Raw genomic sequence first — 57,309 nt, forward strand, 5'->3', positions numbered from 1 at the left:
GAGCGCGCCGGCCCACGCAACCGTGAGCGCGTCACTGACGACGGTGAGACCGACGAGAATTGCGAGCACGAGCGTCCCAGAGCCGACGTGATACGCGCGTCGAGGTGTCGATTCACGCTTGCCGAGCGCGTCTGGACGACCGATCGACCAGCCCACGAGCGCACCGCCCGCGAGCGCCGCGTACGTCACCGACCGGCCCGCACCACCGCTGACGGCGATTGCGACGAGTGCGAGTCCGAGCGCGGTGGCGAACGCCGTCGTCGGCCGATCGACCGGCGAGCGCTCGAGGAGCCACCAGACGGCCGCGAGATAGCTCACGCCGACGACCATCCCGGCGACGATGTCGCCCGGGTAGTGAACGACGAGTACGACTCGCGAGAGGCTGATCGCGACGATGGCGACACCGGCGACGGCGAATCTGGTTCGGCGAGCCCCCCACGGAATCGCCATCGCGAGTGCCCCGTAAGCCACGGTGGCCCCGAAGGCGTGCCCGCTCGGAAAGGCGTAGCCGCCGACGGTCACCGTCGAGATGTACGTCGACTCGAGCGCAGCGGGTAAGAGAGCGGGAGTCGGCGCGAGCAGATCGGGGCGTGGCAACAGGAAGGTGTACTTGAGCGCAGTCATCGCGGCCAATCCGCCGACGACGACGCCAACGAGCCAGACGGCAGACGGGACAACTCCGCCCTCCGCCGACGTCGTGTCGTTGCCTGTCGACGCCGTATCGCTATTCGTCGACGCCGTGTCGCTATTCGTCGACGACGTGCCGGCAGTTCTGTCTCTCGCTCGAGCAGGGCCGACCGAGACGTTCTTCCACGTCAGGAGCCACGACGCGAGAATCGTCATCGAGACGAGAACCCAGACATCGCCGAATCGAGTCACGAACGCGGCGAGAATCAATAGCCACTCCGGGAGCGAGCCGTGGAACGCCTCGAGGAGATCGCCACCGCGATACATAGCAACCGATACGACCGACGGATAAAGGACAGTGACCACACGCACCTGCAAGTGATTTACCAACGAGCGCGCGAAAGCGCCGGTGAGTCGACGGCGCAGGCAGACGAGTGCGTCAATCAGGTCGCTTCGAGAAAGTCGATTCCGGTGATTTCGACGCGAGTTCCACCCTCTCGGCCCTCCTCGAGCGAGAACGACCAGTCGTGTGCGGTGACGATTGCACGGACGATTGCAAGGCCAATCCCGTCTATGCTCGCCTCTGCTCCCGCCTCGTTCGCCTGTAATTTCTCGCGCTGGGACGCAGGAATTCCGGGTCCGTCGTCTTCGACGTATACACCATCGTCCGTCGTCCCAACCCAAATTGTAACTCCTTGACCGCCGTGTTCGACGGCGTTTCGAAACAGGTTTTCGAACACTTGGTGGAGGAGAGATTCGTCGGCGAGGAACGGACGCGACGAGTGGCACTGTCTAGTTTAGCACCTCCGCTGGCGTCTGTCCGTTGAGTGATTGATGTGGTCGTTGTGTGTTGTAGTAGTGTACAAACTGTTCAAGCCATTCTCTGACGCTCGCCCGACTGCCCACCCACGAGTTATGGAAGCGGTCAACTCTCATCTTCAAGGTGTGAAACCACTTTTCGATCAGGTTTCGATCAACGTAGTCGAGCTGACCGCTCAATCCTAATCGAGAGAGGGCAGTCAGATATCCATAGCCATCAGCGAGAAACACGGTATTGGATAGATCGTGTTTCTCGGTCAACCGATGCAGAAACGCAGCAGCTGGATCGGTGCCTCGACGTCCGAACACTGCGACATCGAGAATTAGTTTTGAGTCCAAGTCTATTGCAGCGTATACCCAAGACCAGTCTCCGTTAATCCTGACAGCGGTTTCATCAATGGCGACCCGCGACGGCTTCGCCGTCGGCGGGTCTGGAACGCTGTCAGCCAGCCGATGTACCCAGTTCCAGATCGCTTGATGAGAGCGTTCCACACCGATCAAGCGAAGAATTGCTTGTGTCTCTCGAAGAGAACAACCGGTCGCGTGGAGACGGACTGCGAACACCCTGACGGGCGTCGCCGTCCGCTCACGCTCCCAACATTCATCAAATTCCGCCGCGTAGCTCTCGCTGAGCAGGTCTACGAGCATTGTTCCAAACTAACTCTACGACCTGCTCACTTCTCAAACTGGCCTAACTAGACACTGCCCAAACTCGGAAACGGTCGCTGAATCGGTGACTTCGATCCGTTTCGCCGCGGCGGTTGGACGTGGACGTTTTACCGACGGCGTTCGTACGGAGCGCTATGGGATATGCGTGTCCGGTTTGTGAAGCGGAACAAGCAGACGCCGTCCACCTCGCGAATCATCTCGCGATTACGGCTTCACTCGGTCGGGAGGGTCATGGCGAGTGGCTCGAGGAGTACGCACCGGAGTGGAGCGAGTGTTCTCCCGAGGAGTTAGGCGAACGCGTCGCGCCTCACGCCGAGGAGATCGAGACGCCGGAGTTCGAGGGGACGAGCCACGGCCACGACCACGGTCGTCCGGGTGGTCTCGAGCAAGGTCTCGCTCAGCAGAGTCGCCAGCCCGGGCGCGGATCGCTGTCGACTGCGGCCGAAAGTGCATTGCAGGAAGCACAGGAGATGACGCGACGGATGCACGACGACTCTGCGGAGAGCGACTCTGAGGAGGTCGCCGACGAGGAGACGGCCGAGACGGACGACGGGTCGACCGAGCGCGAAAACGAAAACGCGTAACTGTCTCTCTCTCGTTCGCTCCGGTATGCACACGGTGGGAACGTTCACCTTCGAGACGGCTGTAGACGCCCGCGAACGCTACGACGAGGTCGGTCCGGCAGCCCAGACCGTCGTTCGGGAGGTCGCAAAGTCGATGTCGTTCGACCGCGAGGAGTACGACGAGCGGGTCACGGGCGACGTCGTCGAGACGACTCGAGATGCGCTGTTCGCGAGTTTGCTCACGGTTCGCGTCGGAACGAAAGCTGAGTTCGAAGAGTGGCGTGCATCCTACGAGGGTGAGGTGACCGTCGCCGGCCACGAGGCGGTCGACAACGTCGTCTGGCACGTTGGGCCCGAGGACGAGGCCGTCGCCGCGACCTTCCAGAACGAGGAAGATGCGGCGATCGCGACGCTTCGCCGACAGGCGTTCGGTCGATTGTATCGGGAACTCGTCTGAATAGCGAGTCATTTTATTTTCCACACCGAAGCGCGTCGGGACGGAACGCCGGATTCTGCCCGTGACCTGGAAACGGCACCTATTACCAACTCGAGGTCGAGACGTTCGCCCGATGACGACACCCGACGAGTGGGAGCGCCTCGAGACGGTGACGGAGTACGAAACCGGCTGGTACGACGGCGGCTACGATCGCCTCGAGCAACCGGACGGCACCGAGAAACGATACTACTGGGCGGATCTGCCGGCGGCGGTCGTCGTCGTGGCTCGCGTCGACGGCGACCTCGTCGCGTCCGTCGAGGGGAGCGACGCGCCAGACGGCGATCACCTGCTGTTCGTCGAGCAGTATCGGCCGGCGATTCGCGAAACGCACCTCGAGTTACCCGCCGGAATCGTCGAAGATGGCGAGTCCTACACGCGTGCCGCCGAGCGAGAACTCGAGGAGGAGACGGGATTCGTCCCCTCGAGTACGGCCCTCGTTCAGGAGTTCGCCGTCGCGACGGGCGTGCTTCGCCACGATCGGGGGATCGTCTTCGCGGAGGGGCTCGAGCCGGGCGAGCGAGCGCTCGATACGAACGAGTTCCTCGAGGTGCGGACGGTTCCGGTCGAGGATGCGCTCGAGCGTGCACGCGAGCACCCGGCGAACGATTCGACGATCACGGCGTTGTTGTTGGCGTTCGAAGACGGATTGCTCTCGAGCTCCAATACAATTTGATTGACATGTAGCTGTGGAGAGTATACGTGTTGTGTGGTGAAGAATGAGACGCCTCTTCTCGAAGTGAGTTGGTAGTATCTGGTCAAAATTGGTGCAGGGGTTGGTGATCACTTCGTTCTCCCTTAGACGGCCTTTCGCTCAGCGAGTCCGGTCCGCATGCATAAATAAACATGACTAATCATTCGGCCGAAACAATAATCGTCTGCCAACGGCTAAGGTGTCGTAGGAATGGACGTCTTTCAGGCGATTCCGTGGATATTAGCTTTCGGAGGGGTTCTTGCAACACTTCTCGTTTATCCATACGTTGGAACTGCAATCTCGTATCGCCGGAGCGATAATGGACTCGCATTTATTCTCCTCGTCATCGGCATCGGTGTCTGGAATGGAATGTTCGCAGCGCAGTTGTTGGACCCGGACCCGGTCGTGAAGAACTTCTTCTTCTCGTTGAGTGCAGTCGGTGCGACGCTAGCCGCCCTGGGGTGGTTCCTGTTTGCGGCTACTGCGAGTAGTACCAGAAGGGTTCCCCGTGGAAAGTCGGTCTACGGCGGCGCTGCACTTCTCGTCGGAGTCGATATTGCGATGATCATCACGGCACCCGCCCATAACTTCTACTGGTCGGTCCTGGCCGGACCCGGGACGTTTTCGGAGTTCACGGCGGTCGCGCCGTCGTTCGGATACTGGTTGCACACGCAGTTACACGTCGTATTGTTCGGTGCCGGTACAGTCTTGTTCGCGTTGGCGTGGGAAGACGGGGTCACGGTCCGATTCACGCGGCGGTACACGGTCGCCGGCGTCGTCACGATCGCCGCCGTGATCGTGAGCAATGCGGTTTTCGTCGGTGGCGTATCCTTCGCTCCACTCGCCGCCGTCGGTCTCATGACCATCGGGTGGGTGCAAGCAGACGACGGACGCACGATCAATCGGGTGCAACCGTATCTCCCATCGACCTGAACGCTCGTTCTCACGCGGTGGTGGCTCGAACGTCTCTCCTCGAGTGACTCGATCGTCGACGCGAACCATGGGCTTATTCCGTCTGACTCCCAACTCGTGAGCAAATGGACGGTGAAATCACCACCGACGAGGTCAACGAACTCCTCGAGGACGACGAAGACATCTGTATCGTCGACATTCGAAGTCCACAGGAGTTCACGCACAGTCACATTCCGGACAGCGAGAACGTCCCGTTTCACGAACTCTCGAGTCGCGTCGAGGAATTAGAGGACGAAGACCACATCGTGACCGTCTGTCCACACGGCAAAGCCAGCGTGCAGGCGGCGAAACTCATCGGCACCTACGAGGGGACGGCCGACGCGCGTATCGAGAGTATGGAAGGCGGACTCGAGAAGTACGGGATGAAGTTCGGACTCGTTCGCGACCGGGACGACGAAGACGAGGCGGAACAGCCCGAATCGCCGTTCTAACGCCTCCGTATCGGCCAGACGACGCTCAGAACCTGTGTGGCGTGTCGAAGTGCTAGCGGCGTCGCTCGCGGGTGTGGAAAATCGAAAATTGTTTGGAAGCGATACGGAGACGGCCGTGGTTCGGAAGTCGTCTCAGATCATCGCGGGTATCAAGCGACGTTAAAGCCGCGGTCCCGAAGGAACTCCTCGATGCGGCCGGTGTGATTACCCTGGAGTTCGATCTGGCCGTCCTCGACAGTCCCACCACAAGCGAATTTGGACTTGAGGTCCGACGAGAGACTGTCTAAGTCGACGTCCTTCGGATCGAATCCTTCGACGATCGTTACCTCTTTACCGTATCTGCGCTCGTCAATGCGGATGTTGAGTTGCTGTTGTCCCTTGGCTACGTCCTCACAGACGCAGAGTTCCTCGGGCAGCCCGCACGTCGAGCAGACTTCCGACATTACGTTCCATGATACGAAACGGCCATATTAAACACTATCGGGACCCACATGCCCTCGCGTGGTTCTTTTTGAGCGTCCACCCCGTTTTCCCGGGCGTTATCTGCCCGGAAGGCGTTCGCGAGCCAGTTCGTCGACGGTTTCGATCGCCTCGTCGGCTTCGGTCCGACTGACTCCGCCGCCGTACACTGCCCGTTCGTATCGCTCGAGGACGATCTCACATCGCGAATCGAGCGTCTGATTGGAAGTCGTGCCGGGGGACTCGAGGGATCGGATGTACGTTCGGGCAGACTCCGACGGCTTCCGTGGGCGGTATTCGCGTGCGAGGAGTTCTTCGAGGCGGCGGAACGCTCGTTCGGCATCTCGGTCGGGGTCGCCTCGCCGTCGCTGCCAGTAGAGGCCGAGCGTCCGGCCGAGACGCGCCCTCGCGTCGACTCGGTACGCACTCGCGAGCACGCCGACGAGCGCGACGAGTGCAACTGCGGCCGTCTCTCGAGAGACGGCGAGCAGCGAGACGACGGTCTGAAGAATGCTCTCGTCATCGCCGTCGCTCGAGTCGCCCTCCTCGCTCGGTTCGGAGATGGTGTCGTCGTCGGTCTGATCCGAGTCGGACCCGTTCTCGTCGGGGTCGGTTTCGTTGGCCGCTGGATCGTCGTCGGATCCGGGATCGGTCTCGTTCCAATCGTCTCCGTCGTCGCTGCCGTCGTCGTCACCGTGATCTGGCTCGCTCGAGTCGTCGCCCGACTCCTCGTCATCGTCGGTGATCGGTTCGTCCTCGCTCGAGTCGGTGTCGACGCCGCTGGCGCCGTCGGAGCGGGCCTGTTCGACGCTGTCAGTGTGTTCGTCCGCACGGTCTGCCGGCGGCGTCGGCTCGAAGGCGACCCAGCCGTGATCCGGGAAGTAGACCTCGACCCAGGCGTGTGCGTCCGTGCCGCGGACGACGTGTTCGTCGTCGTCGACTTCCTGCCCGCTCGTGTAGCCGGTGACGTAGCGCGTCGGCACGTCTTCGGCGCGCAGCAGTTGGGTCATCGTCGTGGCGAAGTAGACGCAGTAGCCTTCGTTCATCTCGAAGAGGAACGCTTCGGCGACGTTACCGCTGGGCTGGTCGACGTCGAGGGAGTACTCCTTCGAGGTTCGCAGGTACTCCTCGATGGCGACCGCCTTCTCGTAGGGAGTATCGGCGTCTTCGGTGAGTTCGGCTGCCCGATCTTCAAATTCGCTCGAGGTGCCTTCGGGCGTCTGGACGTAGTCGCTTTCGGCGATTTCGTCGGGGTAGTCGGTTCCCGCGTTCTCGAGTTCACTCGAGTCCGGATCGACGATGGCGCTCTCGACGGCGTAGCTATCGCCCTCGAGGACGCCCGAGGTCGGTTGCACGTGCCCGTGTGAACTGACTTCCGCGTGATCTGTGAGGTCGCCGTCGAGGGAGAGCGGTTGGCCTGCGGCCGGCATGACGCCGAGGTCCGTCTCGGCGGTGACGACCTGCTCGACCTCGTCGTACTCGCCGGGTGGGTCCTCGAGCACGTCGTCGTTGTACTCGCTGCTCTCGCCGGTTCTGACCCACTCGTCGCCCGTGAAGCGATCGTAGACGCCGGTTCGCCAGTAGGCTGATTCCTCGGATTCGACGGTGAAGCGGACCTCCGGCGAGAGGTCGACTGCGCCGCTGATTCCGGAGCGATCGGAGGAGTAGTCGATCGTTCCCTCGAGCGAGCCGTCCTCGCCGCTTCCGGGGTGAGCCGGGCCGCTCGGGCCGCCGGGGACGAACGAAACCGACAGCGAGAGGACCATGATGAGCGCAAAACTGATCGCCAGCAGGTCGGCCTGGGCGATCGAACCATCGCGGCGCTCGAGTTCGCCGAAGGCGAGTGCGCCGAGTGCGCCGCTCGTGCCGAGAGCGGTGACGACCGTTCCCGCGTCGCCGGTGAGCACGAGGAAGAAGAGCGCGAAGCCCCCGGGGAGCACGGCGAGTCCATAGCGCCCGCGCACGGCGAGATACCACGAGAGGAAGATCGGAGCGGGGGCGAACGCGAGCGTCCAGACGCCCGCCTCGACCATTCGGAGCAACGGCAATCCGGTGGCGAGTGCGATCGTATCCGCGACGATCGCATCCTGTGCCGAGAACACGACGGCGACGCCGACACCGCTGACCTCGAGGTAGTACGCGAAGCCGAGCGCGCCGGCGACGAGCGCGCCGACGACGGCCGTTCGCGGGCGGATCGTCCACGCGAGTACCGTCGCGCCGACGAGGACGGCTCCGACGAGGAGGTCGAGCGATCGCGTGCCGCCGACGACCAGTGTCACGTCCCGGAGGACGCTCACGTACGACGCCGTCAACACCAGCACGCATCCCAGCGCGAGCAGCCGGAACGTCCCGGGCCCGAACGCGCCGGTCGCGTCGAATCCGAGCGTCCGGTTGCCCGCGTGCGAGCGCGAATCCGTGCTCATGACGTCCCCTCCGAACGACCGTCGTCGGTGCCGACGCCGATGTCGACTCGCTCGTTCACTGGGTGGTCTCCGGTGTCGCCTCCGCGGTTACCACCGATGAGGTCCACGAACTGGATCGTTCGGTCGTCGGTGGCGACGACCGTGCCGTCGCTGCCCGAGCGAATCCGGACGTCGGCTTCACGTCGATGGTCGTCGTCGATCGATCCCGGCTCGAGGAGGGCGAACGCCGTCAGCAACTCGCGTTGATGAGACGCGCTCGACCCCGGTTCGTACGAGCCGTCTGGAACCGTAACCCCGACGCGACTGTCCTCCTCGATGACGTGCATCGCGAGGCTCGCGAGCGCCGTCGCGAGCGTGTCGTCGGAACCGGGCTCACACTCCGCGGCGATGGTGATCGCCCCGTTCGCCTCACCCGTAGCGTACTCCGTGACGACGAGGTCGTCGCCGGGACGTTTCGCGGCGGATTTCCAGTGGACGTCCCGGAGCGAATCGCCGCGTTGGTACTCTCGGAGGTGGTCGAACTCCGTTCGGTCGGTGTACTCGCGCTCGACGACCCCCGCGAGCGCGTCGCCGGTTCCACGGCGAAGGTCGTGGACGCGGGGATAGACGAGCGTCTTCCCCGTCTCGCCGACCGTGAACCGCTGTCTGAACAGGCCGAAGACGTCGGTGACGACCACCTCGAGCGGGCCGAGCGTGGCTTCCCCTCGATCCGTGAATCGGACCTCGTAGCAAAATCGGTCGGTGCCTTCGAGCGTCGTCGTCGCCGCAACGGGGGTGTCGTCCTCGAGGTCGACCTCGAGCGAACCGGTCTCGACACCGTCGGTGGCGACGACTCGTTCGCCGAGTACGTCGCGGACGGTCGCCGAGACGGCCCGCTCGGTCTCGAGTTCGATCTCGACGGTCCGCTCGTCGTCAACGAATCCGTTGGAAATCGGTGCGCGGGTGACTTCGGGCGGCGAGGTCCGCACGACGGTCACTGCGGCGATCGCGAAAACGACGAGTAGCGGTGTGACGATCGCGTTCAGGGCTCGCGGGCCGTAGCGCCAGGACAGACCGAACGCGACGACGAGGACGGCGAGTGCGCTCCAGGCGCGGATCGTCGGTCGCATTGTCACTCGACCGGAACGTCCTCGAGTGCCGCGTCGACGACAGACTCGCCGTCGCGGTCACGCCCGTTCGTTTTGATTCGATGCGGGAGGACGACCGGCGCTTCGTACTGGAGGTCGTCCGGAACGACGTAATCCCGGCCGTTCACGGCGGCTCGAGCCTGTCCGGCGCGGAGGAGTGAGATCGTGGCGCGCGGACTGACGCCGATGTGTGCGTGTTCGCGGGTGTAGTTCGCCAGTCGCGTCGCGTACGCTCGAACGGGCTCCTCGACGCGCGTCCGCGCGACGGTCGCGCGAGCGGCGACGAGCGTCTCGAGGTCGGTCACCGCCTCGAGGTCGTCGATGGGGTGGTTGCCGACCGTGCGGCCGAGCAGTTCGGTTTCCGCCTCGGGGTCGGGGTAGCCCAATCGGAGTTTCTTCGTGAACCGATCGACTTCGGCGAACGGCAGGTCGTACGTGCGATTCGGCTCGACGGCGTTCTGGGTCGCGATGACGGTGAACGGATCGGGCAGGTCGCGCGTCTCGCCGTCGACGGTGACCTGAACCTCTTCCATGGCCTCGAGCAGCGCGGATTGGGTCTTCGGCGGGGCGCGGTTGATCTCGTCGCCGAGGACGATATTTCCGAAGACGGGACCGGGCTGGAACTCGAACTCTCGGGTCTTCTGATTGAAGACGTTGACGCCGGTCACGTCGGCGGGAAGGAGGTCGGGCGTGAACTGAACCCGGCGGAACGTACAGTCGACGGAGGTCGCGATCGAACGGGCGAGCATCGTTTTGCCGACGCCGGGCACGTCGTCCAGCAGGACGTGTCCGCGTGCGAGCATCGTCGTCACGACGTGTTCGATTGCCGCTTCGTGGCCGACGATCACGTCGCCGACGTTCGACTCGATGTCCGCACAGAGCTCGGCGACTGCCTCGACCTCGAGCGTCTCGGTACTCGTCGATTGTTCGATCTGTGGTGGCGGGCTGGCGTCAGTCATCGGTGGCGCAGACAGAAACGGGGGCCCTCTCTCCTCTCATCAATACGTCATTTGGGGTTCCGGGACATATGCTTTGCGTCGGGTTACTCGTCTCTCGGCGGAGACGGGTCTACCGTTCGTGAGCGCGTGAAAATGTGGTTGCGGTGCTAGGCACCTGACACTCAGAGAACGATACCACTACCGAGTCTCGTCTTACAGACGTTCGACGTTCGTCGCTCGCGGGCCTTTCTCGGCCTCGACGATTTCGAACTCGAGTTCCTGGCCCTCTTCGAGGTCAGGACCGCCGATGTCTTCCATGTGGAAGAACACGTCCTCGTCTGCGTCGTCAGTTTCGATGAATCCGTAGCCGCCGGTGTCGTTGAAGAAGTCGACCGTACCTTGCGCCATTGCACGTGGATGTACTCGCGAAGGAAATATAAGTTTTCGGGGGTAGCCACCGTCCACGTCCGAGATGAGCCGGGAGAACGTCTTTCCGTCCGACGATTACCAGGGCTTACAAGCCGGACAGACGAACTCGCCGTCGACGCGCCAGGCCCGTTCCGTCGCCGCCTCACAGTGGCCACAGGTGTACGACCCCCAGGCGAACGTCGTCCGTGGCGCTTCGACGGTATGCTGTGGTTCTTCGATGGTATCGCGCTCGAGTTCGTCGTCGGTTTGCTCATCTGCTCGAGTAGGTGCCTTGCTGGATTCGCTGGATTCGTCGGACTCGCCGCTCGTGTCAGACTCGTCGGCCTCGGTGCCGGCGTCGGAACCGGGCGAACTGAAATCCGAAAGCGTCGCGTCGTCGGTCACGGCCTGACGTACGGAGACGACAGGCTTAGGTTCTGTGCCCGATAGCTCGCCCGCCCCGCCGATTCGTCGAAACCCGACTACGGACCGGCACCGCCAAGTATGATCGGTGACAACCCCTCCGTATGGATACTGTGACACCGATGAACGTGATCGTCGACAACATCGTCGAGATGAACGAATACTTCGCCGACGTCGCGATGGGCGAGGGAATCGCTCCGCTGCTCGTCCTGGTTGGGACGCTCATGATCGTCTTCTCGCTCGGTGTCTTCGGCATCCTCACGCTCGGCGCGATCGGCAGCCTCTTCTCGTCGTCCTCGAGTTAATCGGGTTTCGGCTTCGACGCCCGTTCAGCGTTATCTGTCCGCCGTCGCGATGGACAGCGCCTCGCTCGCACGCTCGATTGCGTCCTCGAGGTCCGGCCCCAGCGGCGAGCCGACGACGATGCCGTCGACGTGCTCGAGGGCGGCCTCGAATCTGTCTGCGACGGTGTCGGTCGTCCCGGCGATGCAGAACGCGTCGATCATCGCGGGCGTGACGCGACCGAACGCTTCGGTCAGTTCGCCCCGCTCTAAGGCGTCGCTCACTGCTCCTGCCGCCTCGCGATCGATGCCGTGGCGCTCGAGAACTGGTTCGGCCGCCCCGCCGACGATGAACGCGACTGGCGGCCGTGCGGCCTCCCGCGCCGCGTCTTCGTCGCCGGCGACGCTGACGCTGGCGAACGCGAGCGACTCGAAGGGGCCGTACTCGTCCGGTCGCTCGTCCAGACCCTGCTCGAGTTGGCCCGCTGCCCACTCGAGATCTCGCGGATGGGCGGCGTTGATCAACACGCCGTCCGCGTGTTTCGCGCTCATCCGAAGCATGTGCGGGCCCTGCGCGCCGACGTAGGTCGGAATCTTCTCAGAGGGGGGATCGAGGTTTAACGAGGCGTCTCTGGCCGTTACGACGCCCTCGCGCGTCACCGTCTCGCCGTCCCAGAGGTCCGCTGCGAGTGTGAACGTCTCGAGGACCCGCCGAAGCGGCTTTTCCCGCTCGATGCCGAGATTCGCCAGCGTGGAGCGGTCGCCGGCCCCGACGCCGAAGACGGCCCGTCCGTCGCTGATCTCGTCGATCGTTGCCGTCTGGGCGGCGAGTTTCACCGGATGCGTTTCGTAGGGGTTGACGACGCCCGGCCCGAGTCGAATGTCGTCGGTCGCCGCGGCCATCTGCGAGAGCGTCACGAACGGGTCGCGATTGAAGTAGTGACTGCTCGCCAGGGCCACGTCGAAGCCCTCGTCCTCGGCGAGAGAAGCCAGCGAGGCGACCTTTTCTGGCGGATGCTCCGGCGTAAGTTCGATCCCCCACGTCACATCGTTTGCGTCGTTCGCGTCCGTTGCGTCCGTCGTGTCGTCGGTATCGTTCGTGTCGTTCACGTTGTTGGTGTCGTTCGCGTCGTCCGTCGCCCGCGTTTCAGTCGGTGTCTCAGCTGTCATTCGTCGAACCTCCAGTTTCGGAGCGCGTCCCGAACGAGGTCGTCTTCGACCGCTCTGAACAGTTCGTCGCTGCCCTCGAGGTCGCCGAACTCCCAGTCGCGGACGACGACGACGGGCGTGCCGTCGGCTCCCTCGCCGGTCACGAGATTCGCGGCCGAGGCGAGTTCGTCGACGACGGACTGGACCGTCACGCCGAGTTCGTGGCCGTCGCGGTCGAGTTCGCCGCGCCAGTCTCGACTCGCGGGCATGCCGGCCCACCCGATCGCGACGCCGCGCTGGCCGTGTCGGAACGGGCGACCGCACGTGTCGGTGACGATCACGGCGACGTCCTCGAGTCCGCGTTTCTCGAGGCCCGATCGAATTCGCTCGGCGCTCTCGCTCGGTTTCTTCGGTAACAAGAGGAGGTCGTGATCCGGCACGTTCGACTGGTCGATCCCTGCGTTCGGGCAGATGTGTCCGAATCGGGTCTCAGTCAACAAGAACGGTGCCTCGATCAGCACCTCCGAACTCTCGTCGAGGATCGCCTGTGCGAATCGTGGGTCTTTCTCTTCGCCCGTCACCGCCTCGAGTCGCTTGGCGATCTCGCGCGCCCGGCCGCTGACGGGGTAGTCCGCGAAGTCCGCCGTTCGCCCCTCGGCTTTCGAGACGATCGTGCTCGCGACGGTGAGCACGTCGCCGGGCTCGAGGCTCGCCCGATCCGCGACGAGTTCGGCGATATCGTCACCGGGACGGACCTCGGGCAGATCCATCACTGGGGTACATTCCATACCGGTGAGAGGGCTAGCGTCGCCAAAAACGCACCGTCACCGGATAATCGAGCCAGTGTCGGCAGTGTCTGGGACTATCGAACGAGCGGTGTGGCTGTCGACCGGCAGTCGAGACCCCGAAACAGCCGCCACTCAGGAAGCTGATTCGACCTCGAGTCCGGCCGCTCTCCCCTCGAGATAGGCCTCGATTCCACGAAACAGCACCTGATACGAGAACCACAGTCCGAGGATTCCGACGACACTGACAGCGACGGTACCGAGCGGCGCAAACAAGTCGACAGCGTATATCGCTCCGAAGAAGGTGAAAACGAGAATCAGCAGCGACCGAGTGAAGACCCAGTTTGCAATCTCCGCAGGTGAATGAGTTGGTTCCGGTTCGAACGCTTTCATACAATCAATTGATGGTTCTGGTATAACTGAGCTGGGAATTATGAATTCCACTCGAGAGACGATACTCCGCCCGAGCAGGATACTCCGCCCTAACGGACGGAACGCTGCTCGAGGATCCCGCCGTCTGGCGCGGGAAACGAGCGAGACGGCGAGACGTAAAATCGGTATTTACCACCGCGTTAGCCGAGGATGGGGAATTTCGGCACGTTTCGACCGGCCGTTCGCTGTCGACTCGCAGGTCCTCGAGTTCGACGTCGAACCCGGGTCAGTGAAGCAGGCTGTCGGTGGTGCAGGCGGAGGAGTCGGTGTTCATCGATCAGCCACTCCTCTCCGCGTTCTCGTTCGAGTCGGTTCGTTTGCCGGCCGAGCGGTCGGCCTCGAGCGCTGCTTCATCACGTTCGTCCGGCTCGCCGTGTCCGCCCCCGCCGGGCGTCCTGACGGACACCCTCGTCCCGGCGGCGACGTCGACGGTCGTCTTCGCGGGCACCGACTCGCCGTCGATCAGGTTCTCGCCGGTGTCGCCGTTCCGCCCGCCGGCGACGCCCTTCGGCGCGTGGCGACGGCGTTCGGTCAGCAGCGACACCGTCGCGTCCGCCTCGACGGTGACGGTGCGCTCGAGTCCCAGTCCGCCCCGGAATCGCCCCTCCCCGCCGCTATCCGGACGCAACGCGTAGCGTTCGACCCGGAGCGGGTACTCGGTCTCGAGGGATTCGATGGGCGTGTTCAACGTGTTCGTCATCCCCACTTGCACGCCGTCCATCCCGTCGCGGCCCGCTCGAGCGCCGAAGCCGCCGCCGATGGTCTCGTAGTAGGTGAACGAGCCGTCGCGCGCACCGATGGTCAGGTTGTTCATCGTCCCCTGTCCCTGGGCGGGCACGCGCTCGGGTGCGGCCCCAGCGAGCGCGGTGAAGACGACGTCCGTGACGCGCTGGCTGGTCTCGACGTTGCCGCCGACCACGGCAGCGGGAGAGTTCGGATTCAACAGCGAGCCCTCGGGTGCGTGGACGCTCACGGGCTCGTAGCAGCCGTGATTCGGCGGGATCTCGGGATCGGTGAGACAGCGCACGACGAAGTAAACCGCGCTCTTCGCGACCGCGATGGGGGCGTTGAGGTTGCCCTCGAGTTGCCCCGCGGTTCCCGAAAAGTCAACGTCGATCACGTCGCCGTCGACCGTCACGGAGACGCGGATTTCGATATCTTCGTCGGTGATGCCGTCACCCTCGAGGAGGTCGGTCGCCTCGTAGGTGCCGTCGGGGAGGGCCCTGATTTCCTCGGCGATCCGCTCGCGCGAGTAGTCGATGACGGCGTCGAACCCCGACACAACCGTATCCCGTCCGTGCTCGTCGAAGAGCGCCGCGAGCCGCGTTTCGGCGCGTTCGTTCGCCGCCAGTTGCGCCCGGAGGTCGGCCCGTCGCTCGGTCGGATTGCGGACGTTCGCGAGGATCAGCGACTGCACCTCCTCGCGGCGCTCGCCGCCCTCGACGAGCCGGGTCGGCGGGAGCCGCAGGCCTTCCTGGTAGATCTCCTGTGCCCCGGCGGGCATGCTGCCGGGGGTCATCCCGCCGACGTCGGCGTGGTGGGCGCGTGAGACGGCGAAGCCGACGATTTCGGGTTCCTCGATGGCCTCCTCTCGGTCCCCGTTCCCCTCGGGGGCGATCGGCGACACCATCGTCACGTCCGGCAGGTGCGTCCCGCCCGTGAACGGATCGTTGAGCACGAAGACGTCGCCCGGTTTCGGGTCGTACTCGAGCACCGCGTCGACGGCCGCGGGCATCGCGCCCAGGTGGACCGGAATGTGTTCGGCCTGGGCGATCATCCGCCCCTCGGCGTCGAACAGGGCCGTCGAGCAGTCCCGGCGCTCCTTGATGTTCGGCGAGTAGGCCCCGCGGATCAGCGTCTGGCCCATCTCCTCGGCGACGCTCTCGAGTTGGTTGCGCAGCACCTCGAGGGTCACCGGATCGATACCGTCGTCGGAATCGCTTTCGGCGTCGGTCGTGTCTCTCGTCATCGCTCGCTCACCTCCGTTTCGTCCGCCGCTCGAGTCATCACCAGCGTGCCGTCCGCGAGGATCTCGCCGCCCCAGTTCGGCGGGACGACGGTCGTGCTCTCGGCCTGCTCGAGGATCGCCGGGCCCGAAATCGATGCGCCGGACGCGAGCCGATCTCGGTCGTAGACAGTCGTCTCTCGGGGTTCGACGCCGGTTCCGGGGAAGTGTGCGTCCCGCGAGCCGAGACGGGCGTCTCCCGTCCCCTCGTGGCGGACGGTCGGTTCCGTTCCCGGAACCGTCGCGGTCGCGCGGAGGGTGACGACCTCGAGCGATTCGTCCATCGCGTAGCCGTAGGCTTGCTCGTGGGCTTCGTGGAAGCGCTCCGCGACCGTCGCCGCCTCGAACGACTCGTCGACGGGAACGGTCAACTCGAAGCTCTGTCCCGCGTAGCGACAGTCGGCGGCGCGTTCGACCTCCGCGGCGTCCCGATCGGACGCATCCGCAAGCACGTCCGCGACGAGGTCGTCGTAGACGGACTCGAGGTCGGCCGGCTCCGCCCGATTTAGGCCGACGCCCACCGTCCGAACGGCGTCGTAGCTCTCGTCGGCCGCGAGGAGGCCGAACGCGGAGAGGACGCCACTCGGTCGCGGGACGACGACCCGATCGACCTCGAGCGAGTCGGCCAGCGCGACGGCGTGCATCGGTCCCGCGCCGCCGAAGGCGACGACGGCGAACTCGCGGGGGTCGTGGCCTCGTTCGACCGTCACCGCGCGGATCGTCCGCGTCATCGTCGCGTTCGCGACGCGGTAGACGCCCCGTGCGGCCTCGAGCGCGCTCTCGAGACCCGCTTCGTCTGCGAGTCGCTCGAGAGCGTCGTGAGCGGCCTCGACGTCGAGGGTCATCTCGCCGCCGAGTGCAGTCTCGGGGCCGATGTAGCCGAGGACGACGGTGGCGTCAGTGACCGTCGGCTCGGTCCCGCCGCGGCCGTAGCAGGCGGGGCCGGGTTCTGCGCCCGCCGAGCGCGGGCCGACGCGCAGCGCGCCGCCGGAATCGACCCATGCGATCGAGCCACCACCTGCACCGACGGTGTTCACGTCGACCATCGGCGTTCGGATCGGGAGCCCGGCGATCTCGGCGTCGGTCGTCCGCTCGGCTTGTCCGTCCCGAACGAGGCTCACGTCGCTCGAGGTGCCGCCCATGTCGAAGGTGACCAGTCCCTCGACGTCGTTGTCGTCGACGGTCGCCGCGGCACCGACGACACCTGCGGCGGGACCCGAAAGCGTCGTCGTCACCGCGTGCTCTCGAACGGTTTCGGGATCGGCGATGCCGCCGTTGGCCTGCATGATCCGTGGTGCCGGGATTCCGGCGTTCTCGCTCTCCTCGACCAGCCGACCGACGTAGCGGTCGATCGCCGGCCGAACGTAGGCGTCGACGGTCGTCGTCGACGTCCGTTCGAACTCGCGGAACTCCGCGAGTACCTCGTGGGAGGCCGAGACCGGGATCGCGAGTTCCTCGCGCAGGACCTCGGTGACGAGTCGCTCGTTCTCCGAGTCGGCGTAGGCGTGGAGCAGACAGACGGCGACGGCTTCGACGTCCGACTCCCGCAGGATCGCCGCGAGATCTTGAATTTCGTCGGGATCGACCGGTTGCTCGACGCCCTCGGTCGTCGTCCGCTCCGCGACCTCGTACCGCCGCTGACGCGGAACGAGGGGGTCCGGCTTCTCAGCCTCGAGATCGTACAAATCCGGACGGTTCTGACGGCCGATCTCGAGGATGTCCCGAAACCCCTCGGTCGTGACGAGCGCGGTCGCCGCGCCGCCGCGCTCGAGGAGGGCGTTGACCGAGACGGTCATCGCGTGGGCGAACGCGTCGATCTCGCTGGGATCGACGCTCGCTCGCTCGCAGGCCTTTCGGATCCCCTCGAGCACGCCGAGTTGTTGGGGATCGGTCGTCGGCACCTTCGCGGTGACGAGGCGGTCGTCGACGGTGAGTGCGACATCGGTGAAGGTGCCGCCGACGTCGACGCCGATCCGAGCGTCCGTTCCGGACTCAGTAGCCGTTCGTTCGGGAGTTCCCATCGATATTCTCGGATTGTGTTGTCGACGATTTATAGTTCGTCCACTGCTCGCGACCGAGAGTTCCAGTCACGTTCGCTGAGACGGATTGCTGTACCGATGCACCGGCGCGACCGCAGGACGACTCGCGGTCGGGCCGGAAGTGGCTTACAGTAAACCGTCTGAGACGGCCCACCCTATCCAGTTCGATGCTCGACCGAGAGGGTTCCGTCGTCGACGGTGGCGACGAACATCGTCTCGAACGTCGTGGGTGCAGCGCCGGTAGCGCTCCCCGGGTTGAGCAGCCGGATGCGACTGACGGGTCGGTCCTCGCCGTCGGCTCGGTGGGGGTCGTCGAACGTGACGGTCGTATCGACCACCTGGTGGGTGTGGCCGGCGACGGCGACGAGCGTCGTCTCGGCGTCCGCGCCCGATTCCTCGCGGGCCGTCTCGAGGACGCGTTCGCGCCAGCTTCCCGACGAGCCGTCGCCGTGAGTGACGACGAACGTCACGCCGTCGATCTCGAGGGTGGCCGTCCGCGCCACGTCGAGCGTCGCCGGGTCCACGTTGCCGAGAACGGCGGTCAGTTCGCCGTCCGTCAGGTCGACGATCTGGTCGTACGCCCCGATCGACTCGAAATCGCCGGCGTGGATGGTGTGATCGGCCCGCTCGATCTCGGCGACGACCCACTCGGGAATGTCGGGTTCTCGAGTGGGCACGTGCGTGTCGGAAATGATCGCGATGCGGGTCATAGTGTTCGTTTGCCGGCCAGTCTCGAAAACTGTTCGTCTCTCCCCACACCGTTCGTCGTCGACGCCGAAACGCGTTCGTCAGCGGACGATCCCCGGTCGCCGGTCTCGTTCACTCGAGGTCGTGCCAAGGGCAGCTGCCGTCCTCGAGAGACGCGTTCGGCCGCGAGGACGACCGACCGGGACGGCGAGTCGCTGTCGAAAGCGACACCACTCCGGCCCCCGTCGGGACGAGTATGTGCGCCGACGCTTCCGATGGAACGCACGTCGTCACCGCCTTTCTCAGACACCGGGGCGACATCCTCGTCTTGCGCCGCAGTGACGCCGTCGGCACCTACGCGGGCCAGTGGGGCGGCGTCTCCGGCTTCGCGGAGGGCGACCCCGACGAGCAGGTTCGGACGGAGATTCGCGAGGAGACCGGACTCGATCCCGGTAATTCCGTCACGTTCGTTCGCGACGGGCGACCGGTCACGGTCGACGATCCGGATCTCGGACGCGAGTGGATCGTCCACCCATACTTGTTCGACGCCGACCACCGCGAGGTCGACCTGAGCGAGGAACACGACGCCCTCGAGTGGGTGTCGCCGACCGAACTGCTCGGTGGGTTCGGGGAAACCGAATCGGACGAAGACGCCTTCGAGACGGTCCCGGAACTCTGGAGCGCCTACGAGCGCGTCGCACCAACCGTTCGATCGATCGCGGCCGACGACGAACACGGCGCGGCGGCCCTCTCCGTTCGCGCGCTCGAGGTGGTGCGCGACCGAGCGGGCCTGCTCGTCGCGGAACGAGCCGATTACGGGGACGATCCCGAGGAAGAGCGGGACGAACTCGCCGAACTCGCCGGGCGGCTGCTCGAGGCCCGCCCCTCGATGGCCGTCCTCAGAAATCGGGTGAACCGGGCGATGACCGACGCTGACGAACACGCGGTCGACGGCGCGGTCGGCGCACCGCACGTGCTCGAGGCCGCACTCGCCGGAATCGATCGCGCGCTCGAGGCCGACGACGCCGCGGCGGCGACCGCGGCCGAGCGCATCGACGGGACCGTCATGACGCTCTCGCGCTCGGGAACCGTCCTCGAGGCGATCCGCGAGGGGGAGCCGTCGCGACTCTTCGTCGCCGAATCCAGGCCCGCGCGAGAGGGCGTCGCCGTCGCCGAGGAGTTGGCCGCCGACGAGGCTCTCGAGTGTCCGATCACGGTTCACACCGACGCGGCCGCGGCCCACCTGCTCTCGAGGGAGGCCGTCGATCGGGTGGTCGTGGGCGCGGACACGATTCTCCACGACGGCTCCGTGGTGAACAAGGCGGGAACGCGAGGGATCGCGCTCGCAGCCGAGCGCGAGGGCGTCCCCGTTTCGGTCGTCGCCGCGACGGACAAGGTGTCGACCCGCGAGGAGATCAACCTCGAGTCAGGCGATCGCTCGGCCGTCTACGACGGCGACGCGTCACTCGACGTGGCGAATCCGACGTTCGACGTGACGCCCGCCGACTGCATCGAGGAGTACGTAACCGAACGCGGTGCACTCGAGGACGAGGACGTCGGCGACATCGTGGCGGAACTGCGCGACCTCGAAGCGTGGCGCGAGTGAGTCGAGAAGCGATAGACGGAAACGACTCGAGTGCGGAGTGAGAGTGGCGGCAGTGACGAAGTGTTACCCCCACCGAGCCCCGTGTGACGAGGGTTTTTCCTGAGCCGCCACTTCCAGTTCTCGGAGTGACAACACCCGTCAGTAGTTCCCGTCCGTCAGTCGATCCAGTCCGTCAATCGGTGACGATTCGCCGAGTGCACTCACGATGACGGGTTTTGCTCGGCTTGATCTACAGGCGGAGCAGGCCGAGGCAGTTCACTGGTCTAAATCCGTTTCTCCGCCGTCGTTCGTTTCGGCGTCTTCGGTGTCCTCCGCGTCCTCCATTACGACCGCGTCGGTGCTCATAATCTGGAGCGTCTCGTTCCCGCACGTACACTTGGGACCGTGTCCAGTTCCTATCGGCTGTATCTCTCCGTCAGGACCGAGACGAACCGCGTGTGCCGTTCCACAACTCTCACACACCGCTGCTGCCCGTTGAGCCTCGTCGCGCTCGGTCATTTTGTCAACTATGGTTTGGTATAGGTTAACACTTCCCTCATGGGGCTGCGATGGTCGCGAAACGATTGGTTGGCGCGTCTGCCACGTTTCGACGACGGATACTGCCGGAGCAAGTCGTCGAATACCGGGGTCGGGAAAGGTTCATCTCTGATTCGTCCAAACACCGACCCATGCACTTCGATCTCGAGCGACTCGGCGTTCACGACTCGGTCGCGTCGGTGTTCCCGCCGGCGGAACTGACCGATTTTCTGGCTGACCTTTCCGTCCCGGTCGACGTGATCGGCGACGACGAGATACCCGACTGCGACGCCGTCATCACCATCGAGCACCGCGACGCCTTCCTCGAGTGCGACTGGATCCACTCCATTCAGGCCGGTGTGGACCGGTTCCCCTTCGACGAGTTCGAGGAACACGACGTGATCCTCACCAACAGCACCGGAATTCACGACCGCACGGTCGGCGAGACCGTCGCGGGCTACCTGCTCTCGTTCTCGAGGCGACTCCACGGCTACGCGGCTAATCAGCAAGATCGGCGCTGGGTTCGCCCCGAGTGGGACGAGGCGTTCACGCTCCCCGGAACGACGGCCTGCGTCGTCGGAACGGGCACGCTCGGACGCGGCGTCGCGGAGACGCTCGGCTCGCTGGGCGTTCAGGTTACTGGCGTGCGCCGTTCCGAGGAATCGGTTCCCGGCTTCGACGAAATCCACCCGAACGAGGACCTTCACACCGCTATCGCCGACGCCGAGTTCGTGATCGTGACGGTGCCCTTGACCGACGAGACCCACCACCTCTTCGACGCCGACGCGTTCGAAACCATGCGCGAGGACGCCTACTTCGTCAACGTCGCCCGCGGCTCTGTCGTCAACCAGCCCGCGCTGATCGACGCCCTCGAGTCGGGGGCCATCCGGGGAGCAGCGCTCGACGTCTTCGAAGAAGAACCGCTTCCCGAGGAGTCGCCGCTGTGGGAGATGGACGAGGTCATCGTCACGCCCCACAGTGCGGCCCTGACGCGAGACTACTTCCGCGACGTCGGCGAACTCGTCGAGACGAACGTCGGGAGGCTCGAGGCTGACGAGGCGTTCACGAACCGAGTCGTCTGAGCCGATATCGAGTCGTGGCTCGTGCTCGCGTTACAGTCGCCCGTCGTCGCCTGACTGCGTGAATCGTCGGTAGGCGGCGGTACCGGCGAGGCCGAGGGCCGCGAGCGCGCCCGTTCCGGCCAGCAGTGGCGTCCGATTCTCTCGGACCGTCGCCCCGAACGCGTCGTCCGTTTCTGCGGACGTTTCGTCGTCGCTTTCGTCCTCGGGACCGGTTCCGTTTTCGTCGTCACCAGCTTCGCCCTCGCTGTCAGCGCCGCCGGTTTCGCCCTCCCACACGTCGAGGTCGATCAGTGCCTCGCGAAGCGTCACGATCTCGAGATCGCGATCTTTCGCGGCCTGAATCGCGAAGCGGACGCGTTCGGGCGTCGTCTCGTCGAACTGGCTGTGGCCGACGACGATTCCGAGGTACTCACCGTCTGCGACATCGTCGTAGTAGGCTTCGATATCCAACTCACTCGCCGACTCCCCGTCGATACTCGAGCGCCCGAGTTCGTACGGATCGAGGTCCTCGAGGGCGTTCAGAGCGCTGTCGTCGCCGTTTGGAAACGCGCCGTAGTGGTCCCGAACGAGGTCGTCAGCGAGCCCCTCGCTGCGACCGAAGGGGGCGACGAACGCGTCGACCTCGACGCCGTACTCCTCGAGCGCTTCCTTCGAGCCGACGACCTCGTCGTGGATTCGGTCGTCGTCGAATCTGGCGAACGCCGTCTCGGCCTCGAACGACTCGCCGACGGGTTCTGCGAGCTCGAGGTAGATTCCGTCCTCGTCCTCTCCGCCGCCAGCGACGGCGTTCTCGACGGTTCGGTCGCCGTCGCTGACGACGATTTCATCCCCTTCGTAGTCGCCGAGAAAGCTGCCGTCGAGGGAGAGCCGTTCGTCCCCGGGTTCGGCGGGTTCGGTCAGAGAGAGGTTTCCGACGGCGACGTGGCTCGTAGAGTGGGACATGATTTCCCAGCCTTCGTCTTCCATCTCGCGCAGGTGCTCCGGAAGCAGTCCCCAGGAGGTGTCGATATAGTCTGGAACGGCTGCACAGCAGGCCGGGACGCCTTCGTCCTGATGAACTGGGTACGTGTCGGCCCAGTCTTCCCGCCAGCTATCGTCGTAGATGAACACGACTCGGCCGTTCGTTCCCGATTCCACAGACCCGACGACTGCACCGGCTCCGACACCACTCCCCACGCCAGCGAGCGCGAGCGCCCCGGCCGTCCCGATCCGACAAACATCTCGCCGCCCCATGCCATCGATCGATTTCGACGAACTGTCGTCCATACTCTCGCCACCGTGTTATCTCCCCCTTATTATCTCGCGAGTAAGCGAATTTGTGCTACAGCGTACTGTTCAGTGCGCGGACTCGAGGCTGAAATCGACAGCAGCGACGGGTAACCTGACGGCCGAAGCGGTGGCCGGGAACGCGGCTCGAGCAACGCGAGAGTCGCGTTCCCCGGGGAAGGGCAGGCTGAAACACAAACCCCGACCGCGAGCGAACGCAGTGAGCGAGCGGGCCGACGACTGATGCGGCGGGTCACGACGTGACCCGGAGCGGAAGGAGGAGTGCTTTTGATCGAAATTTTACCGAGAGCCGACGCGCTGTGCGGCAGCGTAGCTGCCGTCAGCGCGAAACAAACGCAGCGTAAAATTTCGTTAGAAGAATTTGAACAAATCGTCGCGCTGTTGTTCGTGGAGGTGCCCGCGGACGGCCTCGTTCAGGGCGTCGATCTGGCCCCGTTTGGCGGTGATGGGGGCGATAGTTTCTTGCCATTGTTTCCACGGCGGGAGGAGGCCGAGGCGATCACAGAGGTCGTTCAGGCGCTCGTCGCGGTCGTCGACCTTGTCCATCTTGTTGACGGCGACGACGGTGGGGACGTCCAGTTCGCGCAGGAAGTGGAACATCTCGACGTCGTAGGGAATCTCGTCCGGGCCCGAGTGACGGTCGATGATGTCGATAACGCTCTTGCCGTCGACCACTAACACGGCGACGAGGATGTTGTCGGCGTTCTCCTCGAGATAGTGGACGATGTCGGTCTTGATCTGCTCGCGGTGGTCCTCGTGGACGCCGCTCATGAAGCCGAAGCCGGGCAGGTCGGTGATGACGAAGTCCTCGGCGTTCCAGTCGTAGTGGTTGGGCTCGCGGGTGACGCCGGGTTTGCCGCCGGTGTCGAAGCTGTGACCGGTCAGTTCTCGCATCAGCGTCGACTTGCCCACGTTGGAGCGACCGACGAGGGCTACTTCGGCCTCGCGGTCGGGTCGCGTCTCGAACATACACCGCCGTAGGGTCGTGATGGGTTTATACGTGGTGCGTTCGCCTCGCTCGAGGCATGGCTCCGATGAGGGGCGCTATTGACCACCGACCCGACCAAGTAGCGCGCTCGAGGCGAGTATCCCATCTCAGCCTGCAGTAATACACTGGAGTTAACCCACACGAGGTGGTTACACGGACCTGTGCGGTTGGTACAGTTGACGGTTCCGACGGGGAAGCGCCAGACGGCCCTCGAGACGCTCGATGATCGGGAAATCGACTACGTCGTGACGGACGAAGATAGCGACCGAGAGTACACGGCGGTCGTCTACTTTCCGCTGCCGTCGCCGGCGGTCGAACCCGTCCTCGACGATCTCAACGAGGCGGGGATCGACGACGACGCCTACACGGTCGTCGTCGACGCCGAGACGGTCGTCTCCCGTCGGTTCGAGGAGTTACGCGAGGAGTACGAGAAGGGTGATGTCGGTTCGGATCGGATCTCGAGACAGGAGCTACAGGCCGAGGCTAACTCGCTGACGCCGACGTTCGGCATCTACGCGACGATGACGATCGTGAGCGCGGTCGTCGCGACGGCCGGACTGTTGCTCGACTCGCCCGCCGTGGTCGTCGGTTCGATGGTGATCGCGCCGCTGATCGGGCCGGCGCTGGGTGCGAGCGTCGGGTCGGTGATCGACGACGAAGATCTCTTTCTCGAGAGCATTCTCTACCAGATACTGGGTGTCATCCTCGCGATCGCGGCCGCGGCGATCTTCGCGTGGATGGTTCGCGTGACGAACATCGTTCCGCCGGGGCTCGAGATCGCGAACGTCGACGAGATTTCGGAGCGACTCGCGCCGGATCTGCTATCGCTCGCGGTTGCCCTCGGAGCCGGCGTGGCGGGGATCGTAAGCATCGCGACAGGGATCTCGGTCGCGTTGGTCGGCGTCATGATCGCGGCGGCGTTGATCCCGCCCGCGGCAGCCGCGGGAATCGCGATGGCGTGGGGAGATCCGGCGGCGGCCATCGGCTCGACGGTGCTCGTGTTGGTCAACGTCCTCTCGGTGAATCTCGCGGGGCTTCTCACGCTGTGGTACGTCGGCTACCGGCCGGAAAACCTGTTCTCGCTCGATAAGACCGAACAGCGCGTGCGCAGGCGAATCGTCGGGCTGGTCGTCATCGTGCTCGTCTTCGCGCTCTTTCTCGGGGCGATCACGTACTCCTCGTACACCGCCTCGACGTTCGAGGAGAACGCCCAGACGGAAGCCGAAGTAGTGCTCAGCGACGAGGCATTCGAGGAGTATCAACTGCTCGAGTCCGAGGTCGTGATGGACGACGACTATCCGTTCATCGGCCCCGAACGGGTGGTCGTCACCGTGGGCGGCCCGCCGGGTGAGTTGCCGCCGGAACTCGCCGACGAGTTACACGAACGGATCGAAGAACACACTGACGAAGACGTCGGCGTCGAGGTTCGGGCCGTCGGCATCGACGAGCGGTGAGTCTGTCCTCGTATCGACGAGCGCTAAGTCTGCCTCCGATCTCACTGTCGAAATCGGTCGAAGAACGTCCCGTTGCTATCGCTTTCATCCGCTGTCGGCTCGTCGCTCTCGCTCGAGTCGCCGCGTCCGAGTCGGCGACGGATCCACGTTCGCGGGCCGCCGATCCGGTTGAGGAAGTACGTCGGGAAGTACAGCGCGACCGCTCCGAGTGCGAAAAAGCCGACGCCGGATAGTGTCCGGCCGGTTCGGAAAAACTCGAAGCCGACGACGAACATGGGTGCTGCCATCGAGAGTCCGGCGGCAGTCTGGAGCATCCAGAAGAGACCCGGTCCTTTCATCAGTACGGACGTTCGCGGTGATCGCCGGTAGGGTTGTCGGTTCGCTGCTCGCGGTTCTCGAGTCGACGGTTCGTCGCTCGCCTTACTCCTCGAACGGCAGTTTCGGTTCGTGATCGATGGCCTCGACGGCCGCCTCGAGCACGGTTTCGACGTCCTCGCCGGTTTCGACGCTCATGGAGTAGTCGGCGTTCAGCTCGTCCGCGTGGCGGTCGTCCCAGACCTCCTTTCGGTCGACCTTGTTCGCGATCGTGAGGACGGGAACGTCCTCGAATTGGGCCGCGATTGCGTCGCGAAGCTCGAGTTGGGAGTTGAGCGGGTAGCCACACTCGGCGCTCGGATCGATCATCACGAGCATGCAGTCGGCGAGGTGCTCGATGGCGCTGACGGCCTGCGATTCGATCTCGTTTCGCTCCGCAGGCGGCCGGTCGAGCAGGCCGGGAGTGTCGACGATCTGGTAGCGAACGTGTTCGCGTTCGAAGTGACCGAGGCCGATCCCTCTCGTCGTGAAGGGATACGATGCCGTCTCGCCGCGAGCGTTCGTGATGTCGTTGACGAACGAGGATTTGCCGACGTTTGGGTAGCCGGCGACGACGATGGTGGGCTCGTCGGGGTTGATCTCGGGGAGGTCGCGTAGGTCGTTTCGAGACTTGTTGATGTACAGCAGTTCGTCGTCGACTTGCTCGACGATGTCGGCGAGGCGGGCGAAGGCCTGCTTACGATGTTTGCGGGCCGTGTCGACGTCCGTCTTGCGCAGGCGCGGTTGGTACTCCTCGTGGATCTCTCGAGCCTTTCGACTCGCCCACATCACCTCAGAGAGGCTCTGTCGGAGTTTGTCCACGTCGACGATGGCGTCGGCGAGTTCGTAGTAAAACGGGTGGACGTCGTCCTCGTAGGCGAAATCCGGCCACGCCGTGACGACGTTCTCTAAGTTGTCCGAGATGATGTTCGCCGCCACCTGGAGCATCGACTGCTGGGCCTCGAGGCCCTGTTTGGCGTTCCCCGACCGCGCCGCCCGCGAAAATGCTTTGTCGATCAGCTCTTCCGACGTGGGCGTCGTCGGAAGGTCTTCGAAAATCATAGCGGTACGTAGGATTCGCGGTCTTAAAAGGTCGTTCGTTACGAGCGGCGATCTTTTCCTCGCGGAGCGCCTCCCTTCTGGCATGACGAACTGGCGTGCAGTCATCATCGGCTTCCTCGTCGCGACCGTCCTCGGAATCCTCGGGCTGGCGATCCCCGGAGTGGGCCAGCTCGCGGCAGGACTGATCGGCGGCTTCGTCGCGGGCTACGTCGCCGGCGGCGGTCTCCTCAGGGGCTTCTGGCACGGCCTGCTCGCGGGTGCACTCGGCGGACTCGTCGGCGGCCTCCTGATCGCGGTGTTCGTCGGCCTCGCCGGCTGGACGCTCGGCCCGGCCGGCGCAATGATCTCCGGCGCGGCGGGACTCGGAATCCTGGCCCTCGCGATTTTCGTCTCGTTCGTGATGGCCCTCGAGAGCGCGATCGCCGGGGCGCTCGGCGGCCTCCTCAACCCGGATCGGCCCGACTACCGGGGGTACGACGCTCCGCGCTACTGACGTCCGGCGGAGAACGCGTGGAACCGGTAGAAATGCATCGTCCGTTACTGGCTCGTCCTTATTCGAGTCCGAGCACGTCCTCGAGGAACGGCGTGACGGCCGTCGCGTCGACGGTCTCGTCCTCGAGGCCGCTCGCGGCCGGGCCGCCGAGGCCGAAACAGCCGTAGGTGGAGTCGTCGACGCGGCCGTGGGAGCCGCCCACCTTCGTCGGATCCAGCGAGACCAGCCCGTCCTCGCCGAAGAACAGCTCGCAGGGATCGAAGCCGGGCTTCTTGTGGATGTCCATGTCGGTCGCGTACGGCGGGGCGTCGGCGCGGTCGTCCCACCAGTAGTACTGGAACCACGCGGTTTCCTCCGCGACGAGGACGAGGTCGCCTGCGTTCGGGTGGTCGATCCCGTAGTCGGACTTTTCCCCCTCGTCGAGGATTTCGTCGACACCCTCGAGTCCCGAAACGGCGTCTCGAGCCTCCGCCTGGACGTCCTCGTCGGCGTAGACGTGGGCGATCTGGTGGTCGACCATGGCGAAGGCGTCCGACGTCGGGATGTCGACGTCGCCGTCGTCGGCCGTCTCGAGCAGCCCCGCCTCGCGAAGCGCGCGGTTCGGGAACACCGGCTGATCGACGCCGTGGAAGCCGTACTCGCTGACGAGCGTGAGGAGGGTGTCATCCCAGCGGTCGGTCTCGGCGAGGAAGTCGAGGAACGAGGAGAGGAGGCCGTCGACGGTCTCGAGTTCGGCCTCGAAGGCGTCGTATTCCGGTCCGTCGCTCTGGCCGACGTAGTCGAGGTGGGGGACGTACACCCAGAGCAGGTCGGGATCGAAGCGCTCGACGGCCTCGCGTGCGGCGGTGAGGATCCACTCGCTGCTCTCGGCGCTGGCTCCGGGGCCCCAGTAGCTGTGAAGCGGGAAGTGGCCGTACGCCTCGCGGAGGTCGTCGTAGAAGCCGTCGGGGTTCGTCCAGCAGTTCATCTCGAGGATGTTGTTGTCCTCGTCCTCGATGGGCGAGGGGGTGAGCGCGACGTCGGCGCTCGTCCCGATCAGGTGCTGGAAGTTCAGGACGCCGGTCGTCAGCCCCGCCTCGTCGCTGGCGTACTCCCAGATTCGGTTTCGATCCGCCCGGTCGCGCTCCCACAACTCGGCGACGTCCCGCTCGCGGTCGTACTCGCCGCTCGAGACGTCCCCGTGGTCTCGAGGGAGCGTCCCGGTTGCGAGCGTCGTCTGGGCCGGGACCGTGAGGGCCGGAAACGGCGGGCGGAGATCCGTCATCTGATCTGTTGGAAATTGTTCGGCGAGCGCCGGCGTACGGTCGTCGTCGACGTGATGGGGCTGAAGCCCGACGACGTCGAGGACGACGATACGGTCTGCGTCGATCGATTCGTGTGGAACGGGTGGCGTCGGTGAGGTGGGGGTGTGTTCGGTCATGGTCGCGTCGGAATGACGGTTCGAATGTATGGAGTGACGGGGTAGGTCGGGTCGAAAGACGTGTTTGGTCGCGTGAAAGACGTGCTTGACCGCATGGAATGACGGGTTACCTGTGGCGCTCGGCGTACTCTGCGAGCCCCTCGAGTTGCCTCGAGAAGTCGTGTTCGTCGACGCCAAGTGGGGCCTTGAAGAACGACGAGAGCTGGGGCTGGAGGCCGCCTTCGTCGTGCTCGTCCGCGTGGGCGATCAGCCGAACGAGGTCGAGCACGAGGGGCGCGGCCAGCGCGGAGTCCGAGCCCTCCCAGGTGAACTGCATCTTCATCTCGGTGTCGAGAAAGCCCTCGAAGTGGATGTAGTCCCAGGCAGTCTTCCAGTCTGCGAGCGAGGGCGTGTAGTCGATCCGGACCCGATTGTGGCCGATGTCGGGCAGGATCGACTCGAGCAGTTCGCCCTTGCTCGAGAGCTTGCCCGCGGCGTTGGCCTCGTCCTCGAGCACCAGCCCGTCCTTGTTGCCGAGGATGTTGTGGCCCTCCCAGGCGAGCACCTGCAGGTTCCGGCCGGCGAACATCGGCGCGAGCGCGGACTTCACCAGCGTTTCGCCCGTTTTCGCGTCGCGGCCCATGTGCGGGACGTTCTCCTCGACGGCGAGTTCCTGAACTCCACCCAGCGCGTTGCCCGTACTCGGCGTGAAGTTGACGAAGGGGTGGCCGTCGACGACGGCGGCGTAGGCGTAGAGCACGCTGGCCGGCAGGTCGGCGTCGTCCTCGTCGATCGCTCGCTCGAGGGCCTCACGATCGTTGTAGCCGTCGGCATCGTCGAGTTCCGGCTCCGTCGAGGCGACGTTGACGACGACGAGTCGCTCGAGGCCGTGTTCCTCGCGAAAGGCTCGGTAGTCGGATCGAATCTGCTCGACGACGGAGCCAACCGTCAGCTCCGGGTCGAGGTGCTGGCTCTCCGCGGAGACCGCAGCCCCGCAGTTGCGGGCCGTTCCGACCTCGATTCGCTCGTCGATTCGGTCGAGGTCGTCTTCGACCGCCGAGAGCATCTCACCGTCCGGAACGCCGTTTCGCTCGGACTGGCGGGCGGCCTGTTCGCGGAGCGATTCGCGCTCGATGTCGTGGCCGCCGAAGACGAATCCCGAGACGGGGGGAAGCTCGAGTCTCGAGACAGGGTCTCGTTCCGTGACCATGCCGGTGGTTCCGGTCAGCCCGCGGGCGATCGCTCTCGCCCCGACGATGGCCGTCGTCGCGACGTTCCCGCGAGCACCGACGAGCCAGACGCCGAGTCGCTCGTCAGTCTCGGGAGGTTCGGGGGGTGTGCTCGCACTCATCGTAGATCACGTCGGTCCGTTCGGACCGGTCCCGTGGCCGTCGCGTGGTGCAGCCGCGATTCCCTCTTCGTGCGTTCGGTGCGCAGCATCCTCCGAAAGTCGGGGACGAGCGGTGTTTGTTATGGCGCGCGTAGAGTGCGTAATCGACCGTTGGCCGCTCGGTGCCTCGACTCGAGCGTCGCGACCGGTCGTTTCAGCGGCCGTAATCTGAGCTTTGTGGCCTGAACAGTCCGTTCATCCAAAACGGCCACCCGACGGAGACGGCGTATGCGGATTATCGACCCTCACATGCACATGATTTCGCGCTCCGCGGACGATTACGAGCGAGCGCGGCGGGCCGGCATCGAGTGTTGTATCGAACCGGCGTTCTGGAGCGGACAGGACAAACACAACGCGGGTTCGTTCTTCGATTACTTCGAACAGATCATCGAACACGAGACCGACCGGGCCGAGCGGACGGCCAACGTGGACCACTACGTCACGATCGGGCTCGAGCCCAAGGAGGCCAACTACCGCGAGATGGCCGAGGAGGTCGTAGAGCGCGTTCCGGAGTACCTCGATCGCGACCCCGTCGTCGGCGTCGGCGAGATCGGCTTCGACCAGGTCACCGACGACGAGGAGTGGGCCTTCCGCGAGCAACTCGAGTTGGCAGAGGAGCGCGAACTCCCCGTCATGATCCACACGCCCCACACCGACAAGCCGGCCGGCACGGAGCGGATCGTCGAGATCATCGAGGAGATGGGACTCACGGAGGAGCGAATCGTCATCGATCACAATACGGAGAACACGATCGACATCTCCACGCGAACCGACTGTTGGATCGGCTTCACGCTCTACCCCGGCAAGATCGAAGCCGGCGCGGCGATCGACCTGCTCGAAGAGTACGGCACCGACCGGATGCTGTTCAACAGCGCGGCCGACTGGGACCCCTCGGACCCGCTCGCGGTGCCGAAGGCGCGAGACGAGATGCTCGATCGGGGCTGGGAGCGCGAGGAGGTCAGGAAGGTCGTCTTCGACAACCCCTACGAGTTTTTCGATCAGTCGCCGAACTTCGACTACGAGCCCTGAACCATGCAGTTTGGCTTCTCCACCAACGCGTTTCGCGAGTACGATCTCGCGGAGTCGATCGAAGCCATCGCCGACGCGGGCTACGACGGCGTGGAACTGCTCTTCGACGAGCCACACCTCTATCCCCCCGACGCGAGCGAGGACGACTACGACGCTGTCCGGCGGGCGCTCGAGGAAAGCGATATCGCGATCAGCAACGGTAACGCGTTCATGCTGACGGCCATCGAGGACTTCCACCACCCATCCTACGTCGAACCCGATCCCGAGTACCGCCGCGAACGGATCGACTACACCCTCGCGGCCCTCGAGACGGCGGCCGAACTCGAGATTCCCTACATCTCGATCGAACCCGGCGGGCCGATCCCCGAGGGCAAGTCCCGCGAGTGGGCGATGGACCGCTTCGTCGACGCCCTCGAGGAGGTGGCTGATCGGGCCGAAGACGTGGGTGTCGACCTCCTCGTCGAACCCGAACCCGACCTGCTGATCGAAACCTCCGGGGAGTTCCTCGACCTGCTCGAGCGCGTCGACTCCGGGCGAGTGAAGTGTAACTTCGACGCGGGCCACTTCTACTGCGTCGGCGAGGACCCGGCCGAACTGGTCGACCCGCTCTGGGAGTACACCGATCACTACCACCTCGAGGACATCCCCGCCGACCGAACTCACGAACACACCCAACTCGGCGACGGCGCGATGGACATCGACGCCTTCCTCGGCGAACTCGAGGGCCGAGGGTACGAGGGCTACGTCACCGTCGAACTCTACCCCTACGAGGAGACGGCGATCCAGACGGCGAACGAGGCGATGGACTACCTCGAAGAACGCGGGTGGACGTAGGTGGTCGGGGGTGGGGAGGGATCCGTCGTGATCGCCGCCGAGCGAAGGGGGGTTCGGGCGACGCTCGGAACGTACGCCGAACTCGTTCGCGTGCCGAACCTCTTCACCGCGCCGCCGGACGTGATCCTCGGCGCAGCACTCGTTTCTGCTGCTGGCGCAGGCGTCGATGTCGTCCCGATGAGAATTGTGGGCCTCGCAATCGCCTCGACGTTCCTCTACGCCGGCGGAACGACGCTCAACGACGCGTTCGACGCGCCGGAGGACGAACACGAGCGTCCCGATCGCCCGATCCCCTCGGGTCGGGTTTCCCGTCGAACGGCGTTCGCACTCGGCACCTCGCTGCTCGCACTCGGGTTCGTCGTCGCGTTCGTCGCGACGGGCGTCTCAGGCGGCCTCGTCGCGGGGCTTCTCGCCGCCGCCATCGTGGTCTACGACGGATGGGCGAAAGGAACCGCCGCCGGCTTCCTGACGATGGGCGCGACTCGCGGACTGAACGTCGTCCTGGGAACGACTGCGGGGGCCGTCTCCCTGCTCTCGCTCCCCGCGTCCGCGCTTCTCGTTCCGCTCGTCGTCGCGGGCTACATCGCCGCCGTGACCGGGATGGCTGCCAGCGAAACCGTCGGCGGGAATCGCGGCGCAGTACTCCTCGCGATCGGCGCCGTCCTCGGAAGCGTCCTCGCCGTCGGCGGTTTTCACGTCTCCGCTGGGTCGGGGACGCTCGAGACGGCGACTGGCCTCGCCTTCGCCGTCGCCTTCCTGTGGTGGGTCGGCCGGCCGTTACGCGCGGCCGTCTCGGATCCGACTCCCGCGACCGTCGGCCCGGCGGTGGGTGCCTGCGTCCTCGGTCTCGTCCTGCTCAACGCCGCGTTCGCGGCTGCGGGTGGCGTCTCGTGGGCGCTCGCAGCTGGCGTGTTTTTGGTCCCGGCTCGAGGACTCTCGCGGGTGTTCGACGTGACCTGAGCCGACAGCGTAGATAGATCAGACGGACGGACCCGAACGGATCCGCAAAGACGTCCCGGCGCGGACTGGGTGCCAGCTTCGAGACCTCCTGAGCTACCGACCGGGGTAGTCGTCGTGCCACGGGTTCACCCGCTCGTAGGCGGCGCTCGCCGCGACGACGGATCGATCGTCGTGAACCGGACCGACGAGTTGGAGGCCCACCGGCTTACCGTTCTCGGTGAGCCCTGCGGGGATCGACGCCGCCGGGTGGCCGGTCATGTTGTTGACCGTCGTGATCAGCCAGCCGACGATCGGGTGCGTCTCGACGCCGTCGACCTCGGTCGGGCCGAGTTCGTCGTTCGGAAACGGCGGCACCGACAGCGTCGGCGTCGCGATGAGGTCGTACTGCTCGAGCGCCGACTGGAGTCCCGAATACGCCCGCGAACGCGCGTCGATCGTCGTCTCGAGCGCGTCCTCGAGCAGTTCGCCATCCTCGTTGAGATACTCGTATCCGGTCTCGACGATCTCCACGAACTCGTCGGGGAAGCGTTCGCGGTCGTCGCCGAGCACGTCGACGCCGTCTTCCTCCTCGAATTCCGCCGCCAGCGTCGCGTAGGAGGTCGTCCAGACGATCCAGACCGCGTCGATGAACTCCTCGTAGCACTGGTCGAGGTCGACCGTCGTCTCCTCGACGGTCGCACCCTCCTCGGTGATCGCCTCGACGTTCTCGGAAACGACGTTCCGGACGCGCTCGTCCACCGGGTAGGTGTCCAGCCCCGGGCTGTACCCGATCGAGAGCCCTTCGACGTCGTCGTCGAGCGCGGCCAGATAATCGGTCGTCCCCTCGTCGTCTCGGTCCATCACCGAGAGCGTAAAGGCCGTCTCCTCGACGGTTCGCGTCTGGACGCCCGGCTGGAAGTACGTCTCGCCGGTTCCGAACTCGCCGGGATCGTCGACGCTCGGGAACAGGCCGTACGTCCCGGTGAACGAGGCGGGTATGCGGATCGAACCTGCTCCGTCGGTCCCCGTCGTGAACGGGAGCATTCCCTCGGCGACCGCGGCCGCGCTGCCGCCCGAGGAGCCGCCCGCGTTCTTCTCGAGGGCGAACGGCGTCGGTGTCGGGCCGACGATCAGGTTGTCCGTCTTACCCATGTACCCTCCCTCGGGCGTGTTCGTCTTTCCGACCGGAATCGCCCCCGCGTCGAGAAACGCCTGCACCTCGGGATCGGTCTCCTCGGCGATCTGGTCCTCGAACGCGAGAAAGCCGTCCGTGAACCGCTCCCCCTCGAGGCGCTGGCGATCCTTGATCGCGAAGGGAATTCCGTGGAGTGAGCCGAGATCGTCACCGTTTTCGACGGCGCGCTCGGCCTCGCGTGCCTCCTCGCGCGCCCGTTCCGGAAAGAGCGTGAGAAACGCGTTGATCTCCGGTTCGCGCTCCTCGATTCGGCCGAGAAACGTTTCGACTACCTCGACCGGCGAGAGTTCACCGTCCCGAATCCTCTCAGCGAGCACCGTCGTCGACGTGAAACAGATTCCATCGTCGGGTTCGCCATCCTCAGCATCGGCGTGAGCGGTTCCGACGCCGCCGAGACCGAGTGCCATCGCCCCACCCGTGAACAGTCTCTGCAGGTGATCGCGGCGGGTCTGTGAGAACTGCGCCTCTGATTGAGTGGTATTGTCTACCATCTAATGTAATATCGCCGACTCCGGTGGTAAATATAATCCACGACCATTGAAACGATCATCTCTATCAGTTATCGGCAAAAAACACTTCGCCACAGAGGGAAACTGAAACGCGACATATAACGCCTACACGAAGCCGCTCTCGAGTGAGTTGACTCGAGAACGGCTTCGGCGATCCGCTTCGCTTCGGTCTCAGTAGTCGTCGTTGTCGTCTTCGTCCATCATTCCGTCATCGTGCATCCCATCGCCGTTCATGCCGTCGCCGTTCATTCCGTTTCCGTCCATCCCATCGCCATCCATGCCGTTACCGTTCATCCCGTCTCCGTTCATGCCCTCGTCGTCATCGTCGTCGGGAAACGCCTCGTCTTCCTCGTCGTCGTCAGGCGCTTCCTCCTCCGGATCTTCTTCCTCTTCCATCTCCTCTTCGTCGACGACGAAGGGGTCCTCCGGCTCAGGGACGTCCTCGCCTTCGTCGGCGGGGACGATCTTGTAGATTTCACCCGTCTCCTCCTGCGGTCGGAAGTCGGTGTTCGCGAGGACGTAGAGTTCGCCTTCTTCGTCGCGCTCGACGCCGTAGACGTAGCGGTTGATCGACTCGTCGTCCGCGCCCTCGAACTGAAGTTCCTCGAGTTCCCAGCGCTCGTCGACCTCGACAAGATCAGTCTCGCCGTCGTCGTTCACGTCGTTGTCGTCTTCGTCCGCGTCGAGATCGTTTTCGTCCTCGAGTTCGTCGTCATCGAGCTCCTCGTCGTCTTCGTCCTCGACATCGCCGTTGGTGGCAGGGTCGATCGCCGCGATGATCTCTCCATTCGCTTCGGCGACGCCCTGGCTGCTCCAGTTGCCGAAGACGAACGCGTCCTCGAGTTCGGGAATGTCCTCGCCCGCGTACCGGTGGCCGCCGACGACGACCGAACTGTCGATGAACGCCTCCGAAATCCGAGTGTGCTGGTACTCCGCGATCGGATCTCGGAGCGGTTCGCCCTCGCGAGCCTCGCCGGCTCCCTCGCCGACCTCGTCGGGGCAGTCCTCCGGGGGCTCGAGGGGCGAGTCGGGACTGAAGCAGAACGAGCCTTCCTTCACGTTCCAGCTGTAGTTGCCGCCCTCTTCGACGGCGTAGATCGATTCGACGGCGTGCTGGCCGGCGTCGGAGACGAACACCTGCCCGTCGTCGTTGATCGACATGCCCCAGGGGTTGCGAAAGCCCCAGGCCCAGTACTCGCCTAAGTCCTCCTCGGAGTCGACGAGCGGGTTGTCGTCGGGGATGCCGTACTCGCCGAACTCGGCCTCGGCTGCGTCGTCGTCGAGATCGTCATCATCGTCGAGATCATCATCGTCATCGTCGAGATCGTCGTCGGCGCCATTTTCGTCCTCGAGTTCGCCGTTCTCGTCATCCTCGTCGTCATCGCCGTTGTCGCCATCGTCGTCGACATCCTCACCGTTCGCATCGACGTCGATCCGGTGAATTCCGCCGAGTAAGTTCTCGCGGGTGTCCTGGGCGTTGCCGCCCTCGTTCTCGTCGTACCAGTCCTCGACGTGGCCGACGCCGATGTCGTGGACGTTGCCGCCGTCGCCGACCGACGTGTAGAGGTAGCCGTCGGGACCGAAGGCGAGTCGCCCGCCGTTGTGGTTGTCCTGGGGCTGTTGGATCTCCATGACTGTCCGCTCGGAATCGGGATCGACGCTGAGTTCGTCGCCGTCCGCCTCGGCCTCGAACTCCGCGAGCACGTCGGTGTGGTTGTATCCCAGTCCCTCGCGTTCGGGGGCGCTGTACCTGACGTAGAACAGGCCGTTGTCCGAAAAGTCGGGGTGGAACGCGATTCCGAGCAGCCCGCGCTCGTCGTACCCGCCGAGTTCGCCGATACCGAGGCTGACCAATTGGTCCTCGATGTCGAGGAAGAGGTCCATATCGTCGGCCGTCAGCGCGTCCTCGGGAACGTCGTCGTCGACCTCGTCGGGGTCGTCGGGGTCTTCCTCCTCGACCTGGATGCTCCCGACCATCGTCCCCGGATGGACCTCGCAGACGTACCGATCCATCTCCTCGGTCGCCTCGAACTCGAGCGTCTGGGTCTCGCCCGCCTCTCGGATGATCTCCGTCCGCTCGAGGATGTCGTCGTTGGCGTCGAGGATGACGACGTTGTGCGGGTCGCCGTCGCCGTTCTCCCAGGTAAACTCGTAGGTTTCGCCCGCGGTCAACTCGAGGGTCGGATTCTCCTCGCCGTCGATCTCGCTCGGCTCCGTGCCGAACCAGGCGGGAATGACGCCGTTGAAGACGAACTCGGTCGGTTCGCCGTCGTCCTCGTCGATATCTTCGGCCGCCTCGTCGTCGACGTCGTCAGCCTCATCAGCCTCGTCGTCCGTCTCTTGGAGGAAACTCCCCGTTTCCTCGTCAGCTGGCTCTCCGTCGTCTTCGTCGAGATCGTCCGCTGGATCGTCGTCGTCCTCGAGGTCGGGGTCGTCCTCGAGGTCGTCCTCGTCGTCTTCCGGTTCCGCTGCGTCTTCGTCGTCGAGTTCGTCGACCGCGTCTTCGAAGTTCGTGGCGAATACCTGGCCCGTCTGCGTGACGATGAAGTGATACACCTCGCCGTTTACCTCGACGTAATCGAAGTCGGTCGGGGCGGGAATGTTCGCGGCCATCAACTGGAGGCCGACCGTTTCCCCTTCCGGGAACTCCCCCGCGACGGGAATGTCGCCGAACTCCTCGTCGTCAGCCTCCTCGACGTCCTCGTCCGGGTCGTCCTCGTCTTCCTGTGCCTGCACGCCTGCGACGCCACCGAGTGCCGTCGCAGACCCTGTCGCTGCGAGTGCGCGGAGGACCGTCCGTCGTGATTGTCGCGTGATCCGACCGTCGTGAATACCGTCTGCTGGCTTGTCTGGATAACTCATAGTATCTCTCGTGAACTGCCTTCCTGTGGTGTGGACGACGTTCGAACGCAGCGTCCTCCTCTCAGCTTCTCCGCCGAAATCGGCGCTGAGAGGAGTACCCAGCGCTCGCTGTGACTCGCCCTACCACGGAAGGGTCGCTCCGCCGAATAAATCGCGCAAATCGTTCCACGCACAATCGCGCTCTGGCCGGCCGTTTCACGCGCTAATCTCGAGTTGCCGCCCCTCTCCGCGTCTCGTCTTCCCGGCAGTCCCTCACTCGGCGGTGTCGGAGTCGAATTCCTGGCCAACGGATTAGTACCTCGTCGGAATAGGCTCGCTATGGTCGACCTCGCTTTCTCCACGAACGCGTACACGCGCCACTCGCTGCCGACCGCGATTCGACGCATCGCCGACCACGGCTACGCCGGCGTCGAACTCCTCGGCGACGACCCCCACGCCTACTTCCCCGAATTTACCGAGACGGACCGCGAGAACCTCCTCGAGGCGCTCGAGGAGACCGACCTCGCCGTCTCGAACGTCAACGCGAACACGGCGATGGGGTACTACGACGACGCCCCGCCCTCGGCGTTTTTCGAACCGAGCATCATCCGCGCCGACGCGGACGCCCGCGAGTGGCGAGTCGAGTACACGAAACGTGCGATCGACCTCGCGGACACGGTCGACGCCCCCGCGGTCTGTCTGGCCACCGGTCGGCCACTCCCCGGAACGATGCCCGAAGTGGCCCGCGAGCACCTCCTCGAGTCGCTCTCGTCGATCCTCGACTACGCCGACGCTCGCGGAGTCGCGGTCGGCATCGAGTACGAACCCGAACTCCTGATCGAGAACACGGACGAAGTCCTCGACCTGCTCGAGGAAGTCGACCGCGAGCGGCTCGGGATCAACCTGGACGTGGGCCACGCGGCGGTCTACGGCGAGGACGTGGCCGAGAGCATCCGCCACAGCGCCGGCTCGATCACCGGCATTCACCTCGAGGATATCGTCGGTGGGCGGCGGGGCAAGCACTACCACCGAATCCCCGGCAAGGGCGACCTCGACTTTCGAGCGATTTTCGACGCGCTCGACGACGTCGGCTACGACGGCTTTGCCACCCTCGAGTTGTACACCTACCCCGACGAGCCGGATCGTGCGGCTCGAGACGCTTACGAGGCGCTCGAGGCGTACGTGTAGTCGGCAGTCGAAGGGATTTTCCAGTCGGATTTGGAGGCCGTCGATGGTCCGACCCGGCGAATCGCTGATAGTCGAAAATCCACGGGTAATGGTCCGCTACCCGATCGTTATATCAGAATAATCGTACAAATATTCGCAACGGCCCTGCTTGCCTTTCTCACCCCTCCTCGATAGCGTAGGCAGACGATGACTGACAATCGAGAGACACCTGACCCAGCAGCCGACGACTCCCGACCACCGGCCGACGAGGAATCGGTACCCGGCGATGAACCGACAGCCGACGAGGAATCGACAGCCGAGCAATCGCCCGACTCGAGTCCCTCCGGCCCCCACTCGAAGCCGTCCAGACGCCGCTTCATGCAGGCGACGGCGGCCGCGAGTGCCGTCGTCGGGTTCACTGGCGCGGCGAGCGCGCAGGACGAGGACGACGACGAAGACGACGAGAACGGTGACAACGAGTTCGAACTCGGCGGGGCGAGTGACGCGTGGGTCGGCGAAGCACCCGAAGACATCGAAGGCGAGGACAACCCGACGCTCGTCCTCGAGGAAGGCGAGAGTTACGAGGTGACGTGGGAGAACTTAGACGGCGTCGAGCACAACTTCGTCATCATCGACGAGGAGGGAGACCAAATCGTCGAGTCCGAACTCATCGGTGAAGAGGGCGAAACGCAGACGGTGGAGTTTGAGGCCGAGGAGGAGATGTCGGAGTACTACTGCGAACCGCATCCCCAGACGATGCGGGGAGACATCTCCTTCGACGAGGAGGAAGAAGAGGAAGAAGAAGAGGACGTCCGATACTTCCCCGAAGGGCCGACGGTCGGTGTCAACACCGTCGCCGAAGGGATGATTGCCCCGACTGACTTCCACGACCCCGAAGGGTCGGACTATCAGTACGTCTCGGACCAGACCGGTGAAATCTACCTCATCGGCGACGACGGCATCGAAGACGAACCGTTCCTCGACATCGGCGACGAGATGGTCGCCGTCGGCGAGGAGTTCGAGGGCCAGTACGCAGATCCAGAGGGTGACTACGACGAGCGCGGCCTACTCGGCCTCGAGTTCCACCCCGAGTACGAGGACAACGGGCTGTTCTACGTCAGCTACAGCGCCCCGCCGGACGACGAGACGCCCGACGACTGGTCGCACGTCCAGATCCTCTCGGAGTTCGAGGCCGACGACGACGAGAGCGCCGACCCCGACTCCGAACGCCGCGTCCTCGAGATCCAACATCCGCAGTTCAACCACAACAGCGGTCCGATGGCCTTCGGGCCGGACGGCTACCTCTACGTCCCGATGGGCGACGGCGGCGGCGGAGACGACGCCGACTACGGCCACGTCGAGGACTGGTACGACGAGAACGAGGGCGGCAACGGACAGGATACGGAGGACAACCCCCTCGGGGGCGTCCTCCGGATCGACGTCGACGAGCAGGAAGACCAGGATTACGGCGAGTACGGCATCCCGGACGACAACCCGTTCATGGAGGGCGAAGACCTCGAGGGTGAGGGACTCGAGGAGTACTACGCGTGGGGCCTGCGCAACCCCTTCGGAATCACCTTCAGCGAAGACGAGGACCGCTGTATCGTCGCTGACGCCGGACAACTGCTGTACGAAGCAGCCTATCAGGTCGAAGCGGGAGAAAACTACGGCTGGAACGTTAGAGAGGGCTCACACTGCTTCAGTACGGATTCACCTGCGACGCCCCCCGAAGAGTGCCCGACCGAGACGCCCGACGACGTTCGCGGCGGCGAACCGCTGATCGATCCCGTCGTCGAGTACCCGCAGGTCTACGAAGGCGAGGGGGTCGGCATCGTCATCATCGGCGGCCACACCTACGAGGACGACGCAATCGAGGAACTCGAAGGACAGTACATCTTCGGCGACTGGACGATTGACCAGGGCCGACAGCAGCCATTGGGTCGCGTCTTCGCCGCCGAGCCGGAAGATCTGGACCTCGAGCCGACCGACGACCGAGACGAGTACGGTGGTCGCCCACAGGAGGAGCTGTGGGACATGGAGGAAGTGATGTTCGAGGGCAACGAGGAGGGCGAACTCTACCACTTCGTTCGCCAGTTCGGCCGCGGGGCCGACGGCGAGGTGTACATCCTCGCGAACCAGGTCGGCGTCCCGCAGGGTGACACCGGCGTCGTCCTCGAGATGGTCCCCGAGGGCGAGGGCGAAGAGATCGAAGAACCGGACGACATCGAGGACCCCGACGACGAGGAAGAAGACCCTGCGGAAGACGATGAGGATCCGGAGGACCCCGACGAGGCCGAAGACGAAGACCCCGAGGACGAGGACGAGCATCCGGGTGATATAGACGAAGATCCCGAAGACGACGAAGCGAACGACGAAAACGGAGAGAACGACGAAGACGACGAAAACGGAACGGACGACGACGAGTAACCCTCACTCGAGGGGACGCGACGAACGCTCTCGTCCGCCGACGATCGCGACTGGTTCGTCGCGACTCTCTCGCTTTTAATCGGTGCAATAAGACGGATACGGAGTCGACTCAGCGCCTTTCCTCCCGTTTCAGACCATCAGGCTGAGGCCATCTCTCGACAGCTTTCTGCACACTCGGGCAGGATCTCTGCACAAGCCTGACAGTGGTCGTGATCGTGTTGGGCACACTCTTCGGCGCACTCCTCACAGATGTCGGCACAGAGTTCGCCGAGTTCCCGATGATACCCCGAATTGCGGGCCATGAATCGCGCGTGAAGCGAGGCGACGTCTGCCACGTCCCGACAGAGACGGATGCACCGCGCCATTCCCTCCCCCTCGCCTGCACAGGCGTCGGCACACCACTCACAGACCTGTGCGGCCTCGAGGCAGTTGTCGATACACTCCTGCATGTGCTCGTCCGCGTGCTCGAGTTGCTGTAATGCCATCGTCAGCATCGACTCGAGCACCGGGGATCAAGCTAACGCGAGCAAACGCAAGCAATTGTACTCTCGACACTATCACGAAATAATTACTTTTCACTCGGCGTACAAACTTCGACTGTGTGTGATAATGTTTAACAACCATTTTATGTCACAGTAAGGTCCCACCGACAATGGGTACTGAGAACAGTTCACGAGCGTCGATCGTTGTGGGCGCGTTAGCAGGCATAGCGGCGTGGATACTGGGCTACCTCGTCACCTACGCCGGTGCGATCGGCGAAATCCGGTCGGACGAGCAAGCCGAAGCGTTGGAGCTAGCGGTCGAAGAGTCGGTCGACCTCGAAATGGTCGGCCTGTTGTTCTACAACGCACACAACGTCGACGCCGACGTGCCCCAGTACAGCGTATTGCAAGCACTCGAAGAGAATCACAATTTCGTTCTCGCCGACGGGGGGAGTACCCTTCTCCTGTACGTCGTTCCGGTGGTTTCCCTGGTCGTTGCTGGCGCGCTGGTTGCCTCGTACACCGCGACAGACCTCGAGGCGTCGACCGACGCCGCGCTCGCTGGCGCGGCAATCGTCGTCGGCTACTTTCCGCTCGTCGTCCTCGGGCTGTTCGTTTTCACCGTCGACCCGGGCGAAGGTGCGATGCGTCCCGATCCACTGTTCGCAGTCGCAATCGCCGGACTGGTGTATCCCCTCGTATTTGGCTCCCTCGGCGGCGTACTCGCTGGCTTCGCTTCGAATGTACTGGAGTAACATCGACATCGGTCGCTGGGAAGATCGCTGCCGTTCGTTGGCACTCAGAAGCCACCGCCAAAACGATTCGTCCGTTGGGACGCGAACGGAGAGCGATTCCCGGACACCGTTTCGTCGTCCGTGGTCGGATACCGGACGGAGATCGACCGATTCGAACGGTCGTCGGCACGCATCCCGAGGGACTCCGTCCGTCCTTGGGACCCCCTCGAATGCGCCCCGACGAGCCCACCCCGTTCAGCAACTCCCGCGACTGGTACGGCCGTCGACTCGAGTTCGACAGTACCGCTGTGGGCTCGAGTCACCTCGATCCGCCTCGATTCGACCCTCGACTAGTCCGGATCTCGAGCGGAACACACGTTTCATCGCTTTCGAAGCCATTAGTTGGGCCTCTTCGAGTCGCCCGCACCCACCGATGGTCGCTGCGAGGCGTTCCCCTCTGCGATCGAGCGGCGAAAATCACGCTCTCGGGCGGCGTCGTTCTCGTGAAATTCTCGCCATAAAAGGCAACGACGTTCGCTGTCGCCACAAGTATAATGATTATCCCAACAGTTGCTAAACTCGCAACTGGATTATTGTTGTGAGATATGTAAACTTTGAACGGTTCCTGGGTTTAATACAGAACTCTCTCGATGACTCTTTCGTCTTCGAAGATGGCAACCCGCCACCGAAGACGGTAACCACATGTCACGGATAACACGAAACCAGGTATCTGCACTGATCGTTGCTGTCCTTATGGTGTCAGCCGCATTCGCTGGCGGCGCATCGGTCGTAGGGGCTCAAGACAACGCTGACGAAGAGGTCGACGAAATTAACGCGCTCATCGCAGACATCAACGAACAACTCGAGAACGTAGACGACGTCGAAACGGTCGACGAGGTCGACGATGATACTGCCGACGAGGTCCAAGATGACATCTTCACACAAGTTGTCGCTGAGATAAACACGCAATCTCAGGACATGCTCGGTGAAGACATCGCAGACGATGTCGACACCCCTGAAGAAGCACAAGAAGAAGCTGACGAGATCGAAGACGAGTACGGCATTGCTGCTCAAGAAGCAGTCGACGGACTGAACAACGCCGCGGACAGCGTTGAGGAGATCCAGGAGATCGCCGAACAAGTCGAAGACGCGGACGATGACGAGGCTGACGACGAAGACGCGGATGACGACGAAGCAGATGACGACGAGGCAGACGATGACGACGCGGATGACGACGAGGCAGACGATGACGACGCGGATGACGACGAGGCAGACGATGACGACGCGGATGACGACGAGGCAGACGATGACGACGCGGATGACGACGAGGCAGACGATGACGACGCGGATGACGACGAAGCAGACGATGACGAAGCAGACGATGACGAAGCAGACGATGACGAAGCAGATGACGACGGCGCGGATGACGACGAGGCAGATGACGACGAGGCAGATGACGACGAAGCCGGTGACGATGTGGCCGACGACATCAACGCGCTCATCGACGATATCAACGAACAACTCGAGAACGTAGACGACGTCGAAACGGTCGACGAAGTCGACGATGACACTGCGGACGAAGTTCAGGACGACATCTTCACGCAGGTCGTTGACGAGATAAACACGCAATCTCAGGACATGCTCGGTGAAGACATCGCAGACGATGTCGACACCCCTGAAGAAGCACAAGAAGAAGCTGACGAGATCGAAGAGGAGTACGGCGCTGCTGCGCAAGAAGCAGTTGACGGACTGAACAACGCCGCGGATAGCGTTGAGGAGATCCAGGAACTCGCCGAACAAGTCGACGACGAAGCAGATGACGACGAAGCAGACGATGACGACGCGGATGACGACGAAGCAGATGACGACGAAGCCGACGACGATGAGGCTGACGACGAAGCCGATGAAGGTGACGAACTCGATGACGTTGAAGAGCTCATCGTCGAAGAGCTGAACATCGAAGAACTCACCGTCGAAGAGCTGAACATTGAGGAACTCAACATCGAAGAACTCACCATCGAGGAGCTGAACATTGAGGAGTTGAACGTTGACGAACTCCCTCTCGATGATGACGATGTCGACTCTGACGAGGACGACGAGAACGACAAGGTCGACGACGATGACGACGACACCGACGCAGACTGCTGAGTAACTACTCAGCGCGAATCGGTCAGTACGATCAATACTTCTCTTTTGTACACTGCTCGCCGTTAGCGACCGGTTGTAACCATTCCAAAAGGGAGTCACGCGTCGACCGAAGTGGCGAACGACGTGAGCAACGCAGCCGACACGTGCCCCGTCCGTTCTCACCAACGGGTATTCTTATCGACTCGAGCGAGTCGTTGTTATCCTCCGCACAGAAGCGCGAAACGACCCGACCGTACTCTGTCGGGGACGGTCTTCGCGTAGACCTGTGTCGAGAATCATCACAGCCGACCACAGCCGAAATTCATCAAACGAGACCGTCGAAGGGACAGTAGTCGGTTGTACTCCACCTCTACTGAGACCGCCACTGACCCGAAGTGCTTCGTCGACTACTCTCCACATCACTCGCGTCGGGGTCGTATGACCCGTACGGTATAGACCAACCGTGTACCACCGTGACGGTGCGTATCCCATCGTGGAGGACGAAGCACCTATGTCCATTCCTTTCAGAAACTCCACTTTCGTTTCGACGCCGATAGGGGTGTCCACCTCGAGGCGAAATTACACTCGATGTCCGCCGCTGAGAACGGGTTTTTGCTGACCAAAAGGTACCTTTGAGTGCAATCTATGGGTGCTCGGCCCCGTCCGAACTGTTTCGAATACCTACACAGTTTATAATAATTATAATAAATGATGGTGGTTGTGTGTTAGCAGTTGTGATGAGCAACAATCACGTTTCCCGTCGTACGGCTATCAAAGTATCCGGTGCTGCCGTTATGGTCGGATTGAGCGGCTGTGCTGACGATACCGGTCAAGAAGGTGAAACGGATGACGACCCAGACGAAACCGACGACAACGGGGAGTCCGACGTCGACCCGATCGATGGCTCGGCCGAGAGCGTCGAGGAAACGGTCGAGGAGGTTAACAGCGGCCCGATCGCCGAAACTAACGAGAACGTCGAGAGCGTCAACGCTGAATTAGAGAACGTCGACGAAGTCGAAGGGATCGACGAAGTCGCGGCCGAAACCGCCGACGAGGCCCAAGACGAAGCGGATCGCCTCGAGAGCGAGGTCGATCGACTCCAGGACGACATCTTCACGCAGGTTGTCGACGAGATCAACGCCCAATCAGAGGAACTCCTCGGTGAGGAAATCGCCGATCCAGTCGAAACCCCTGATGAAGCTCGGGACGAAGCCCAAGAAATCGACGACGAATTCGGCAATGCGGCCGAGGAAGCGGTCGAGGCACTGAACGACGCTGCGGACAACGTCGAGGAAAATCAAACGCACCTGAACGGCGCAGTCGATGCGCTAGAGGACGTCGAGGAGGACGAAGACGAGTAACGACGACCTCATCCGAGTCCCACTGGAAACGAGCGTCTGTTCACACTCGAGCAATCTCGTTGGCGGGAGTGTCGAGTTTCGCGACCAGCTATCGACTCGTTGTCGTTAGTTCTCGCTTCGAAGACGAACCCACCTTCCGTCAGCGGAGTGTCCCGGAATCGGCCCGCCCGGATTACCGTCGTGCCTCGAGTTCGGCCTCGAGGTCCTCGAGGCTCATCTCTTTCATCGAGAGCAACACCAGCAGGTGGTAGACGATGTCGGCCGCCTCGTAGGCGACCTCGTCGTGGTCGTCGTCTTTGGCCGCCAGAACGAGTTCCGTGGATTCCTCGCCGAGCTTTTCCAACACCGCGTTCTCGCCCTTTTCGTGCGTGAACAGCGACGCGGTGTAGGAGTCCTCCGGGAGCGTTTCCTTCCGATCTTCGATGACGGCGAACAACTCTTCGAGCGTGTCGTCCATCTACATCTCACCCGTGACGGTGCGAATATCCTCGAGTTGCTCGAACGTTTCGCTCTCGTCGCGTCCGTCCTCGAAGACGTCTTCGGTAATCTCGATCGGCACGTTCGTCCGCGCCGCGAGCGCGAGCGAGTCGCTCGGTCGACAGTCGATGACCGTCTCGCCGCGTGGCGTCTGCACGTGGAGGTCGGCGATGTAGGTGCCACCCCGGCCGTCCGAACGCTCTTTGATCTCGTTGACGACGACGCGATCGACACGACTCCCTAACTCCTCCATGACGTCGAGCAAGAGGTCGTGGGTCAGCGGCCGGCCGATGTCTTCGGCCTCGAGTCCGCGCGCGATACTCGTCGCCTCGTTGAATCCGATGAAAATCGGCACGACGTCGTCTTCGTCGGCGACCTCGAGAACGACCACTGGAACCGGACCCTGTGGCGTCCCCGCGACGCGAACCGCGTCGATGGATGCCTGCATATCGCTATCCTTGCGTGCGAGAGAGAAAACATGTCCGGTCGCGAATGCATGCCCGACGAACGTGGCGAGAACCTACCGCCGCCGGACGACCGCTACTGCGACGACCGCTGCTGGGGCGAAGAGGAGTTGGAGCGTCGTCGTTGGGGCAACCATCGCCGCCGCGCCGAGCGTTCCCACGACGCCGCGCGCGAGCCACCGAGTCCCTCGGGACAACGGAATCGGCGCGTTGCTCGCGTAGACGACGGCAAGCCCTCCCACGAGCGTCAACAGCCCGACGGAGAGGCTTTCGAGCGTCGGCGACGGCGAGACGAGTTCGGGCCGAGAGACGAACGCGAACGGGAGGACGTACAGCGGCGCGAGCAGTCGCAATGCGACGGACGAGACGGCCCAGGTCTCGACTGTATCGGTTCGAGCGGTTCGCGCCGCCGCGACGGCGACGGGTGGGAGCAGTGCGGCCCCCGCGACCACGTAGAGCGTGACGAAAAACGGGGACAGATCCGTCGGTTCCTGCCCACCTCCGACGACGACCAGCGAACCGACGAAGGCCGTACCCACGGCCGTCGGGAGCCCGGGCGTTCCCAGCGCGGCGACGATCATCGCGAACACAACGAGGGCCAGGGGCCACGCCTCGAGCGCCGTACTGGCGTTCAGGAATAGCCCCGTCGCTTCGGTAACGAGGAGAAGTTCCGTGACGATGCCGATCGCAGCGACGACGATCACCACCGGTGCAAGCACGAGCGCACCCAGGCGTAGCCCGCGAGCGGTGTCTCCGAGCGCCGTTCCAAACGCAGTGGTCGGTCGGTGGTACGACGGTTCGGTCGCCCGCGGCCTGTAGACGCTCTGGGCGACGGGGACGACGATACCCAGGAACACCGCCAGAAGGATCGCCCACACCATCGCCTGAGACACCGTGACGGCGATATCGCCGTAGTACAACCCGACGAACGCGACGATCGGAAGCACGAATCGAACGCCACATATCGCGAGTTCACCCCTCGCGTGAGTCGGCTCCGGGCTTCGAGGGGCCGTCGTTCCCTCACCCGACTGACTCGAGGCCCCGTCCTCGCCTCGATCTGCTTCGTCGATGACGAATCGCAACGCGACGAGAAAGCAGATCACCGCGATCGCCGCCGGGAACAGGCCTGCGACGACGACGTTCGTGAGCGTGAGCTCGGGAACGAGCGTCGCGCCGAGAATGCCGGCGACGAAGACGGTCGGCGGCAACACCTGCCCGACCGTCGACGCGGCCGCTTCAATTCCGGCGGCGGTCCGCTCACGCAGCCCTCGCTCGCTCAACGCCGGAACCGAGCGGGACCGCAACAGATCAGCGTTCGCCAGGTACGAGCCGCTGACCGACGCGAGGAGCGCCGACCCGAGTGCCCACGCTCGGGCAGCCCCGAGCCGGGAAGAGGTGTACGTCGCAGCCGACCGAAGCACCTCGGCCCCACCAGTGGTGACCACGAGTGCCGCGTACAACACGACGAGCGCGATTTCGAGACCTGTCGTCTGAACGAACGAGCCGTGAACGCCGCTGCCGATCGCCAGCTGCAACACCACCGTGTCGACTTCGAGTCCGCCGTGACCGATCGGATCGGGAAGCGACGAGCCCACCGCGGCGTACGCGAGCGCGAGGCCGACTAATCCGGCGGGAACGACGCCGATTTCTCGCCAGACGGAGTACCAGACGACGACGAAGAGGGCGAGAGCAGCGGCCGTTCCAGCCAGCGTCAGTTCCGACCGTCCAACGAGTTCGATGCCGTTTCGGTAGACGTACCCGCTTCCGAGGAAAACTGCTCCGAACGCGACGCCAAGGGCGGCCGCTTCCAGTTGGTTGTCCGCCGCGAGTGCCCGGCGACAGGACTCGAGCGCGTAGACGGCGAGGACGCCGCCGAGAACGATGGTCGCCACCGTCATCCGAGAGACCGACTCTTGGCCGAGCGGGACCAGTTCCGGATGTAACGCGTACAGCATTGCCGCCCAAAAGCAGACGGCTGCGGCGGTAACCACCGTTGTTCCGAGCGAACGCGGATCGTTCCGTCGTGCCGGTCGCTGGTACTCGGCACCGCTCGAACCCGTCACGGCCGCCCCTCCTTCGCACCCGGCGTGTGCCGTGTCCGAATCGGAACACTCGAACGGATCCCGGTCCGCCAGTTCGTTCCGGAACGTCGACCTGTCCTCATAGTTGTCATGTACTGCGAGCTATAATAAGCGTTCTGTAAGTTATGTCGGTAATTTCAGTATCCAATTTGGCGGCCATTCATCTTACCATACATGGCGGCCAATCCGTCGCCACCGCTCGAGGCTGACGAACGGATGGTCTGCGCAGAGAAAAAGTTCGACCGGCTTAGGTCGACTCCGTCAACGTGGGCACGCTCGCGTCTTCGTTCTCGAAAAACGCCAGTTCGTGAATGCGACTGTCCGGCGTCAGTTCGGGGTGGAACGCGGTGGCGACGACGGGGCCGTCTCGAACGGCGACCGGTCGTCCGTCCCACGACGCCAGCACCTCGACGGTCTCGCCGACGTCGTCGATTGCGGGTGCGCGGATGAACACTGCCGGATACGGTTCGTCGTCGGCCAACCCGTCGACCGCGAGTGGCGCTTCGAAGCTGTCTTTTTGGCGACCGAAGGCGTTTCGTTCGATGGTTACGTCGACGAGGCCGAGTTCCTCGACCCGGTCGTCGTTCGCGTCGCTCGAGGCGACGATCAATCCGGCACACGTCACGAACAGCGGTTTGTTGGCGGCGACGTGATCGCGGAGTTCCGGTGCGATACCCTCGCTGTGGACGAACCGGGAGATGGTCGTCGATTCGCCGCCGGGCATGGCGAGCAGGTCGCACTCGGGAACTACTCCTGACTCACGGATTTCGTGGACGGTGACCTCGCGTCCGTGGGCGCTCACTGCGCGTTCGATAGCCGTCGCGTGCTCTTCGACGTCGCCCTGAACGGCGACGACGCCAGCGGTCAGTGACATGACCGCGGATAGGCGGAGGGGTATCAAAAAGGCCGCGTCCCTATTTCGACTCGACCGCGAATCGAACTGTCGTGCCATCGGGGTCGCTGACGGCGATTCCGTCGTCTCGGTCGTCGATAGCGTGTCCGTCGGCCTCGAGTCGCGTTCGAATTTCCTCGAGTGCGTCACTCGAGGACACGAGGAGTTCGAACCACGCCAATCCCCGTTCGTCTGGCGATCTCGTTTTCGAACGCCGATTCCAGGTGTTGATCCCGAGGTGGTGGTGGTAGCCGCCCGCCGCCAAAAAGACCGCAGACGGTGCCGTATCCATCACGTCGAATCCCAGGGTGTCCGCGTAGAACGCCCGTGACTCCTCGAGCGAGGAAACCTCGAGGTGGACGTGTCCGATGGTCGTGTCAGGTGGCACCGTCTCCGCTGGCGCTGCGCTCGGGCCGTCCACCTCCGCCGTGGGCCTCGTCGCTTCTTCTAGTTCCTCGAGATCCAGCGGCCACGAGCCGATCTGTAGACTGCCGTCGTCGTCGCGGGGCCACTCCGACTCGGGACGGTCGACGTACACCTCGACGCCGTTTCCCTCCGGATCTCGGCAGTAGAGTGCCTTGCTGACGCCGTGATCCGACGCCCCGCTGAGCGTCCAGCGCTCGCTGATTCGAGCGAGCACAGTCGCTACCGCTGCGTCGCTGGGAACGCGAATCGCCACGTGGAACAATCCGGCCGACGCCTCGTCTCGAGGGCTGGCGTCCGGATCGGCGTCTATCTCGAGCAGTGGCGTCCCATCGACGCCGAGCACCGCCGGGTCTCGGTTCACGACCTCGAGACCGATCACCTTTCGGTAAAACTCGGTGACCGCCGACTCGTCGCTGACGGTCAGTGCGCATCGACCGAGTCGCGTCGACGCCGGCCGTTGCAGGTCGGGACTGGTCATACGCCGAATACGTGCTCCTCGCCTATATACTGTCGAACGGTGTTTCCTCTCGGTCTGCGGTGTTCGTCGAAACGTTGTGTTTTGCGTACGACTGGAAGTGCGTCGGGCGTCGCCACTCGAGGATATTGTGAAAGGGAAAGTTGGGGTGGGGGGATTGGGGGTGGCGATAGACTATCGCAGATCGCCATCTGTGGGTACGATTCGATGCAGCGTAAGTATACTTGCTAATTATGTCGTTATCTCTTGAACCAGATACTAATTATCTAGAAACGCCGTCGAACACGAGGGAAACGAGCTTTCGCTCGGCCGCTCGCAAGTGGTACTGATACGTCGGTGAGGAAATATCGAGTGCCGCCGCAAGATCCTCACCAGTGCTGTCACGTGGCCACTCGAAAAAGCCGCTGTAGTGGGCCGCTTGCAGGGCTTCGAACTGCTTCGTCGTCAATCGCTCCTCGAGGTGCGTCTCGAGCTGTCGGACCGACCGTGTCGTCGTCTCCCGTCGCGCCTCGAGTTCGACGTCGGCGTAGTGGTCCTGAATCGCCTCGACGAGTGATCTGGTCTGGACCTGTTGGGGCACCTCGAGGGCGAGCGTCGTCGTTCCATCCGCCGCCGTCGCTCGCTGTACGTGCACGTCGTACGTTCGTAGTACGTTCAAAATCGGTGACGACGTAACCGTGAGTTCGAACAACGTCTGTTCGTCCCCCTCCGAGACGACCGACACCGTCTCGATGGATGCCCATTGCGCTACTGATGGGAGCGTGGACGTCGGTGCACTGACGAAGACGACGTACGAATCGCTCTCTCGGCTGATGACGCCTTCGACCGTAATCGCCCCGTTCACTCGCTTTGCAACGCGATTGAGCAGCAACCGAGAGTCGTGACACGCGACCTCGATCTCGAGTCGGTTGTCGGTTACCATCGCGTGCGTGCGCTCGACCGACCGAATTGCGTGTCCGATCGTCTCGCCGAGTTCACCGAGGACGTCCCGTTCGCGCTCCCCAACCGAGTCCGCACCCCTAACGTGGACGAGCAAGACCCCGTAGTGGCGGTCCATATCGGTAAGTGGTACCGCCAGGACCGTCTGATAGCCGTACGTCAGGGCTTCCTTTCGTCGCTGGCTCCACCCGTCTTCCTCGAGGACGTTTCTGACGACGCGTACGTCTCCGTCCTCGAGGGTCTCATCGATCAGTTCGAACTCCGGCGTTCGATCACCGTCGTCACGAACTCGATCGATAAACGCCGTATCGACGCCAGCCCAGGCGGTCGGTTCCACCGGATCGTCGCCGTCGGCGATCCAGGCGAAACAGTAGCGGTCGGTGTCGGCTAACCGATCACAGACCGTCGTCTCGATTTCCGAGCGCGTCGACGCCTGTGTCACACCGTGGGTAATCTCCCTGACGATCTCGTTCGTGTGATTGAGCCGTGTCAACTCCTCGTTCTGGCGCGTGAGCGTCCGATCGTGCTCTCGAAGGAGCTGTTCTCGTTCGGCACGGTCGAGGGCCGCCTCGGTGTTCGCTGCCAACGTGTGAAACAGCTCCTGCATCGTCTCGTCGAACCCGTCGATACGTTTCGTTCCCGCAATCAACACGCCGTGCGTTCCGAGTGGCACGAGTAACTCACTTCGATTCGGTGGCGTCGCATTCAGCGCCCCCGAATTTTGACTCACCTGCTCGTAGTAGGCACTTTCCCCCTCTGAAAAGACGGACCAGAGGTTCCCATCTTCGCGCGTGATGGATTCGTCCGGATCGATGATTCCGTCCGATTTGGCAGACGCCGCTGCCGGCTCGAGTCGTCCTTCACCTGGATCGAACGCGTACGCTGCAGCGACCGAGACGTCTAAAATGTCACTCGCAGTTTCGACGGCAACCTCGTAGATCTCGGCTTTCGTCCCCGCTCGCATGAGGTCCCGGGTCGCCTCGTGTAACGCCGTCACCGTCCGCTGGTAGCGCCGTTTACTTTCGTGTAACGCCGTCTCAGTTCGATACTGCGAGACGGCGTTCGTAATCTGATTCGCGAGCAGCGCGTACTGATCCGATCCGGAATCTTTCTGTAAATACTGGGTCACTCCCGCCGCAATCGCCTCGCTCGCCACCGTCTCCGATCCTCGACCCGTAAACAGAATAAACGGTAGTTCGGGATCACTTTCACGAACGCGATCGAGCAATTCGAGGCCCGTCAGCGTCGGCATCTCGTAGTCGCTCACGATACAATCGATCGGCTGCTCGTCGAGACACTCGAGCGCCTCACAGGCGCCCGTCGCCGTTTTTGTCACGATCGCGTCTCGCTCGCGCTCGAGCATTTCACCGGCGAGTTCGGCAAATCCGGGTTCGTTATCGACTACGAGGACGGTGATCGGTTGCGTCATTGATTTCGATTCGGTCTGCCGTGGGGACAGTCTCTGATTGCGAACACTCGATTGAGTACTAAATAAGTAGCTCTTGAAGGTTATCCGGTCCGATCGTGGCTGTGTTTGGGGCGACAGTTTTCAGGAATCGTTCCGTCGAATTCGTAGGAGTCTGCCCAATTTATCGATGGATGATCGATACGTGAATCGAATCGTAACTCCATCTTTTGGGTCGTTGCATCCACCTCGTTGACCCAGTACAGTGTGTCAGTCGCGGGGTAGTACACGACGAACGCATCGATTGCATCACCATACGTGTGCTCGTAGTACTCTCCATCTTTCGTCGTTTGTGAGTGCGTATTGAAACGTATCGTTTCGGCCTTGTTCTTCCACGCTGTCTTGCACTGAATTCGGTAGAGATCCCCGCTATCACCGACGACGAAATCGTACTTGTCGTTGTCTCCAAATGGAATTGAAACGTTGTACCCATACTCGATCAGTGTCGCAAGTACTTTCGACTCAGTCCGATCTCCAACGTCCTTCGAATTAGATATACCGTGATTGCCTTTACTTTCCGATAAAAATATGCGGATTCGAGAACACTTTCGCCTTTTGACAGCTGTTAGCCGATCAAAAAGCTCCCGGAGCGGGGTTTGAACCACGGTCGTTTCGCTGGCTGTGTTCGCTTCACTCCTTGATTCAAATCCCTATCGAGGGTTTTCACAGACAAGCGACTCGCTTTACTCGTCGTGTTCGTTTGTAAAAACGGCCGGAGTGGGATTTGAACCCCCTGAACGTCGCTCACTTCGTTCGCTCGTTCCGTCGTTCAAATCTCTATTGAGTTTCTCTCGATTTCAGTCCTCGCTCGTCGCTACGCTCCTCACTCGAGAGTTGAAATCAAGAGAACGCCCGGAGCGGGATTTGAACCGAAGCCAGACGTGCTCGCTCCCGCTGGTCGCTGTGCGCGACTGGCAGGGTTCAAATCCCTCTTTTCGTCTTTCCCGCTCACGAAGAGCGAGCACACGCTCCGCGGTGCTCGTCGGAGTTGTTCGCGAAAGAAGACGCCCGGAGCGGGATTTGAACCCGCGTCACAACCGTGACAGGGTTGTATGATGGGCCACTACACCATCCGGGCTTACAACACATCGTTTCCCGGTGACACTCTTAAGGGTTGTGCTCTGGAGATTGGCTGACTCACTTCCCTCACTGTCTTGACGGAATTTTCTATTACGGAAGTGAGTATGGAAACCGCTTTTCGAGCCGTGGTTCACTCGCGAATCGACGTCGATAGAAAGCACCCGGTGCGGGATTTGAACCACGGTCGTTTCGCTCTACTCCCGATTCAAATTCCGCTTCGTGTCGTCTATTCCGCTCACGGATGACGAGCACACGCTACGCGGTGCTCGATGGAATTGTTCGCGGAAGAAGACGCCTGGGGCGGGATTTGAACCCCCTGAACGTCGCTCACTTCGTTCGCTCGTTCCGTCGTTCAAATCTCTATTGAGTTTCTCTCGATTTCAGTCCTCGCTCGTCGCTACGCTCCTCACTCGAGAGTTGAAATCGAAGAAGCGCCCGGAGCGGGATTTGAACCCGCGTCACAACCGTGACAGGGTTGTATGATGGGCCACTACACCATCCGGGCTTACAACACATCGTTTCCCGGTGACGGTATTAAGGCTTTCCAATCGTGTGGCGTATGGTACGGGGAATCGGGACACGACGCCGGCACATCGACGAACTTTGTCACCGTCACACATGCTCCACAAGGAATTTAACTGATACTGGGATAGTAGCAGATGTGATCGGCACCTTCGATCAGGGTTGCCCGGTCGGCTAGCTACTGCTTCCGCTCGAGTTAGAAACCGTTAAATGCGTCCCGCCGGTATCTTCCTGTAGTATCCCGTGACAGCCGTTTCTCTCCCGATAGCCCACATGCACATCAACCTCAACACATGGTAGACGTAAGCCAACACGAACTCGTACCGGAGCACACTGTGCTCGATGAGGACGTCCTCGAGGGTGTCCTGACCGAGTACGACATCGACCGTACAGACTTACCGAAAATCAAACGCACCGATTCAGCCTTACCGGACGAAGCGGAGGTCGGAGACGTCATCAAAATCGTTCGGGACTCACGGACAACTGACCAGGCAGTCGTATATCGACTTGTGGTGGAATAATGGCAACTGAACTGAACAGATCAAAACGACGCGACATTTCACGCGAATACTTCTCGAAGGAACGACTCGCAGAACACCACTACCGTTCGTTCAACTCCTTCCTCAACCGGGGGATGCAACGGGTGGTCGACGAGAAGGAGACGATCGATACGGACATTGGCGATAAAGAGGGCGAAGAACCGGTTCACGTCAAACTCGGCGACGTTCGCGTCGTCACGCCTCGAGTTCGGGAAGCAGACGGCTCCGAAGAGTTGCTCTACCCGCAAGAGGCCAGACTCCGCAACATCACGTACTCCGCGCCGGTCTTCATGGAGATGTCGATCGTCAAGGGCGAGGAAGGTGACGAGCGGGTCGTCGACTCCACGGAGACGAAGATCGGTCGGATGCCGATCATGGTCGGCTCCGATAAGTGTAACATCGCCGGTTTCTCCGACGAGGAACTGATCGAGATCGGCGAAGACCCCGCTGATCCGGGTGGCTACTTCATCGTCAACGGCTCCGAGCGCGTGCTGATGACGAGCGAGGACCTCGCGCCGAACAAGATCCTCGCAGAGTACGATACGAAGTACGGCGACGAGATTCAGGTCGCCAAGACCTTCTCCCAGCGCCGTGGCTATCGAGCCCTCGTGCTCTGTGAACGAACGCGAGACGGGCTGCTCGAGGTCTCGTTCCCGTCCGTCTCGGGTTCGATCAACTTCGTCACGCTCGTTCGTGCTCTCGGACTCGAGAGCGACGAAGAGATCGTCCACAAGGTCTCGAACGACCCCGAGGTCGTCAAGTACATGCTCGAGAACCTCGAGGAAGCGGAGGTTCAGACCGAAGAAGAAGCGATCGAGGAACTCGGTAAACGCGTCGCCTCCGGCCAGGGGAAGAACTACCAGCTCAAACGTGCGAACTACGTCATCGATCGGTACCTTCTGCCGCACCTCCACGAGGACGGCGTCGAGGAAGAAGACGTTCGGATCAACAAAGCGCACTATCTCTGTCGGATGGCCGAAGCCTGTTTCGAACTCGCCTTGGGCCGTCGCGATTCGGACGACAAAGACCACTACGCGAACAAGCGACTGAAGGTCAGTGGCGACCTGATGAAGGATCTGTTCCGGACGGCGCTGAACAAACTCGCACGGGACGTGAAGTACCAACTCGAGCGAGCGAACATGCGAAACCGGAACCTCTCCGTTTCGACGGTGGTTCGCTCGGACGTGCTCACGGAGCGCCTCGAGCACCCGATCGCGACGGGCAACTGGGTCGGCGGCCGATCCGGCGTGTCTCAGCTGGTCGATCGAACGGACTTCATGGGCGTGCTCAGTCACCTTCGCCGTCTGCGATCGCCGCTGTCCCGTTCACAGCCACACTTCGAGGCGCGGGACTTACACGCGACTCAGTGGGGTCGAATCTGTCCCTCCGAGACGCCTGAGGGACCGAACTGTGGGCTGGTGAAGAACTTCGCGCAGGCGATGGAACTCTCCCAGAACGTCGAGGACGAACAGGAACTCAAACGAGAACTGGCATCGATGGGCGTCGAGGGCATTCCGGGCCTCGAGGGCATCGAGCGATCGACCGCAGACGACTAATCAACTATGAGCAGCCAAGAGCGAGAAGCGAAAGTCTACGTCAACGGATCGCTGGTGGGGACCCACCCAGATCCACACGAACTGGCCGAACAGATTCGCGAATCACGACGCATCGGTGACGTCAGCGAGATGGTCAACGTCTCCGTGAAAGAGCGGACGCGTGAAGTGATCGTCAACGCAGACGCCGGCCGAGCACGCCGACCACTGCTGGTCGTCGAAGACGGCGAGCCACGGATCTCCCAACAGGAGATCGAGGCACTTCAGGACGACGACCTCGAGTTCGAGGACTTAGTCGAGCACGGCTACATCGAGTTCATCGACGCCGAGGAAGAAGAGGACATCTACGTCGCCGTCAGCGAAGACGATCTGACCGAGAAACACACGCACCTCGAGATCGATCCGCAACTCATCTTCGGGATCGGTGCGGGGATGATTCCGTACCCAGAACACAACGCCTCCCCGCGTATTACGATGGGGGCGGGGATGGTCAAACAGTCGCTGGGACTACCGAGTGCGAACTACCGAATTCGCCCGGACACGCGCCAGCACTTGCTGCACTATCCGCAGCTTTCGATGGTCAAGACGCAGACGACCGAACAGATCGGGTTCGACGACCGGCCCGCCGCCCAGAACTTCGTCGTCGCCGTGATGAGCTACGAGGGGTTCAACATCGAGGACGCGCTGGTCATGAAC

At 63.2% G+C, this 57,309-nt stretch carries 52 protein-coding genes, 2 tRNA genes and 1 pseudogene (2 of these 55 only partly in view); 21 read left to right on the forward strand and 34 right to left on the reverse strand.

Annotated features, from left to right (window positions below; genetic code table 11):
• From BB347_RS11865 to BB347_RS11875, 3 genes and pseudogenes are all read right to left on the reverse strand, one after another.
• Positions 1-954 carry the 5' portion of a phosphatase PAP2 family protein gene (locus BB347_RS11865; RefSeq protein WP_076581662.1) on the reverse strand. 54 nt of this gene lie to the left of the window's left edge, so the window shows 954 of its 1,008 coding nt (coding positions 1-954); the start codon lies at positions 952-954; its stop codon lies off the left edge, out of view.
• Between the two features lie 116 nt (positions 955-1,070).
• Positions 1,071-1,376: pseudogene (locus BB347_RS11870) on the reverse strand (sensor histidine kinase); the annotation flags it as partial.
• Between the two features lie 43 nt (positions 1,377-1,419).
• The gene (locus BB347_RS11875; RefSeq protein WP_077202633.1) at positions 1,420-2,094 is read right to left on the reverse strand and encodes an IS6 family transposase; all 675 of its coding nucleotides are present in this window, start codon (positions 2,092-2,094) and stop codon (positions 1,420-1,422) included.
• 155 nt (positions 2,095-2,249) lie between these two features.
• On the opposite strand from BB347_RS11875, the gene BB347_RS11880 reads away from it, so the two are divergent.
• From BB347_RS11880 to BB347_RS11900, 5 genes are all read left to right on the forward strand, one after another.
• Entirely contained in the window at positions 2,250-2,699 is a 450-nt protein-coding gene (locus BB347_RS11880) for a DUF5810 domain-containing protein (protein WP_076584297.1), read from the forward strand.
• 25 nt (positions 2,700-2,724) lie between these two features.
• Positions 2,725-3,135, forward strand: a complete 411-nt coding sequence (locus BB347_RS11885; RefSeq protein WP_076584298.1) for a DUF5809 family protein — start codon at positions 2,725-2,727, stop codon at positions 3,133-3,135.
• Positions 3,136-3,247: 112 nt separating this feature from the next.
• Entirely contained in the window at positions 3,248-3,847 is a 600-nt protein-coding gene (locus BB347_RS11890; protein ID WP_076584300.1) for an NUDIX hydrolase, read from the forward strand.
• Positions 3,848-4,075: 228 nt separating this feature from the next.
• Positions 4,076-4,798 (forward strand): histidine kinase N-terminal 7TM domain-containing protein, encoded by a 723-nt coding sequence (locus tag BB347_RS11895; protein WP_076584301.1) that lies wholly within the window; start codon positions 4,076-4,078, stop codon positions 4,796-4,798.
• 104 nt (positions 4,799-4,902) lie between these two features.
• Positions 4,903-5,268, forward strand: a complete 366-nt coding sequence (locus tag BB347_RS11900) for a rhodanese-like domain-containing protein (RefSeq protein WP_076584303.1) — start codon at positions 4,903-4,905, stop codon at positions 5,266-5,268.
• 149 nt (positions 5,269-5,417) lie between these two features.
• Here BB347_RS11900 and yciH read toward each other — a convergent pair whose 3' ends face one another.
• The 6 genes from yciH to BB347_RS11930 form a co-directional block, all read right to left on the reverse strand.
• Positions 5,418-5,711 (reverse strand): stress response translation initiation inhibitor YciH, encoded by a 294-nt coding sequence (gene yciH, locus BB347_RS11905; RefSeq protein WP_004217450.1) that lies wholly within the window; start codon positions 5,709-5,711, stop codon positions 5,418-5,420.
• A 96-nt stretch (positions 5,712-5,807) separates the two neighbouring features.
• On the reverse strand, positions 5,808-8,150 hold the full coding sequence (locus tag BB347_RS11910; protein WP_076584304.1) for a transglutaminase TgpA family protein: 2,343 nt from the start codon (positions 8,148-8,150) through the stop codon (positions 5,808-5,810).
• Positions 8,147-9,259 (reverse strand): DUF58 domain-containing protein, encoded by a 1,113-nt coding sequence (locus BB347_RS11915; RefSeq protein ID WP_076584306.1) that lies wholly within the window; start codon positions 9,257-9,259, stop codon positions 8,147-8,149. Before BB347_RS11915 ends, BB347_RS11910 begins: the two co-directional genes overlap by 4 nt.
• Before the next feature lie 2 nt (positions 9,260-9,261).
• On the reverse strand, positions 9,262-10,236 hold the full coding sequence (locus BB347_RS11920; protein WP_076584308.1) for an AAA family ATPase: 975 nt from the start codon (positions 10,234-10,236) through the stop codon (positions 9,262-9,264).
• 192 nt (positions 10,237-10,428) lie between these two features.
• On the reverse strand, positions 10,429-10,623 hold the full coding sequence (locus tag BB347_RS11925; protein ID WP_076584309.1) for a cold-shock protein: 195 nt from the start codon (positions 10,621-10,623) through the stop codon (positions 10,429-10,431).
• Between the two features lie 96 nt (positions 10,624-10,719).
• Positions 10,720-11,028, reverse strand: a complete 309-nt coding sequence (locus tag BB347_RS11930) for a DUF7573 domain-containing protein (protein WP_076584311.1) — start codon at positions 11,026-11,028, stop codon at positions 10,720-10,722.
• Positions 11,029-11,150: 122 nt separating this feature from the next.
• Here BB347_RS11930 and BB347_RS11935 point away from each other — a divergent pair, with 122 nt between their 5' ends.
• The gene (locus tag BB347_RS11935; RefSeq protein WP_076584313.1) at positions 11,151-11,351 is read left to right on the forward strand and encodes a hypothetical protein; all 201 of its coding nucleotides are present in this window, start codon (positions 11,151-11,153) and stop codon (positions 11,349-11,351) included.
• 30 nt (positions 11,352-11,381) lie between these two features.
• Here BB347_RS11935 and BB347_RS11940 read toward each other — a convergent pair whose 3' ends face one another.
• The 6 genes from BB347_RS11940 to BB347_RS11965 form a co-directional block, all read right to left on the reverse strand.
• Entirely contained in the window at positions 11,382-12,497 is a 1,116-nt protein-coding gene (locus tag BB347_RS11940) for a 5,10-methylenetetrahydromethanopterin reductase (RefSeq protein WP_083687834.1), read from the reverse strand.
• The gene (locus BB347_RS11945) at positions 12,494-13,264 is read right to left on the reverse strand and encodes a coenzyme F420-0:L-glutamate ligase (protein ID WP_076584314.1); all 771 of its coding nucleotides are present in this window, start codon (positions 13,262-13,264) and stop codon (positions 12,494-12,496) included. The genes BB347_RS11940 and BB347_RS11945 overlap by 4 nt, the downstream gene beginning before the upstream one ends.
• 132 nt (positions 13,265-13,396) lie before the next feature.
• Positions 13,397-13,654, reverse strand: a complete 258-nt coding sequence (locus BB347_RS11950; protein WP_076584316.1) for a hypothetical protein — start codon at positions 13,652-13,654, stop codon at positions 13,397-13,399.
• A 316-nt stretch (positions 13,655-13,970) separates the two neighbouring features.
• The gene (locus tag BB347_RS11955; RefSeq protein ID WP_076584317.1) at positions 13,971-15,662 is read right to left on the reverse strand and encodes a hydantoinase B/oxoprolinase family protein; all 1,692 of its coding nucleotides are present in this window, start codon (positions 15,660-15,662) and stop codon (positions 13,971-13,973) included.
• A complete protein-coding gene (locus BB347_RS11960) occupies positions 15,659-17,719 on the reverse strand; it encodes a hydantoinase/oxoprolinase family protein (RefSeq protein ID WP_076584319.1) in 2,061 nt (686 codons plus the stop codon). The genes BB347_RS11955 and BB347_RS11960 overlap by 4 nt, the downstream gene beginning before the upstream one ends.
• Positions 17,720-17,892: 173 nt before the next feature.
• A complete protein-coding gene (locus BB347_RS11965) occupies positions 17,893-18,447 on the reverse strand; it encodes a metallophosphoesterase family protein (RefSeq protein WP_076584321.1) in 555 nt (184 codons plus the stop codon).
• A 233-nt stretch (positions 18,448-18,680) separates the two neighbouring features.
• Between BB347_RS11965 and BB347_RS11970 the strand changes: the two genes are divergently transcribed.
• Entirely contained in the window at positions 18,681-20,030 is a 1,350-nt protein-coding gene (locus BB347_RS11970) for an NUDIX domain-containing protein (RefSeq protein ID WP_076584323.1), read from the forward strand.
• A gap of 255 nt (positions 20,031-20,285) precedes the next feature.
• On the opposite strand, the gene BB347_RS11975 is transcribed toward BB347_RS11970, so the two are convergent.
• The gene (locus BB347_RS11975) at positions 20,286-20,528 is read right to left on the reverse strand and encodes a hypothetical protein (protein ID WP_076584325.1); all 243 of its coding nucleotides are present in this window, start codon (positions 20,526-20,528) and stop codon (positions 20,286-20,288) included.
• Positions 20,529-20,698: 170 nt separating this feature from the next.
• Here BB347_RS11975 and ddh point away from each other — a divergent pair, with 170 nt between their 5' ends.
• The gene (ddh, locus tag BB347_RS11980; RefSeq protein WP_076584328.1) at positions 20,699-21,628 is read left to right on the forward strand and encodes a D-2-hydroxyacid dehydrogenase; all 930 of its coding nucleotides are present in this window, start codon (positions 20,699-20,701) and stop codon (positions 21,626-21,628) included.
• 30 nt (positions 21,629-21,658) lie between these two features.
• On the opposite strand, the gene BB347_RS11985 is transcribed toward ddh, so the two are convergent.
• On the reverse strand, positions 21,659-22,894 hold the full coding sequence (locus BB347_RS11985) for a polysaccharide deacetylase family protein (protein WP_139327087.1): 1,236 nt from the start codon (positions 22,892-22,894) through the stop codon (positions 21,659-21,661).
• 372 nt (positions 22,895-23,266) lie between these two features.
• Positions 23,267-23,884, reverse strand: a complete 618-nt coding sequence (gene engB, locus BB347_RS11990) for a GTP-binding protein EngB (RefSeq protein ID WP_076584331.1) — start codon at positions 23,882-23,884, stop codon at positions 23,267-23,269.
• Positions 23,885-24,064: 180 nt separating this feature from the next.
• Between engB and BB347_RS11995 the strand changes: the two genes are divergently transcribed.
• Positions 24,065-25,357, forward strand: coding sequence for a TIGR00341 family protein (locus BB347_RS11995; protein ID WP_076584334.1), 1,293 nt, complete (start codon positions 24,065-24,067; stop codon positions 25,355-25,357).
• Positions 25,358-25,398: 41 nt separating this feature from the next.
• On the opposite strand, the gene BB347_RS12000 is transcribed toward BB347_RS11995, so the two are convergent.
• Complete coding sequence (locus BB347_RS12000) at positions 25,399-25,695, reverse strand: hypothetical protein (protein ID WP_076584337.1); 297 nt, start codon at positions 25,693-25,695, stop codon at positions 25,399-25,401.
• Between the two features lie 82 nt (positions 25,696-25,777).
• Positions 25,778-26,773 (reverse strand): NOG1 family protein, encoded by a 996-nt coding sequence (locus BB347_RS12005; protein ID WP_076584340.1) that lies wholly within the window; start codon positions 26,771-26,773, stop codon positions 25,778-25,780.
• A gap of 82 nt (positions 26,774-26,855) precedes the next feature.
• Between BB347_RS12005 and BB347_RS12010 the strand changes: the two genes are divergently transcribed.
• Positions 26,856-27,266 (forward strand): DUF5518 domain-containing protein, encoded by a 411-nt coding sequence (locus BB347_RS12010; RefSeq protein WP_076584343.1) that lies wholly within the window; start codon positions 26,856-26,858, stop codon positions 27,264-27,266.
• Between the two features lie 58 nt (positions 27,267-27,324).
• Here BB347_RS12010 and BB347_RS12015 read toward each other — a convergent pair whose 3' ends face one another.
• Both BB347_RS12015 and BB347_RS12020 read right to left on the reverse strand, forming a co-directional pair.
• Complete coding sequence (locus BB347_RS12015) at positions 27,325-28,686, reverse strand: alkaline phosphatase family protein (RefSeq protein ID WP_076584345.1); 1,362 nt, start codon at positions 28,684-28,686, stop codon at positions 27,325-27,327.
• A gap of 106 nt (positions 28,687-28,792) precedes the next feature.
• The gene (locus BB347_RS12020) at positions 28,793-30,016 is read right to left on the reverse strand and encodes an inositol-3-phosphate synthase (protein WP_076584348.1); all 1,224 of its coding nucleotides are present in this window, start codon (positions 30,014-30,016) and stop codon (positions 28,793-28,795) included.
• Between the two features lie 267 nt (positions 30,017-30,283).
• Here BB347_RS12020 and BB347_RS12025 point away from each other — a divergent pair, with 267 nt between their 5' ends.
• Genes BB347_RS12025 through BB347_RS12035 form a run of 3 tightly spaced genes read left to right on the forward strand, consistent with a single transcriptional unit; the run spans position 30,284 to position 32,878 of the window.
• Positions 30,284-31,084, forward strand: coding sequence for a TatD family hydrolase (locus tag BB347_RS12025; protein ID WP_076584350.1), 801 nt, complete (start codon positions 30,284-30,286; stop codon positions 31,082-31,084).
• A 3-nt stretch (positions 31,085-31,087) separates the two neighbouring features.
• Positions 31,088-31,918 carry a sugar phosphate isomerase/epimerase family protein gene (locus BB347_RS12030; RefSeq protein WP_076584352.1) on the forward strand — a complete coding sequence of 277 codons (831 nt, stop codon included), beginning with the start codon at positions 31,088-31,090 and terminating at the stop codon, positions 31,916-31,918.
• A complete protein-coding gene (locus BB347_RS12035) occupies positions 31,919-32,878 on the forward strand; it encodes a UbiA family prenyltransferase (protein WP_083687835.1) in 960 nt (319 codons plus the stop codon).
• A 93-nt stretch (positions 32,879-32,971) separates the two neighbouring features.
• Here the strand turns inward: BB347_RS12035 and BB347_RS12040 are convergent, their stop codons facing one another.
• Positions 32,972-34,543 carry an amidase gene (locus BB347_RS12040; RefSeq protein ID WP_083687836.1) on the reverse strand — a complete coding sequence of 524 codons (1,572 nt, stop codon included), beginning with the start codon at positions 34,541-34,543 and terminating at the stop codon, positions 32,972-32,974.
• Between the two features lie 189 nt (positions 34,544-34,732).
• Positions 34,733-37,423 carry a PQQ-dependent sugar dehydrogenase gene (locus tag BB347_RS18820; RefSeq protein ID WP_083687837.1) on the reverse strand — a complete coding sequence of 897 codons (2,691 nt, stop codon included), beginning with the start codon at positions 37,421-37,423 and terminating at the stop codon, positions 34,733-34,735.
• Between the two features lie 318 nt (positions 37,424-37,741).
• Here BB347_RS18820 and BB347_RS12065 point away from each other — a divergent pair, with 318 nt between their 5' ends.
• Both BB347_RS12065 and BB347_RS12070 read left to right on the forward strand, forming a co-directional pair.
• Positions 37,742-38,590 carry a sugar phosphate isomerase/epimerase family protein gene (locus BB347_RS12065; protein ID WP_076584355.1) on the forward strand — a complete coding sequence of 283 codons (849 nt, stop codon included), beginning with the start codon at positions 37,742-37,744 and terminating at the stop codon, positions 38,588-38,590.
• Between the two features lie 186 nt (positions 38,591-38,776).
• Positions 38,777-40,996 carry a PQQ-dependent sugar dehydrogenase gene (locus tag BB347_RS12070; RefSeq protein WP_076584357.1) on the forward strand — a complete coding sequence of 740 codons (2,220 nt, stop codon included), beginning with the start codon at positions 38,777-38,779 and terminating at the stop codon, positions 40,994-40,996.
• Positions 40,997-41,133: 137 nt separating this feature from the next.
• Here BB347_RS12070 and BB347_RS12075 read toward each other — a convergent pair whose 3' ends face one another.
• Positions 41,134-41,481 carry a four-helix bundle copper-binding protein gene (locus BB347_RS12075; protein ID WP_076584384.1) on the reverse strand — a complete coding sequence of 116 codons (348 nt, stop codon included), beginning with the start codon at positions 41,479-41,481 and terminating at the stop codon, positions 41,134-41,136.
• A gap of 167 nt (positions 41,482-41,648) precedes the next feature.
• On the opposite strand from BB347_RS12075, the gene BB347_RS12080 reads away from it, so the two are divergent.
• The 3 genes from BB347_RS12080 (at position 41,649) to BB347_RS12095 (ending at position 45,700) form a co-directional block, all read left to right on the forward strand.
• Complete coding sequence (locus tag BB347_RS12080; protein ID WP_076584360.1) at positions 41,649-42,233, forward strand: hypothetical protein; 585 nt, start codon at positions 41,649-41,651, stop codon at positions 42,231-42,233.
• 732 nt (positions 42,234-42,965) lie between these two features.
• On the forward strand, positions 42,966-44,360 hold the full coding sequence (locus tag BB347_RS12090) for a hypothetical protein (RefSeq protein WP_077202638.1): 1,395 nt from the start codon (positions 42,966-42,968) through the stop codon (positions 44,358-44,360).
• 716 nt (positions 44,361-45,076) lie between these two features.
• A complete protein-coding gene (locus tag BB347_RS12095; RefSeq protein WP_139327088.1) occupies positions 45,077-45,700 on the forward strand; it encodes a hypothetical protein in 624 nt (207 codons plus the stop codon).
• 172 nt (positions 45,701-45,872) lie between these two features.
• Here BB347_RS12095 and hisE read toward each other — a convergent pair whose 3' ends face one another.
• From hisE to BB347_RS12140, 9 genes are all read right to left on the reverse strand, one after another.
• Entirely contained in the window at positions 45,873-46,157 is a 285-nt protein-coding gene (hisE, locus tag BB347_RS12100; RefSeq protein ID WP_076584365.1) for a phosphoribosyl-ATP diphosphatase, read from the reverse strand.
• Positions 46,158-46,625 carry a bifunctional nuclease family protein gene (locus BB347_RS12105; protein WP_076584366.1) on the reverse strand — a complete coding sequence of 156 codons (468 nt, stop codon included), beginning with the start codon at positions 46,623-46,625 and terminating at the stop codon, positions 46,158-46,160.
• Positions 46,626-46,697: 72 nt separating this feature from the next.
• Positions 46,698-48,704, reverse strand: a complete 2,007-nt coding sequence (locus tag BB347_RS12110; protein ID WP_076584368.1) for a TRAP transporter large permease subunit — start codon at positions 48,702-48,704, stop codon at positions 46,698-46,700.
• A 265-nt stretch (positions 48,705-48,969) separates the two neighbouring features.
• Positions 48,970-49,596: a pyridoxal 5'-phosphate synthase glutaminase subunit PdxT gene (pdxT, locus tag BB347_RS12115; RefSeq protein ID WP_076584370.1), complete on the reverse strand. Its 627-nt coding sequence runs from the start codon at positions 49,594-49,596 to the stop codon at positions 48,970-48,972.
• Positions 49,597-49,636: 40 nt separating this feature from the next.
• Positions 49,637-50,518, reverse strand: coding sequence for a VOC family protein (locus tag BB347_RS12120; RefSeq protein ID WP_076584372.1), 882 nt, complete (start codon positions 50,516-50,518; stop codon positions 49,637-49,639).
• Positions 50,519-50,777: 259 nt separating this feature from the next.
• Positions 50,778-52,883 (reverse strand): bacterio-opsin activator domain-containing protein, encoded by a 2,106-nt coding sequence (locus tag BB347_RS12125; RefSeq protein WP_076584375.1) that lies wholly within the window; start codon positions 52,881-52,883, stop codon positions 50,778-50,780.
• Between the two features lie 80 nt (positions 52,884-52,963).
• Complete coding sequence (locus tag BB347_RS19350) at positions 52,964-53,524, reverse strand: group I intron-associated PD-(D/E)XK endonuclease (RefSeq protein ID WP_236995949.1); 561 nt, start codon at positions 53,522-53,524, stop codon at positions 52,964-52,966.
• Positions 53,525-53,924: 400 nt separating this feature from the next.
• Positions 53,925-53,997: transfer RNA gene (locus BB347_RS12135), tRNA-Asp, on the reverse strand.
• 434 nt (positions 53,998-54,431) lie between these two features.
• Positions 54,432-54,504 (reverse strand) — tRNA-Asp (locus BB347_RS12140).
• A 310-nt stretch (positions 54,505-54,814) separates the two neighbouring features.
• Between BB347_RS12140 and BB347_RS12145 the strand changes: the two genes are divergently transcribed.
• The 3 genes in view from BB347_RS12145 to rpoB are tightly spaced (at most 6 nt apart) and all read left to right on the forward strand, a layout consistent with a single transcriptional unit that may run on beyond the window.
• Positions 54,815-55,042 (forward strand): DNA-directed RNA polymerase subunit H, encoded by a 228-nt coding sequence (locus tag BB347_RS12145; RefSeq protein ID WP_076583657.1) that lies wholly within the window; start codon positions 54,815-54,817, stop codon positions 55,040-55,042.
• Positions 55,042-56,616, forward strand: a complete 1,575-nt coding sequence (locus BB347_RS12150; RefSeq protein ID WP_076583659.1) for a DNA-directed RNA polymerase subunit B'' — start codon at positions 55,042-55,044, stop codon at positions 56,614-56,616. Before BB347_RS12145 ends, BB347_RS12150 begins: the two co-directional genes overlap by 1 nt.
• 6 nt (positions 56,617-56,622) lie before the next feature.
• On the forward strand, positions 56,623-57,309 hold the beginning of the coding sequence (gene rpoB / locus BB347_RS12155; protein WP_076583661.1) for a DNA-directed RNA polymerase subunit B. 1,143 nt of this gene lie beyond the right edge of the window; 687 of the gene's 1,830 nt are visible here — the first part of the coding sequence; it begins with the start codon at positions 56,623-56,625; the stop codon falls past the right edge of the window.

This window comes from Natronorubrum daqingense (assembly GCF_001971705.1).
GTDB classification, from domain to species: Archaea; Halobacteriota; Halobacteria; order Halobacteriales; family Natrialbaceae; genus Natronorubrum; species Natronorubrum daqingense.

Bases quoted from the DNA above. Each gene is read 5' to 3' on its own strand.
- hisE (WP_076584365.1), bottom strand. From the start codon at position 46,157: ATGGACGACACGCTCGAAGAGTTGTTCGCCGTCATCGAAGATCGGAAG.
- BB347_RS12025 (WP_076584350.1), top strand. From the start codon at position 30,284: ATGCGGATTATCGACCCTCACATGCACATGATTTCGCGCTCCGCGGAC.
- BB347_RS12095 (WP_139327088.1), top strand. From the start codon at position 45,077: ATGAGCAACAATCACGTTTCCCGTCGTACGGCTATCAAAGTATCCGGT.
- BB347_RS11985 (WP_139327087.1), bottom strand. From the start codon at position 22,894: ATGGACGACAGTTCGTCGAAATCGATCGATGGCATGGGGCGGCGAGAT.
- BB347_RS11900 (WP_076584303.1), top strand. From the start codon at position 4,903: ATGGACGGTGAAATCACCACCGACGAGGTCAACGAACTCCTCGAGGAC.
- engB (WP_076584331.1), bottom strand. From the start codon at position 23,884: ATGTTCGAGACGCGACCCGACCGCGAGGCCGAAGTAGCCCTCGTCGGT.
- BB347_RS12010 (WP_076584343.1), top strand. From the start codon at position 26,856: ATGACGAACTGGCGTGCAGTCATCATCGGCTTCCTCGTCGCGACCGTC.
- BB347_RS11940 (WP_083687834.1), bottom strand. From the start codon at position 12,497: ATGACAGCTGAGACACCGACTGAAACGCGGGCGACGGACGACGCGAAC.
- pdxT (WP_076584370.1), bottom strand. From the start codon at position 49,596: ATGTCACTGACCGCTGGCGTCGTCGCCGTTCAGGGCGACGTCGAAGAG.
- BB347_RS12015 (WP_076584345.1), bottom strand. From the start codon at position 28,686: ATGACCGAACACACCCCCACCTCACCGACGCCACCCGTTCCACACGAA.
- BB347_RS12070 (WP_076584357.1), top strand. From the start codon at position 38,777: ATGACTGACAATCGAGAGACACCTGACCCAGCAGCCGACGACTCCCGA.
- BB347_RS18820 (WP_083687837.1), bottom strand. From the start codon at position 37,423: ATGAGTTATCCAGACAAGCCAGCAGACGGTATTCACGACGGTCGGATC.
- BB347_RS11970 (WP_076584323.1), top strand. From the start codon at position 18,681: ATGTGCGCCGACGCTTCCGATGGAACGCACGTCGTCACCGCCTTTCTC.
- BB347_RS11915 (WP_076584306.1), bottom strand. From the start codon at position 9,259: ATGCGACCGACGATCCGCGCCTGGAGCGCACTCGCCGTCCTCGTCGTC.
- BB347_RS11975 (WP_076584325.1), bottom strand. From the start codon at position 20,528: ATGACCGAGCGCGACGAGGCTCAACGGGCAGCAGCGGTGTGTGAGAGT.
- BB347_RS11925 (WP_076584309.1), bottom strand. From the start codon at position 10,623: ATGGCGCAAGGTACGGTCGACTTCTTCAACGACACCGGCGGCTACGGA.
- BB347_RS11920 (WP_076584308.1), bottom strand. From the start codon at position 10,236: ATGACTGACGCCAGCCCGCCACCACAGATCGAACAATCGACGAGTACC.
- BB347_RS12090 (WP_077202638.1), top strand. From the start codon at position 42,966: ATGGTGTCAGCCGCATTCGCTGGCGGCGCATCGGTCGTAGGGGCTCAA.
- BB347_RS12040 (WP_083687836.1), bottom strand. From the start codon at position 34,543: ATGGTAGACAATACCACTCAATCAGAGGCGCAGTTCTCACAGACCCGC.
- BB347_RS11890 (WP_076584300.1), top strand. From the start codon at position 3,248: ATGACGACACCCGACGAGTGGGAGCGCCTCGAGACGGTGACGGAGTAC.
- BB347_RS12150 (WP_076583659.1), top strand. From the start codon at position 55,042: ATGGCAACTGAACTGAACAGATCAAAACGACGCGACATTTCACGCGAA.
- BB347_RS11935 (WP_076584313.1), top strand. From the start codon at position 11,151: ATGGATACTGTGACACCGATGAACGTGATCGTCGACAACATCGTCGAG.
- BB347_RS12030 (WP_076584352.1), top strand. From the start codon at position 31,088: ATGCAGTTTGGCTTCTCCACCAACGCGTTTCGCGAGTACGATCTCGCG.
- BB347_RS11910 (WP_076584304.1), bottom strand. From the start codon at position 8,150: ATGAGCACGGATTCGCGCTCGCACGCGGGCAACCGGACGCTCGGATTC.
- BB347_RS11880 (WP_076584297.1), top strand. From the start codon at position 2,250: ATGGGATATGCGTGTCCGGTTTGTGAAGCGGAACAAGCAGACGCCGTC.
- BB347_RS11960 (WP_076584319.1), bottom strand. From the start codon at position 17,719: ATGGGAACTCCCGAACGAACGGCTACTGAGTCCGGAACGGACGCTCGG.
- BB347_RS12000 (WP_076584337.1), bottom strand. From the start codon at position 25,695: ATGAAAGGACCGGGTCTCTTCTGGATGCTCCAGACTGCCGCCGGACTC.
- BB347_RS11875 (WP_077202633.1), bottom strand. From the start codon at position 2,094: ATGCTCGTAGACCTGCTCAGCGAGAGCTACGCGGCGGAATTTGATGAA.
- BB347_RS11965 (WP_076584321.1), bottom strand. From the start codon at position 18,447: ATGACCCGCATCGCGATCATTTCCGACACGCACGTGCCCACTCGAGAA.
- yciH (WP_004217450.1), bottom strand. From the start codon at position 5,711: ATGTCGGAAGTCTGCTCGACGTGCGGGCTGCCCGAGGAACTCTGCGTC.
- BB347_RS12075 (WP_076584384.1), bottom strand. From the start codon at position 41,481: ATGGCATTACAGCAACTCGAGCACGCGGACGAGCACATGCAGGAGTGT.
- BB347_RS11885 (WP_076584298.1), top strand. From the start codon at position 2,725: ATGCACACGGTGGGAACGTTCACCTTCGAGACGGCTGTAGACGCCCGC.
- BB347_RS12065 (WP_076584355.1), top strand. From the start codon at position 37,742: ATGGTCGACCTCGCTTTCTCCACGAACGCGTACACGCGCCACTCGCTG.
- BB347_RS12125 (WP_076584375.1), bottom strand. From the start codon at position 52,883: ATGACGCAACCGATCACCGTCCTCGTAGTCGATAACGAACCCGGATTT.
- BB347_RS12005 (WP_076584340.1), bottom strand. From the start codon at position 26,773: ATGATTTTCGAAGACCTTCCGACGACGCCCACGTCGGAAGAGCTGATC.
- BB347_RS11955 (WP_076584317.1), bottom strand. From the start codon at position 15,662: ATGACGAGAGACACGACCGACGCCGAAAGCGATTCCGACGACGGTATC.
- BB347_RS11895 (WP_076584301.1), top strand. From the start codon at position 4,076: ATGGACGTCTTTCAGGCGATTCCGTGGATATTAGCTTTCGGAGGGGTT.
- BB347_RS12120 (WP_076584372.1), bottom strand. From the start codon at position 50,518: ATGACCAGTCCCGACCTGCAACGGCCGGCGTCGACGCGACTCGGTCGA.
- BB347_RS12020 (WP_076584348.1), bottom strand. From the start codon at position 30,016: ATGAGTGCGAGCACACCCCCCGAACCTCCCGAGACTGACGAGCGACTC.
- BB347_RS11950 (WP_076584316.1), bottom strand. From the start codon at position 13,654: ATGAAAGCGTTCGAACCGGAACCAACTCATTCACCTGCGGAGATTGCA.
- ddh (WP_076584328.1), top strand. From the start codon at position 20,699: ATGCACTTCGATCTCGAGCGACTCGGCGTTCACGACTCGGTCGCGTCG.
- BB347_RS11945 (WP_076584314.1), bottom strand. From the start codon at position 13,264: ATGGAATGTACCCCAGTGATGGATCTGCCCGAGGTCCGTCCCGGTGAC.
- BB347_RS12080 (WP_076584360.1), top strand. From the start codon at position 41,649: ATGGGTACTGAGAACAGTTCACGAGCGTCGATCGTTGTGGGCGCGTTA.
- BB347_RS12145 (WP_076583657.1), top strand. From the start codon at position 54,815: ATGGTAGACGTAAGCCAACACGAACTCGTACCGGAGCACACTGTGCTC.
- BB347_RS12105 (WP_076584366.1), bottom strand. From the start codon at position 46,625: ATGCAGGCATCCATCGACGCGGTTCGCGTCGCGGGGACGCCACAGGGT.